We start from the raw sequence: 57,671 nt of genomic DNA on the forward strand, positions 1-57,671 counted from the left end.
TGACCGTCGCGGACGTGAACGAAGCGCCTGTTGCGGCTGACTACGTGGCATCGGCTGCGATTCCAGAAGACAGCCCGTCCTTCACCAACAATCTGATCACGCCCGGCCCCATGCCGATCATCTCTGTTGCTGATCTGGTGAGTGACGTTGATGGTGACACGTTTGGTGCCAGCTCCTTCAGCTTCGACAGCGCCACGCTCAACGGTATGCCTGTTGGCGGTCTGGGTGATGTTGGCATCACCTATGCAGCAAACGGCGATTTCACCATTGATGCCGCCGGCACGACCGCGTTCCAGGCTCTGGCCGATGGCGAGAGTGCAACGGTTGTGGTCTCGTTCACGGTCACCGATGCGGGTGGTTTGAGCGATACGGGCACGGCGACGTTCACGGTAACGGGTGCCAATGACGCGCCTATGGTCTCACCTGTCACGTTGACCAATGTGGCGGAAGACACGGTTGTTGTGATCACGGCGGCACAATTGCTTGCCGGTTCCAGTGACACCGATGCGACTGACATTCTGTCGGTTGCCGATGTAATGGCGACGAACAACGNGATGTCGTCGACGACAGCGGCACGACCAACAACACAACAGCCAACACCGCAACCTTTGACGTGAATCCGGTCAACGACGCGCCTGTTGCTGGGGACGACACGCTCAGCGCCATAGAAGACGATGCGACAAACGCCGTCACTGGCAATGTGCTGGCAAATGACAGCGATGTTGATGATGTATCGCCGTCCTTCTTTGTAACCACCTTCACAGCAAATGGTTCGACCGTTGCGGCAGGTGGAGACATCACGCTTTCAAACGGCGCAGTACTTTCCGTTGCTGCTAGCGGGTCTGTGACGCTGACGCAAAACGGGGCGTTCAACGCGCTGGAACAGAGCGCAACAAGCGAAGTTGCCTTTGCGTACACGGTGACAGACACTGATGGTGCAACGGATACGGCAGCCGCAATCATCACTCTGTCGGGCGTCAACGACACGCCGATCGCCAACGTCGATTTCGCAACGCTTGATCTTGCAACTATGACCTCCGGCACAGTCGCCTTGGATCTGCTCGGCAACGATACCGACCCCGATGTTGGCGACAGCGTTTCGCTTTCCACGATCAACGGTACGGACGTGACAACCGCAACAACAGGCACTCCGGCAGTTATCACGCTGGCCTCCGGCGCTATGGTTTCGTATGATGGCACGACCGTCACATATGATGCCGGTTCGGCGCATACGGGTCTGAGCAGCGGTGAATTGTTCCTCGACGAGATCGCTTACGGCATCAAAGACGAGAACGGCCTGACGGCAACCTCGACGGCCTATGTCGCTGTGACAGGCGCAAACGATGTGCCAACGCTTGACCTGGATACAGATTCGGGAGAAGCGGCAGCCGATGCAAACTATATCGGTGCGGAACGCCACGATCTCGATATTGGCGGCACCGAAGACGAGCAAGCTGAAGCGGCAGCGTCCGCAGCGGCTGGCGCGGCGGGTACGGCGTCTTCCGGCGTGCAAATCAATGACGGCCCAACGAATATTGCCGACCTTGATGGCGCAACGGACACGGTCTCCGAACTCAAAGCCAGTGTTAAGGACGTTGTAACAGGCGATAACGGCATGGGCGGCTTGAAAGGCCGTATCGATCTCACCGCCGCTGGCTGGTCTCTGGCCACGTCGCTTGGACTCGTGATTACGGACGGTGCTGCTGCCTCAGTGGTGGCTGCTGATGGCGGTGCGGAATCGCTGCTCCTGGCTGCCGGCACGCTTGGTGATATCACCCAGGCACAAGCCAACGCCCTGTTGGACGAAATGCGTTTCGTAAACACCGAAGCAACCTTCGCAATGGACACCGAAGCCCGTATTATCGATGTGGTTGTTAGAGACACTGGTGGCCTGACAGCGACAGCGACGGCAACCGTTCCTGTAATCGCCAATGTAACTGACACAACCGGTGTGGGCGCGTTCAGCGGCACACGTTTCGACGACACAATTACTGGCGTTTCAACAGCAGGCACGCTTTCGGGCCTTGCTGGCGACGATATGATTCAAGGCGGTTCTGCGGCTGAAACCATCCAGGGCGGCGATGGTGTCGATACGCTTAAAGGTGGCGGCGATGCCGACATGATTACCGGCGGCAAGGGCGATGACCTTATTGACGGTGAAGCCGGTGCCGACACGGTGATCTGGAGCGTTGGCGATGGTGATGACGATGTGACCGATACCGGCACGGACACCGGAACGGACACACTCGCCCTTTACGGCGATGGCTCCGTCCAGACTTTCACTCTGACGACTGGGAATGTCGAGGTTGAGACCGCGGAATCACCGGCAACCACGGAGTCAGTTGACTATTCGGGCATCGAAACCGTGGAAACGCTGGGTGCTGGTGACAACGATGTTTTCAATGTGGACAACATAGACGCTGGAGTAGCGATTTCTGTCTACGGCAATGTTGGAACCGATGAGCTTGATACATCCACTTTGTTTGATGATATCACGGTCGATCTTGCGGCAGGCACATTTGGCCTCAGCACCGCTGCAACCGACAACCAAGTGACCACTGTTGAAAACGTCACCACAGGCGACGGGACAGACGACATTACCGGTGATGGTGTAGCAAATGAGCTGACGTCCGGAGGCGGCTTCGACCAGATTGCGGGCGCTGGCGGCGCAGATACGATTGACGGGGGCGACACGAACGAGACTTACACAGCAGCAACAGGCGAAGGCGATGTGGCTGAATACACGGGCACACTCACCGCAGCCATGATTACTGAAAACGTTGCGGGCGGCTGGACTGTGGTGGCAGGTGCCACCGAAGGCACTGACACGCTTTCCGGTATTGAAATTGTCGACCACGCCGGTGGCCGCTTCCTGCTGGTCGGCTCGGGTGGCTTTGACACAATCCAGGATGCCGTTGATGAAGCGGTCGATGGCGACGTGGTTATCGTGGGTGATGGCACCTACAACGAAAACGTCAGCATTCCGGTCGGCATTGAGCTTCGAGCCGCTGATGATGGAACTGGCACGGGCTATGAGACAGTAACAATCGACTCGATCACCATCGTGGACGGTGCGCTTGATGCCTCCACAGATGCCGTCACCATTCGTGGTGTAGCTGTAACCTCGACGTCAGCTGCAAACGCTAGTGGCATCACCTTCGTTGATAACACCGACAGTTCCGTTTCCGAGGGCGATCTCTTTGTCATCGACACAAATGTAACGGGCTTTGATGCTGCCGGTCTTTCGGTTGGAACAACGGGTGTGGGCGCAGAACCACTCACCAGCATTGATGTTTTTGTTACCAACTCAACATTCACGGATAACGGCTCAAATGATGTTGGCGAATTGGGCGTGACACCACCTGTTGCTGGCTCGCAGGCCAACAACGGCAGTAACGGCATTAATCTGTTCAACTTTGGTGGAGCCGCCACGTTGAAAGATGTGACGGTTACGCATTTCGACGATAACCTCGATGCGACTGGCTTCAACGATCAGGGCTTGCCTCCTTACGGCATCCAGATCGCGGGCTTCACAGGCAGCAATGCTGATGTTGGCACTGTCGCTCAACCCATCGGTGAAATCCTGTTTGATGGGGTTACTGTCACTGGCGACTATGACAAAGGTCTGGTCGTTATTCAGGGCTATAACGCGTTTGACAAGCTCAGCTTCAGTGGCGGCGATGGCAATGGCCTTATTTTAGGTGATGACGCAACCACATCTGGTGGCGCAGCACTGCAAATTGCAGCCGATGTTGCGGGCACCTTTACTCCAGGTGCCACGACGTCTGCCATTGACCTGACAGGGGTTACCGTTGTTGATGGCACGTATTCTGGCTTCGGTCTTGGCGCACCTATCTTCGTCGATGCTGCACCAGGGGCACTGATCGGCGATACGGTCACAGGATCAGATAACGACACGAATGGCCTAGTGGAAGTGATCAACACTGGCGCAGGCGATGACATAATCAACGCAGGCGCAGGCGCTGACTTCATCATCGCTGGTGGCGGTATGGATAAGATCGATGGTGAAGGCGGCAACGACACGATCCTGACCTTCGTCAGCGATGGCGCCGATACGATTTCAGGCGGCAGCAATGGCGGCACGGTGGATACTCCCGGCGACACACTGATCGTCTCTAACGTGTTCCCTGTTGGCCCTACCGCCAACACGCTCTCTACCCAATTTGGTGTAATAGAAGATGACGGAAATGGCGTCGATGTTACAAACACGATCTTCGCGACAGAGAAAGACGATGTGGATGGTGTTGAAAACATCTCCTTTATTCTCGGCAATGGCGGCGACACGGTCACGCTGACGGGCGATCTGGCCAGCGAAAGCGTCAACACAGTGACGGTCGGTGCTGACCCGCAAGGCGGCCTTGGCACAAATGGTGGCGACACTGTCAACGCTTCCGCAATGACCGGCACGACCACGGTATCCTTCACGTCAGGCGATGGCGATGACACATTCATCGTCAACGATGGTGCTGCGGATAACGTGTTTGTTGCTGGCGACAACGGCCAGACAAACGGCGATACCCTCGATTTCTCTGCATATACTACGGGCGTAATGGTCAATCTCAGCGGCCCGCAAACTGCCACAGGCTTCATGACGGTTTCCGGTGTTGAAAACATCGTGGCGACCAATCAAGCCGACATGCTGACAGGCGATGCCACAGATAACATTCTCGAAGGCGGCGGTGGATTTGACGTCCTAGAAGGCGGAGACGGAAACGATGTTCTGGATGGTGGCGACACGAGCGAGACCTATACAGTAGCAGCAACTGGCGAAGGCGATGTGGCTGAATACACTGGCACACTCACCGCAGCGATGATCACCGAAAACGGTGCGGGTGGCTGGACTGTGGCGGCAGGCGCCTCTGAAGGCACCGACACGCTTTCCGGCATTGAAATCGTCGACCACGCCGGAGGTCGCTTCCTGCTCGTTGGCAACGGCGGGTTTGATACAATCCAGGCTGCGGTAGATGAGGCGGCCGATGGCGACGTCGTGATTGTCGCTGGTGATACCTACAACGAAAACGTCAGCATTCCAGTGTCCATCGAGTTGCGTGCAGCCGACGACGGAACTGGCAGCGGCTATGAAACTGTCACGATTGACTCGATTACCATCATTGATGGTGCGCTCGATGCCTCGACAGATGCGGTTACCATTCGCGGCGTAGCGGTTACTTCGGCTACTGGGTCGAACAACAACGGCATCAGCTTTGTCGATAAGACGGACGGTACAGGCTCAGATGCTCCGGCAGAAGGCACCCTGTCGATCATCGATACTAACGTGTCTGACTTCGCAGCTGCTGGCCTTGGTGTTTCCACCACGGGTGCAGCGGCAACTCGGCCATTGACGGAAGTAAATGTGGTAATCACTGCTTCCACGTTCGATAACAATGGCACTAACAATGCCAACGGCTCCAACGATATCAACCTGTACAATTTTGGTGGCGATGCAACGTTCACCGACGTCGATATCACCAATGTGGGAGATCGTCCGTCCAACACTACAGAAAGTAGTTTCGGTGGGACGAACTACCCGCCATACGCAATCCAGATTGCTGGTTGGACCGGTGGTAATGCTAACGATACGGGCAGCACGGTTGATAAACCAATCGGAGCAGTGACTTTCGACGGGGTCGATATCACGGGCGATTATTCAAACGGCGTGGTGATCATTCAAGGCTATACAGCCTTTGATCGCTTGTCATTTACGGACGCGCCCACCACCCAATCCGGCACGACGAGCGGTCTGAATATCATCGACAGCACGTCATATGGTGTTGGCCTGCAAATTGATGCCGATGTCGCTAACGTCTTTGCACCGGACACCATGCCGGTGTCCTCGTCGGTCAATCTTACTGGTGTGACAATTTTCGGCGTCGGCAGCGATCTGCTTGGTTTCGGTTCTGGCGCAGAAGTGCTGGTGAACGGCGTTCCAAGCGATACGGTAAAGAATACAATCGTCGGGACCGATAATGCGAATGGTCCACTTGACGAAATTATCAATGGCGGCGACGCGGGTGATGACATATCTTCCGGTGCTGGCAACGATCTGATTTCCGGCGGACTCGGTGATGATAAAATCGATGGCGGTGCAGATGTTGATACTGCGTTGTTCTCTGGCTCTATAGACGGCTACGACTTCACCTTCACAGCGGCGGCAGGTAGCAGCCCGGCTACCATTACCGTCGAGGATACTGAACCTACCATGTCATTGGATGATGGGATGGATACGCTCTCAAATGTGGAGCTCATCCGCTTTGGCAACAACAATGCCAACCCGTTTGATGACACATTTGCCGCCATCGTGGACAGTGACGGCGAATTTGGCACATTTACTCAAATCGATACCGCGATCGCTGCTGCGGCTCCGGGTGATACAATCTTCGTCATCGGTCGCACTGCCGCCTATGATGAAGCGCTTACCATTGATAAGGGCATCACGCTTGTTGGTGTTGATCTTGGCAATGGCGAAGGCGCTCCACGCATTGAAGCCGGCACTTCTAACGCATTTGAATTTGCGACAGTTGGTGGCGATGTTAGCATTGACGGTTTCATCATTGATGGTAACGGGGCAGGTGCCACGCTTACCAACAACCGGGCGTTCAATCTTGAACCGACGGATGATATTGGCACACTGTCGATTACCAACTCCACGATCCGAGACTTTGGCGATCACGCTGTTTTCGCAACTGATGGAGCATTGCCTTCAGGTCGTCCGGTTGACACCCTAGTTCTCAAAACCGTTATCATGTCCAACAATGGCTCCACAGGTGCTAATGGTGGTCACGTCAAACTCTTTGGTTTCGATGCAGATGCAACATTCAAAGATGTAACCATTAATGGCTCACCTTTAGGTTCATCCGATGGTACTCGGCCTAACAACGCTATCGAGATAAACGTTAGTCTTGCTGGCCCTGGTTCTGCCAATCCGGCTCCGGCCAACAGTGCAAATATCGGCACGGTAACGTTCGATAATGTGACCGTTACAGGTTCCTTCGACAAAAACCCCATCGCTCTGTTCAATATGACGGAGATTGATGGTCTGGTAATCAGTGGATCGGCCTCCAACCCCGGTCTTGATCTATCGGGTGCAGAGAGCAGCTGGGCGCTGTTCAATATCGACGGTGTTGAAGACGCAACCATTGATGCCTCAGCCTATGACATCACCTTCCCATCCGCAGGCACGGCACCGATCGCGGCGGAGATTCAGGGTGAAAAGGCCAACCAGGATGCCACCGATCAAACGATCACCGGCACCGCAGCGAATGATTCCATTCACGGCAAAATCGGCGCTGATACGCTGATTGGCATGGGCGGCGATGACCGACTCTACGCTAGCAACAAGAACTCTGATGTCGATCTGTCAAACGATACGTTGGAAGGGGGGAGTGGAGATGACTATTTAGACGGCGATGGCGATATCGTTGCGGCCAACAATGCTGTTGTCGAAGGTGACGTCGCTGTTTACGTGGGTGGTACGGGTACGAGCGACGAAATCACCGTTGCAAATGTCTCGGTGGTAAGTAACGGCACGGACCCAAGCAATGGGTCTCCATTCAGCGGTTTTGTGGTCGACGCCACGGGCTTGGCTTTAAATCAGGGCACGGATACTCTGAACGAAATCGAGATGATCGAAACACGCGATGCGTCCGATAACCTCGTTTCGCGTATTCTTCTCGTCGGCAATGGCGGCTTTGACACCATTCAGTCGGCAATCGACGAAGCTGCAGCTGGAGATACCATTTTGGTGGCCCCCGGAACCTATGCCGAAAGCCTGATGGTTGATGAGAGCGTTACCATCGTTGGTATTGCAGATGTTTCGGGCAACAAACCGTTGATCGAACCTACATCTGGAGAGGCGGTCAACGTAACGGCTGTCGATGTAACCATCGACAGGTTCCGGATTGAAGACGGCGCAGCGCTGGCTTCGAACCAGAACCTGATAGATGTCGATGCAACTGGTTTCACTCTGATCAATTCAAATGTCTCGGTCGGCCTAACAGCCGGAGGACAGGTGCGAACGGCGGTGCGGATCGACGCGGACGGTGGTTCTGTCATTGACAGCATGATTACCCAGGAGCTTGGCAGCGCAATTCCATCGGGTGCGGTTTCATCGCTGGGTTCCGGAGGCGTGCGCTTCAACGGTGTTGTTGAAAGTGCAACCATGACCGGAACAGTAGTTGAAAACGGTAAGGTTGGAATTTCCGGCGACGCAGCAATTGCCGACGACGCAACGATCACGTTTACCGGTAATACGATCACGACATCGTCGGCCTACCAAGCAGCGACACAGAGCAATGCTGACATGGTGTTTATCTCGTTGCCAGCAGCAAGTACCTCGGACGACATCGCCCTTGATGTTTCCGGCAACACGTTCAACACGGGTGGTCCAGGCCTCCTGATCCTCGATACGGCCGGTGCCAACGACTACGGTAACGACTTTACCGACGTCAACGATACGATCGTGGGTCGTGATGGCGCCGATACTATCGCTGGTGGTGCGGGTGACGACCGCCTTACCGGCGGCGAAGGCAATGATACAATTGACGGCGGTGCCGACGATGCCACCATCGGCGGCGGTAACGATGTTGCAGTCTTTGCTGGCAAGATCGCAGACAGCAGCTTCGATTTCTCGGTCCCGACTGAAGTCTCGGTAATGGATATGGATGGTGATCCTGCGGCCGCCGGAGACGAAGGCACGGACACACTAACCAATATTGAGGAACTCCAGTTCGCGGACGGCTCGGTCTTCTTCGTCGGTCTCGGCGCATCGTCCTTCACCACCATTCAGGAAGCTATCGATGCCGCTGATGCGGGTGATGTGATCTATGTGGGTGAAGGCGTGAATGGCGGTGTCTACAACGAAGACCTGACGATCTCCGAAGGCATATCGCTCATCGGTATCGGCAATGTCTCCGTCAACGGCACTGCGTCAGCTTCCGTCGCGATCTCAATTGAGGGCGGAACGGCAGCGGACGAGTTGTTGATCCAGAACATCTCGGTCGTAGCCACCGCGATGGCTGGCAATGGCATCGACGTCATCAACGCCGCAACCTACGACTCGATCACCCTTCAGGATGTGGACATTTCGGGCGGTCGTCGCGGCTTCAACATCGAAGGCGCAACGGTTGATGCAGTGAGCATTCTAGGGTCCGCGGGAGATCGTGCAACGATCTCAGGCTTCGGCGCAGTTCCCCTCTTCTCGGGAGTGGGTATCAACGTGTCTAACTTCGACGGTGCGCTTGTCATCCGCGATGTGGACGTCGAAAATCCGGCCAACAGCGGTGCCGATGCTAACCAAGGCATTAATATAGTCGGTACGGGAGCAGGCAGCACCTCCGAAAGCATTGTCATTGAAAACGTGACCGTGACTGGCAGTGTTCAAAAAGGTCTTCTGGCAATTCAGGACTATGAAGACGTTAACACACCCGCGCTGACGAATATTATATTGAACGGTAGTACGCTGAACACAGGCGCGGACTTCGCACCGCTATACATCAACGGAATTGGTGGGGACATTGACCTCTCCGACATCATAGTGAACGGCACTAGCCCGGGTGGAGACGCCGTTGGCTTTGCATCCACATCAAACCTGATTGCGACGGGCGATACTTTGAGGGGCACACAACAGGATGATCTCATCTTCGACGGCCCTCCAGGACTGGGCGACGACCTGATTGAAACCTTCGGCGGGGATGACACAGTCTATCTGCTCGGTGGAACGGATACGGTCAATCTGGGTGCTGATGACGACACGCTCATCACAGGCCCTAGCACCTTCGGCGATGTCACGCTGGATGGCGGCACAGGCAGTGACGCCATCAACCTTCTCAATCTGGACCCAGTTGGCGCACCAAGCATTGACGGAACCAGCTTCACGATCACTGATACTGAAGATGACAGTGCCACGAGTGTTGACGGTGCCAACTCCACCACTGACGTTGAAATCACAACCGACATTTCGCTTTCATTGGGAACGCTCAACGCAACCAATGTCACAATGGACAACGTCGAGGACATCAACATTCAAATGGGCAATGGCGGTGACACGGTCACTGTGAACGATCTCTCCGGAACATCTGTGACCGGCATAGATGTTGATGGTGGTACCGGTAACGATGAGGTCGATGCTGACGCCGTGTTGGTGGGCACTGATCCCGTTGATATCGAGTTTGACGGTGAAGCTGGTAACGACACCTTCCGTGGTGGCGCGGGTAACGATACGTTCAATGGCGGTGCAGGGGAAGACCTAGCAATCATCTTGACCGACGGCGGCACTGACACGCTCGACGGCGGTGCGCAGACAACCGCGGATGAGTTGAACTTGCTCGGATTTGCCGGAGTCGATCGGGTTGAAGCCACAACGGCGGCTGTATTGTCGTCCGATCGCGGCAACACGGGCACCTTCTCTGCCAACGCAACGGTCACGGATTTCGAAGTTGTCGAGATTGAGCTTGGCGCAGGCGACGATATTGCTGATCTAAGTCTATTCCAGAAAGGCGTCATCATTCGCGGCGATCAAGACGACGATACGATCACAGGTTCCATATTTGCCGATGACATTATCGGTGGAACTGGTGATGACCTCATTGAAGGTAACGTTGGCAATGACGATATCGACGGTGGCGACGGCAACGATACTATTAATTGGGATAAGGGTGACGGCATTGATCGGGTGGTTGGTAACTCCAACACCGGTGGCGGCAAGGATGTTCTCAATTTCAACGGCGACCTTACTGCTGATGTTGATGAGACTGTTACCTTCGGTAAGCCTGGTGCTCTGCAAATGCCGAATACCGGCACCAATGGCGGCAGCATCACTATGGGCGGCGAAGGTGTCGAATTCTCTACTGTTGAGGAGATCAACCTTGATGTGGCTGAGGGCGACGACACCGTTGCATTCGACACCATCATCGATGCCGCTGCGACAGAGATCACGATAGACCTCGGTGAAACCGATCAGGGAACAATCACCATGACGGGTGGAATTCCATCCATCACGACTGGCGATACGCTGACATTCAGCAACCTGAACCAAGGAATGTCTGATCCGGCCGTCGGTGCGGTGGTCAGCCTGAATGCCGGTACGTTCAGAGGTGATGCTCAAACGGCAACCCACATCATCCTTACAGATGCCAACGACAGTTCCGTTGAGAATGTGGTTGGCTCCGACTATGCGGATGACATCACGGGCGACAATGAAGTCAACCTGATCGACGGTGGCGCCGGTGATGATTTGATGTCCGGCTTGTCCGGAAGTGATGTTCTGCTCGGCGGACTGGGCGATGATACGATCTTCGGCGGCGTTGGCGACGATCACATTATCGGTGGCAAAGGGCTCGACACACTTTCGGGTGGTTCAGGCGAGGATCTGTTCTACTTCCTGGGCACTGAAGGTTTCGTAATGGACCAGACGGCCATCAATGGAACGGCCTACGTTGATGTACATACCGATATCATCAACGCATTCTCCGTCGCCGGCCCGGCAGGCACTACCGACAAGTTGGTGATTGACGATACAGGCGATTTCGCCGGTATCTCCTTGGATGCGGGTGCTCTTTCGTCTGGATCTGTTGTGTTTGCAGATATTGATGTGGCACTGAACAACTACAACTATGGTGGCTTCGAACCGGGGCAGGCGAGCTTCATCGTCGACTCGGTTACAGGTGTCGGCGAGAACCAAAGCATCTGGTACGATGCTGGTGGCGATGGTCTTGCAGACTTCAAGTTTGCTGAATTTGGCGTCGGTTCCAATCTGGCTGGCTTTAATGAGGATGACTTCATCATCATCTAGGTCGCGTTGGCTGACTGAACTGCGATTGACGAATAACCGGCCAGAGAGGGGACACCCGATCTGGCCGGTTTCTTTTTGCCGTAAGGCTTGGTTGCCTTATTCAAACTGGGAGGTTGGGCGGCGCAAGCCTGCCGAACTAAAAGCGTGCAGGATCCACTTTGCGTGAGGTGGTTTCTCCGGCATCGGCGGTATCGAGAAATAGTCGCTGCAATTGCGGATTTGTCTTCAGGTGCTCCGCAAACAAATCCATGCCGTGACGGGTCAGGTGAAATTGATCCCAGAACAGTGGCTCCGCCCTATTGTTATTTCTCCATTGGAAGCACCGATCCTCTGGGCAGAAAACTTGGTCTATCACGATAAATTTGGCGCCAGCACGCATTGCTATTTTGCTGGCTACATCGCTGATCGCGGAAATATCGAAAGCGATTGTTAGCCTGTCGGTGCGTGGAATATAATCCTCCAGTGATTGTTGGCGAGGCATATTGGCAATGCGATAGTCTAGCGGCTGCCGCCAAACCGGCGCTGTTCCCAGAAGGAAGGTGTTGTTCACACGGTCAGAAAGAGCAGCAATGGACGCTTCAATGTCTGTCCAAAGCATCTTCTGATAGCGGAAGGAAAGAATAATCGCCTCCAGTGGCACCTGTTTACGAAACGCATCGACAGTTCCAAGCAAATCGACAAAGCACTTCCTTCTCCCATAGGTAATCTCACCGGGAGGGCAACTAGACTGGTGCAGCATGACAAATGAGATCGTAGGGTAGGCGCGTTTCAAAGAATGCCACGTATCGCGGCCAAAACTGTCACCAATAACCAACACCGTGCGAGATCCGGACTGACCAGTCAGGCAATTCACCAATTCGTCTTGGGGTGGAGCAAAATCGTAGCTGCATGTGTAGCCCGTATGGATGGCTGGATCGAAAGCGCCTTGTCGTCCGTCAAAGTTCAAATTCTTTGTTTCAAAATAATGTTGCCGTTCACGCTCCAGCGTAAGCAGCACCGTGCCCTTTGGCCCATAAACAGCCTCCAAACGCATGCGGTTCAACGAGTCCACCAAGCCTGTCGAAGCGAGAGCTGCAAAGACAGCAACGCTGCCAGCAAACAGACCTGCCATGTGAACGCCTTTTGGCAGGATGGCCTTGCGGCGGATTGGGTTTTCGATCGTGAAATAGGAAAGAATGGCAAGAGCGAGCGACAGTCCCATTGCCGCGATGAGGGGCCATGGGCCGCCATATTTCGCCCAATGGGGGAAAGCCATAGGCAGAAAGACCAAAATCGGCCAATGCCAAAGATAAAGACCATAAGAAACGCGACCCAAAGCAACCATAGGCCGGCTGGAGAGCAGCGCAGCGAAAGGATCGCGTGCGTTCGACGAGGCCAGAATGACGAACACCGTGCCTAACACGGGCAGCAAGGGTGCAACGCTCGTTGCGGCGGTGCCTTTGTCGAAGGCAAACACGGCAATGGCGATCATCGTCAGACCCAAACCGCGCAAAGCAAACGCAACGTCTCGGCGTTCAACAGTGCGGGGCATGCAAGCCACTATTGCTCCCGCCATCAACTCCCATATCCGCACAGCGCTGTTGTAGAAGGCGTGATCGGGCAACCCGTTCCAAACCAGCCAGCAGGCTCCGGCGAGTGATGCTGCCGCGATAAGCGATAGTGCCCACAGCAAACCACGCGTTCTTACGCGAGCGAGCAAAACCAGAAGCAGGATCGGGAAGACGAGATAGAATTGTTCCTCAACCGCCAAAGACCACATGTGTAACAGCGGTTTGCTGCCTGCAGGCCCGTCAAAATAGCCGACATGGGCGAGAAAAAACCAATTGGCAAATCCAAGAATGCTGGCCAGCAGACTGCCGGCGAACTCGCTAAAGGCCGATGGCATCAAGAACAGGTTGGCGCAAACCCAAGAGAAAACGGCCACTGGAACGAAGGCTGGCAGCAACCGCCGGATACGGCGCTCGTAGAAATTGGAAAAGCTGAAATTGCCCGCCCGCATTTCCGATAGCAGAAGGCCTGTAATGAGATAGCCGGAGATTACGAAAAAGACGTCTACGCCAACATAACCACCCGAAAATGCGCCGTAGCCAGCATGGAACAGCACGACGGGAACAATTGCGACAGCGCGTAGTCCATCAATATCAGCGCGATAGTTCATCGAACTCGTTCCCCCCGGAACAACGTTATGCCGCGCTGGTTTTAACCAGGCCGTCGATCAGAAATCTTGATACTCGAACACAGCCACAGGCTGACCGTAGAGCATGGCAAACAGGAACACGACGATGAACACAAGCGCTGTCCATGAGATAATTCTTGAGGCGGTCATGGCATCAAACCCTTCTCGCGCAATTGCTTGGCAACCTCAGCCGCAATAAGTTCGTATCCGAGTTTGCTTGGATGCCGAATATCATTGTAAACCTCCTCATCCGTGTCGTTGAAGAGCTGGCTCACGTCTAAGCAATAGTCGACCGTCTCGCAAAATCTGCGAGCGTTTTCATAGAAGTCGCGGACACTCTCGTAGTAGGCGCTGTTTCTTGCGGTGTATCCAAAGACCTTCTTGGCATTTGGATAGGAATCTCCGCCGATAAGCGGCTGCAGAACACTTACGTAGCGAGTGCCTTGCGAGCGCGCTATGGCATCCATCATCGTCACGTTTGCGCGCCAGTTTTCAAATTTGCTGCGGTCATATCTATGACCGAGATATATATTTCTTTTCGCAAAAGGGCGGGTGTTGCCATCACGCGACAAGGCGAGTGCACCCAGGACATTTGGAAACCAACCAGATGCCCACCATTGAGAACGTTCTGCCTCTGCTCGAGCTTGCTGAATTTGATAAAGGGTGGAAAATGGCGAACGGTCCACTCGGTTTAATTCGTTGGAGCCGTGAAGGGACACTACGAGATCCGGTTTGATAGGAACCACGTCTCGAATAAACTTTAGTAGATCTTGGTTCGAGCCGAAGCCTCCGACCGCCCCGTTCCAGATGCCGCAGTTTCCAGTCTTTCTGCAGTGATTGTAGAGGAACAAGGACCAAGGCGGTTCCTTCCTTCGGACTGCAAGATATGGGTCTGAAGTGGAGCCACCCAACACGACGATCTTGAAATAGTCGCCCTGCTTTGGGCGGTGAACGCCAAAGCCCGGGGTAATCGATACACCATAGGCCTTTGTGTCGTAGTCCATTACCCTTGGATGGGCAAAGCCAAGATTGGGATCAATGCCTTCCAATACAAACCGAGTGCCGCGCCGTTTTAACTCGCCCGACTCATAAAACGGCGTGAACGCATAATCCGAGCGCTTGGCCTTCAGATAGACATAACTCGCCAATTCGCTGACAACGACGACACCAGCCACGCAAGCGGCTATCACGCCCGCCTTGCGGAAAAACGGAGTGACTTCGTCAACCTGACTTTCTGCAGTGTCGCCCGTTGCATAGGAGGGCCGACGATCAATGAACACGGTTTCAATCAACGTGTGGAACAGCCACGAAAACAACACAACAAGCCCTGTCGCCAAAATGAGCGTTGGCACGAGTGAAAGTCCCAGCTTGTGGACTGCATAGGCGATTGGCAGATGGAACAGATAAACAGGATAGGAAATCGCGCCCAGGAAGTTGCTGACCCGCGCGGCTAAACCATTCGCAAAAAACGGATTTGTGAGAAACGTGAGGTGGACCACGCTGAGTGAGAATATGCTCAAGCCATAAATGGCCAGCAACATAAACAGATCGCCCGCGCCACCCAAATTGGCTTTGAAGCCCCAAAGGAGCGCCAAAACCAAGCCAACGCTGCCGAACGTAAACAGGCTGGTGATCGCAACGGAACGAGTGATCCGCTGATGCCAGATGAACAGCAGGAAGCCAAACGCGATCGCGTCGAGGCGGTAGATCGTGGCGCGGCGCACGGAAATCGTCCAATCGTCATCGATCACCATTCCGATTGATTTGACGAAAAACAGCACGATCACAGCACTGACAAAGATGGTCGCCAGCCGACTGTTTCTAAACACAAAGACCAGAAGCGCTACGCCGACATAATACCATTCCTCAACCGCGAGGCTCCATGAAATGGCAAAGAAGTCGTTGGTTGGAACGCTCACAAGCGTATCGAGAAACAGCAGCTTCTTTATGAAATCGACGGAGAACAGGTTCGACGTCAGCAGAGCAATCAAGAACAGTGCAATCGCATAGGGCGTTATCGTTCGCACCCACCGCCGCAAAAAGAAAACCCACAAATTGTAGTTGGTCGCGTTGTTGTGGAGTTTGATGACTTGCGGAGCCAGCACAAAACCCGACAGCGCAAAGAATATCTCCACCGCGATGATCGACACGCTCTCCCACACAACGGCGTGGCCGAACAGCAGGATGATGTGCGGAACAGCAACGCCCAGCGCAGCCAGGCCGCGCAGCATGTCGAATGACACTATTCTAGGAATTGCAGGGGAGGGGATCACTGTCGCCTACTGTGCTGGCATTGGAAAGCGGGATGGAAAATCGATCTCGATGTACGTGGACGGGTTTGCGGGATTGTCGTTGGTTGAATGGGTGAAGTCATAATGACACCGCACCACCTTGAGAACCTTGCGTTTTTCAAATTCTCGGATCAGCAGAAGAGCGTTGCGATTGTATTTCACACGCCACGAGTTGATCGCTGCGTTTAACACAACAGCGTTCTCATCAGTAAGCGAATTTAGTCGTTGGGTTATCATCGCTTGAAATATGCTGCGCTCGTCCTCTTGCCGGGCCTTCGCAAAGGTTGGAATACGCTGCCAGCCGATAGGTTCGCAGTGGACCAATTTAACGGGATGCTGGCGCTGCGCCATCTGCTCGTAAAGGCTGCCGTCGATATCCTCGACTTGTTCAATGGACAGGTGACTGAAGAACAATGTTGGGCCGTCATCGGGGATCATCGAAAGGTCGGGAGCGGTGTAGTCGAAAAAGGATGTGCTGAGCGGAAGGTTTCCATGTTCGCTCAGCATCTTCATCACTGCCAATCCTGCATCTGAATATTCCAGCCCGAATAGTCTTTTGTCGCTAACAGCGTTTCCTAAAAAGGTGGCGATATTAAAGAGGTTCCAACCCGGACCAGCACCAAGTTCAACGATGTTGCTGAATGACGAAGCCATCTCTTTGAGGGCTATGATCGGATCAAAATTGTTCATAGGAATGTAGCGACTTTCGCTTACGCCCAGTCGCGTAAGTGGTCCCGCGTCACCATGCTGACCGGTGAATTCCTTCATCAGGTTTGCCGCCAGATTGCCGCCCACGCGATTGTAGCCGTTACGCAGATGCTGCGGTTGTCTCATATGTGAAACGATATGCTCTAGAGACTCTCCGCAATCAATCTTGTCTTTGATGCTAGAAATCTGCTCACCCCAGTGGTCCTCGTAGCTGGCTTTGACATAACTTTTGTCGTTCCCACCAGTTTCCTGAGACGAGATCGCTCTTATCTCGTTGGCTTTGAAAACAATGTCCTGAAGCCAATTGCGTTCTTGAGGTTTGAGAGGATCGGACATGGCTCAATGACGATTTTAGGCGTCCGCGCCGTGGAAATCTATTTCGACATATGTGGATGGATTGGCAGGGTTTACATTGGTCGAGTGGGTGAAGTCGTAGTAGCAACGCTGAATGGTCAGTTTGCCTTCGGCTTCGAACTTGTGAAGCAGAGGCAGTGTGTTTCGGTTGTAGCGCACGCGCCATGAATTAAGCGCGCCGTTGATCGCCACGGCATCCGGACCGCGAACGTCGTCCAGACGTTTTTCAATCAGGTCGTGGAAGAACTTGTCGTCACCGTTCACACGGGCTTCCACCATCTCCGGAAAGCGCTGCCAGCCTATCGGTTCGCAATGGATAAGCTTGGTGCGTGACTTGCGAGCAGCAAGCTGTTCATAGAGGTCGCCAGAAATGTCCTCAACCTGCTCAATTGACAAGTGAGAGAAAAACATCGTTGGCTTATCGTCAGGCACCATAGAGATATCGGGCGCGGTATAGTCAAAGAACGTGGCGTGCATGGGCAGTTTGCCGTGATCGCCCAACAACTTCATTACTTCAATGCCGGCGTCGGAATATTCGAGGCCGAAAAACTTGCGAGCCTGCGCCTTGTTGCCGAGATAGGTGCAAATGTTAAAGAGGTTCCAGCCGGGGCCAGCGCCGAGCTCAACGATGTTAGTGAAGCTGTTGGCAAGCCGCGTGATCGCCATAACGGGATCGAAGTTATTGATGACCGTGTAGCGGCCCTCTGAACAAGCCAGCCGCGACAGGGGAATATCGTCGTGGGTTCCGGTGAAGTCCTCCAGCATCTGTTTTGCTGGGTGGCCACCCACACGGTTATAGCCACGGTTCAAGTGCGGCGGGCTTCGCAGCACCGCGATCATGTGTTCCAGCGTTTCGCCCCGAGCGATCTTGGTTTTAAGGCCATCAATCTTCTTGCCCCAATGGTGCTCGTACTGGTCTTTGACATACCCGCCATCGCTGCCGCCTTGGTTGAGGGGCGAAAGTGAACTGATGTCTCTTGCAACAAAGGTGGCTTTGTCAGCAGGGCTTTTGGACATTTTAGAAGGCCTTGAAAAACGGAGTAAAAAACGACAATGGCAGAAACACCGGTTTCTGCCATTGATTGCATGGATGACTAGTCACAATTAAGGGGCAACACCATAAGATGCCTCAAACGGGTAGGCTTTTTCGTCAAAGCCCTCCAGCGACAATTTCGTGTTCGTGTCTGCGTATGGCGTGATGGGCCGAAGGAAAGTCGCCATCGTGATGATGCGGCGGTCCTTCGTGACATAGCCACCACGGTGGAAGCCGTTTGTGTCGAAGAACATGATCGACTTCTTTTTACCAATCGCTGACAGCATATCTTCTTGCTGCACGTGTTTGTCGATGAGATAGCTGCCCGGATAACCGGACGATTGCGGATAGCCGATCACTTTTGAATATTTGCGTTCCGGCTTCACCTTGGAATAGCGGATATACTCCGTCGGGCCGCAGCCTTCTTCCACATCGGTGTAGTAGATGAAACATTTGAGGATATTTTCATCCTCCTGGTCGCGGTGCCAAATCTGTGAGCCTTTGCGCTCGCCAATATTCTTGCCACCGATCGGCGGGTTCAGCCAAAGCGCAACATTGCGGATCTTGGACAGCATTTCGTTGTAGCTGTTGGCGATGTCCAGAACGCGCTTGTTCAGATACATCTGATAGGCGGCTTCTGTTGCATACATCTCGCCCTTCAACATGCGGTAATTCACGATTGAAGGCTTGAACGACTTTGCAAATTCGGGATCGGCGTTGAAGTCTTCGCACTGTGAAATCCGCTGTTCCAAGGCGCGCACTTCCGGGTCTTCGGTGAAAGACTTAACGTGAGCCTCAGCGGCGTCCCACAAGTCCTGATGTTTCTTGCCGAACAAGCTATCGAAGTCTGACATGCAGATGCCCTTGTCGATCAACTCACCAAGAATACGCTGCTGTTCTTCGTCCAGTTTCGGCTGATTTTTATCGAAGAAGGTTTTGCAAACGTCCAAGCGCTCTTTGTCCTGAGCGCTGAACTTGCCCTGACGCAGGTTAAGCAAGTGGATGCGGCGATTGTTGTTGGCGTTGGCTCGCGTGTCATCCGAGAGCGAGTTGATGGCCTCATAGTGCTGAGCAGCCTTGTCGAACTGTTGCATCGCGGCCGCCACGTCTGCGAGGCGGGTCAGGTGAGCCAGAGCTTTGTCAGGTTCTGCTGCGAGAGCTTCTTCCAAAATCTTGTAGGCTTCTTCATGGCGATGCATCCGCGCAAGAACAGTGCCCAGTGGCCCGAGATAAGTCTTTTCGCCGTTAGCGTTTTCGCGAGCTGTCTTGAGCAGTGCGTAGGCTTCATCAATCCGCTCTGCTTTCACGAAGAAGTTCGCGGCTCGCATCAGCACCCGGTAATTTGTGGGTTGCACCTCCACTGCGCGTGCCAGAAGAGCAACAGCATCTTCTTCGTGATCGTCGTCTTTGGACTGAGCCAGTTTAATCAGCGTATTAGCGAGGTTGGACTTTGCCTTCTCGGCGTTTTTCAAAAGCGGAATGGCGCGTTCATATAGCTCACGCGCATTTTCGAGTTCGTCGTCCTGCTTGGCAGCCTCGTTAGCCTTCGCAAGCAAAGCGCGCCCCTTTGCATCATTTGTGACGGGCGCGGTCGCTTGAACGGGCGCGGCGACGGGTTTGGGTTGCACATCTGCCAGCAGTTTCTTGTATTCGGCGTTATCGGATGTCAGCGCAATCGCTGCTTCCAACTCGATGACAGCCTCGCTGATGCGCTGCTTTTCTGCGAGCTGTTTGCCCAGTTCGCCGCGAATTTGGCCAAACCGCATCAATTGATCGTCCGCAGGCGTGCAAAGCTCAGATCCTTTCTCAAAAAGATATTTTGCCTTGCCCAAATCCTTCTTCGCCCGCAGCTCTGCTATGGCGCAGCGTATCAAGTGCTGACCGTAACGAGCATCATAACGACGCGGCTGTTTCACATCGCCAAGAGCGGCCTCAAACAACGCCAATGCGCGACCGCGGTCATTCAAAGCCCCTTTGGCGAGAATCTCCGCAATGGTCATGCGCGTTTCCGGATTCAACCCGGTTTCCAGGCAGAGTTGTTCGACGACACGCGACAAGCCCTTCTGATCATCGGCATTGCGCAAAGACGTAATCAGAGAATTGTAGTCTTTCGCGTTAAGACCGCCCGCATCAAAGAGCTTCAACCAGCTCTTGCTAGCGCCGCTCCAATTGCCCAGCGACGCCTCAATCTCAGCAACAAGCCGTATGCTGTCTGTGTTATGGGGAGCGAGAGACAAGCTGCCGCTTAACGTCTTTAGAGCTTTTTTACTGTCGCCGTCACGGAACTCTGCGCGGGCTTGCTTGGTAAGGCGCAAGGCCTCGGCTTCGTGGAAGTCTTCAACTACTTTCTTGTCCGACTCGGACAGCGTCTTGAGACCCTCCAAATCCTTTATGATAGCAGCGACCTCAGCCTTTTTTCCCATTCGGGTAAGGGCCGCTACCAGAGTTGTCGCGCACCCGAATTTCCCTTTCGAACGTGATCTTGCACGCTCCAAGACCTCCGCAGCTGTCCCGAGGTCTCCGCGTCGATAGAAAAACTTCCCGACGGTCTCCAACGTTTCAGGATCTTTCCCCAAACGTTGCAACACCGAGATGATTTGCGTGCTGTGCTCGTCGGGTTTGCCCTTTGCAGCAAAGTCAGCGACCGACTTCTCTAAGTCTGACGTCAGTTTGGCATTTTGAAACAGGGGTTCCGCAATCGAAGCCAGATCAGCGCGCCGATCAGAATTCCGCAGCGCGGTTATCAACATGCCGCAAGTGGCCGGCTGCATCTTGGTGCTACGAAACAGGGCCAGCAGATGGTCGGCTGCTACCGACCAATTGGACGAAGCCATTTCGATCTCTGCCGCTAGCTTCAATCCCTCTTCGCTCTTAGGATCGAAACCGAGATAGCTTCTGATCGCTTTGCCAGCTTTGTCGAGATCGTCATTTTCCAACGATAGACGCGCTTGATCGAGCAATCGAACGGTTCTCGCAGCCTTATAATCGTCAACAACACGTTGTTCTGGCTCTGACAGTCCCTTTTTACCCTCAAGCTCCTTCGCGATAGCTTCGGCTTCGGTCGTTCTGTTCAAACGCATCAGAGCTTTCACGAGCGTCGCAGCGCATCCGGCTTTGCCTTTAGACAGTTCTCTGGCTCTTCCCAGAGCTTCAACCGAGGTTCCCAAGTCACCTCTGCGATAGAAAAACTTTCCGACGCCTTCAATCGCCTTTGGCTCTTCGCTGAAACGGTAAACGGTCGCCATTATCTGGCGGGCAGTATCAATGTCTCCTGCCTTCTCCGCAGCGGTCGCAGCTTTGAGAGACTGGGCTGCGTTTGCAGAAACGTAAGTTCGCACAAAGTTCAAACGTTCGGATTCCAGATCCGGACGTTCTTTCCATGTCTCAATGAGACTGTTTAGAGGTGCTTCCATTTTGGCCCGCTTCAGCGCTTTTGCCAAAGTGAGGTCGTCTCCCACAGCGCCTGCGCTGTCGAACAATGCGCGGGAAATAAATGAGGCGGCTTTCTTAAATTCTTTATGGCGGAAGAAAAACCGACCAACGATATCCATCTGATGCGGTGTTAACGTCCGCTTCGAGGCGTCAAGCATCAAAGCAAACGCTTCTTCAGCCTGCCCGCCACGCTCTGCTGCAATCGCTCGATCAATCAGAGATGATCGTGATTCATGTTTTTGTGGGCGAAAAAGCTCAACGACAGATCGGGCACTGGGGACAGTCATTGGAGGCACTCCATCTAGGCTTGATGCGGTTATCAAGCATAAGACGAAGACATTGGAAACACAAACTTAAATGAAATACTCGGTTGGCAATTCATCAGTAAGGTTAGCCATTGAAGCGACCTTTTTAATGGTAGCAATATCACCAACAGCACCATCGCTTGTCGTGAGAGCTATCTTTATATGATGGAACGCTTTTTCAGGTTCGCCCAAACGATACAAAACCTTGCCCAACAGGTTGTGTAAGCCGGGGCTTTCAGGTCGAATCTTCAGCGCTTTGAGGTATTCCAGTTGCGCTTCGTCCAGGTTTTGCAGCCGCAGGAAATTAGTGCCGCGATGGAAGTGAAATTCATATGGCGCCTCTGTCACTGGCCAGACCTCTCCAACCCGTCGAAGAGCATCTTCGAACGCCCGGTTGTTCAACGCTCGTTGATAGCCTGTTAATTTCTCGCGATCCGGGATGAATTTGCCGCTTGGTATTTCGGGCACTTCGCCCTGTATACCCCGCTGCAGATAGACCAACTTATTGGACCATTCCCGCAGTTTTCGGTCATTTTGACTGGCAATAACGACAATGCTGCTGGTCTCAATCATACTCTGTAGATATTCGTCGGCTTTCTGGCGGAAAGCACCGTCTCCAGCGGAAACCCATTCGTCCAACAACAGGATATCGGGCTTCAGCATTGAGGCAGTGGCGAACATCAGGCGCATAACCATGCCTGAAGAATACGTCTTTACCGGAAGGTGAAGGTAGTCACCCAACTCCGAAAAAGCGGCAACTTCCGGGATCATCTCGTTGATCTCCGCATGGCTCATGCCACGCATCAAACCCTTGAACCGAATGTTCTCCAGCCCCGTGGCTTCCTTGTTGACGCCGAGATTGAGGCTGAACATCCCTGCCGTTGAGCCAACAATTTCCAAGGCCCCTTGAGTGGGCGGATAAATGCCGGCCAGCAGTCTCAACAGCGTTGATTTGCCTGATCCATTGTGACCAAAAATGCCCAATCGGTCGCCATCTTCCAGTTCGATTGAGAACTTGTCGATCGCCACGATCCCTGCATCGCGGCCGCGCAAAATGCGGCCACCAACGGGAATGTCCTCACCCTCTTTCGGCTTCGCAAAGCGACGGTCTGGGCCAACGAGCGGAAAAATGACGCTGGCATCTTTGGCGACGATGGAAGCCATGCTTCGGCAGTTCCTAAATCCAGTAGACCAGTTTCTTGCGGTATCGCACGAAAGCGATCGCAGCAAGGATGCAGCCAATTATTGTCATGCTCATCACCACAGCCCAACTGATCCAAGGAACCGTGCCATACATCATCGGATCGCGCAGAACAGCGATATAGTGTGTCAATGGATTCAACGCCGCTGCCCAGGCGCGTATGCCGGTTTCCGTGGGAACCCATAGAATAGGTGTCGCGAAATAGAGCACCTGCATCACCGTCACCAGCACATAAACAACGTCGCGAAATCGCGCCGCAATGATGCCCAGCAGGCATGAGACCCATAAATGATTTATCGCATAGAGCACCACAACGAAGGGCAAACTTCCAAGCGCAACCCACGAATATCGACCGGCCCAAAAACACAAGATGAGCGCCGGAATGGCCATGAAAAACATCATGATGAAGTTCTTCGCCAAGAACGAAAACAAATGTATCGAAATTGGCAGAGGCTCGGTCTTTATCCAGCTTTGTGACGAGATAAACACCGCAGCGCCACCCGTGACAGACTGAGAAATAAAGCGAAACAGCATGTATCCCATCGCCAAATAGGGCGCGAAAAACTGCAAAGATACATTGTTCAATGCGCCAAAAATGACCACCTTGACGCCTACAAACAGCAAGAATGTGAGTGCAATCCACCATTTGCCGATGAAGGTCCGTCGGTATCGTTGGTCGAGTTCCATAAACGCATTGGCAAGCGCCAACCGCCACATAGCGGCTGCCCGGAACACGTCATTGCGGGCATCGTGCTTACGTTCGCCACTTGAAATGGTTGTTTGGGATGCGCTCATCGGGCGAAAGGCTTCGTCTCGAATGTTGAAATCTTACCGCAGTTGTTAACATCTCGGTGCTGTCTCGAAGCAGATGCCTAAGGTGCAGGGAAAGATGAATGGATTAAGCGGTTTCTCGTTTTTCGAACTCTTAAAGCAAAGCCGAAAAAAGGAAACCGCTGCGTCTCAAAAACTTCTTGGAGATTAGGCTCGATAAATACACGAAAAATACATGATCCCGCTTTGCCCCAAGTGCGAAGTCTGCATGATAAGATTGATTCCTTCGTAAGCATTGACTGCGCCCCACAGGCGAACGGTATCTGTGCCAGGCTCAATGAACCCGCCCAGTTGGGTGGCGTTAGTGGGAAGGGAAAGCCCGTCATACCAAGCCATGTTCAAGGCCGTTCGGTTTTGGAGCCCAGCTTCGCATGGAAACGGTAGATCTGAGATTCTCAACTGCCCATCCAAGTTTCCCGGTGCACTCCATCCCAACCGTCCGCTGACAAAGACAAAGTTTCCAATGCGAATAAAGTTTCCATCTTGCGCCGCATAGCTGGGCTGAGCGCCACCATTGCTTCCACTTAGGGTTGGAACCCATGTGCCGCTCTCAAAATGATCAAACCTATCGCCACCGGAAACACTCAAGCCATTTGGAAAATCAACCTCGCCGGTTGCAGATTGCGCTCGCAATGCGGTCTGCCAGTTTGAGCCATTAGGACTCACCTTGACGCTCCAAGCGTCTTCTCCAGCCAAGCCGAATTCTGCACGACCTGAAAAATTCGACTGGAAGATCAAACTTGCAGTATCGGTATCGGTATTCCGGTTTATCTTCAGTCGGTGGTCATCACCATCATGCGAAAAAAGACTGGAAGGCGCAGCCACCGCAAGACGGTTGATCTCATCTGCATCAGTATTGACGCCTAACACACTGAAACCGTCAGCAGACCCGGAAAGCGCAACGAACTCTGTTCCGTTGTAAATTCGCGCGCTCCCTTCGTCCTCTATCCACGCGATCCACCCCGGTTTGGGCGAAAAGAACAGCTAATCGCCTTCGTGGTAGGTTGCGATGTCACCCGGATGATCTGTCCAAACACCGTCAGCATTGGTCGCCACCAAGTAGGCATCCCCTTCTTCAGGACTGGAAGTTGCCGTCGAGGCGGGGGTTAGTGTGCGCAGTGACAAATGAATGATCTGATCAAGCCTGCGCAAAGCTTCATTATGTGTCACGTGCTTCTGCGCTTGCGCTGCCAGAATATAGGGAAGGGCCAGTTTAGGTGTGTGTTCCAAGGCTTCAGCTCCAAATGTGATGCAAAGAGCAAAGCGTAACCGCAGGTGTACGGGCGGGGATTACTGCTGGTGGTTGATTCACGGGTTGTCGGTTCAACGAGCCAAGAGCGCAAAGGCTTTGGGCATTTTGCAGAACAGGCAAACCCATCATGTCGGTTTATGAACGTACGAAGGCGGTTGCAATCGCGATGTAAATCGGTTCAGCTTTTCGCAGAAATCGGCCGCCGCTTCGGGAGGAGATCGGCCATTTGCAGAACGCATTTTTGGAGACCGATATGCACAAAGCAATTACTCGCGCCGCTTCCGTTACACTTTTAGCAACCGCCGTTTGTTTCTCTAGTGCGGCAAGTGCGGAAACGCGCATCACTTATAAATCAGCTAAATCCACCTCGTCTTATTACCAGATGGGTGTGCAGATTGCGGAGGCGATGAAAGCTGCTACCAACGGCGAAATCATCGTGACGGTGGAAGAGAGCCAGGGCTCCGTTCAAAACGTGATGGAAACTCGTGCACGTGGCGGCGACTATGTGTTCACCACACCCCCTGTGCTGGTGAGCCTCGCGCAGGGCGGCAAAGCGATGTTCAAGGACAAGGGCGATCCTAAGTTCGACACGATCCGTGGCCTGTTCCCCATTCCGTCGCTGACCATGCATTTCGTCATGTCGGCGAACAGTGGCGTAACCGATTTTGCTGGAATGGAAGGCAAAACTATCCTCCTTGGCAAAGGTTCGTTCGGTGCACGCGAGGGCGAGAAGTATCTCGAACTATTCGGCCTGAAGGACAAAGTGAAATTGGCTGAGGTGGAGCTTTCCAATGCGGTGCCGGCCTTAAAGAATGGACAGATTGACGGATTCGTTACCGCCGGTTCCTGGCCTGCCCCTAACGTGATCGAGGCTGCGGCTTCTACTGGCGTCAAAGTAATTTCGCTGACCGACGATCAGATTGCGGCATCAAACCGTGCCAAACTCGTCATTCCAGCTGGCACATATGCCGGACAGGATGCAGATATCACCACGACTTCTCTGCCTGTTGCTGCTTTCACCACAACGGCAATGAGCGACGAGGCCGCCTACACGCTCACCAAGACCTTTTGGGAGAGCAAGGCCGGCATGGGCAAAGGCGCACCTTGGTGGAATGGTGTTGATAAAGGCTTGATGGCTAACCTCACCGTGAAGCTGCACCCTGGCGCTGTGCGTTATTATGAGGAAGCTGGCTTCGCCCTTACTGACAAGCAGAAGTAAGACCGCGCCCGCGCTGGGAACCACCAATCGTGGACAGCGTAGAAGACGCGCCATCTATCGCTCGTCCGGCCTCGGTCGGATGGGTGGTGCTGGGTGCTGTCACCATTTGCTTCCATTTAGTGCTGATCTTTTCCGGCCTGGTGCCAAACTTGGTCGCGCGGCCTCTGCACATGGCTCTCGCACTACCGTGGGTTCTCGTCTTTGCCACGGTTTCTTCGACAGCCCGTCTGTCCGGCTGGGCTTTAACGATAGCGGGTGTCGGTGCTTGCATGTGGATCGCAGCCAATCAATCAATGCTTGGCGACCAGTACGGGTTTCTGGAGAGCGACTTCCAGATCGCCATCGCTTTCACACTCTTGGCCACCGTTCTGGAAGCTGCCAGACGCGCCATCGGTTGGCCGCTGCCGCTCGTCGCCCTTCTGTCACTCCTTTACGGATTGTTTGGGCAATATATTCCCGGCGAGTTTGGGCATTCTGGTACGCCGCTGAAGAGCTTCCTCGGAACGCTTACAATTGCCGAAGGCGGCATTTGGGGAAGTCTGACCGGCATTTCCGTTTCCGTTGTCGCTATTTTCGTCATCTTCGGCGCTGTGCTCAATGCGGGGGAGGCCGGGCAAGGTTTCATGAACGTGGCCGCCGCCGCTGCCGGCAGGTTAAAAGGTGGCGCTGCGAAAGTGTCGATTATTTCGTCTGCTCTATTCGGTTCCATTTCAGGTTCGGCGTCTGCAAACGTCGCCTCCACAGGCGCGATAACCCTGCCGGCCATGACGAAGCTCGGCTATCCCAAACGGTTGGCGGCTGCCGTTGAAGCTGTCGCCTCGTCCGGAGGCCAGATCATGCCGCCGCTGATGGGCGCAGGCGCATTCGTAATGGTGGAGCTGACCGGCGTTCCATATGTGGACATTATTGCGGCAGCATTTCTGCCCGCCGTTCTGTTTTTTACAGTCGTCTGGGTGGGAATCAACGCCTATGCCCGACACCATGAGCTGCGCGGCATGAACGATTCTGACAAGCCAGCTTTGCGGGCTGTGGTTGTGACGTCAGCATTTTTTCTCGTGCCATTTACCATTTTGCTGTGGGCGATGTTTGCCGTCGGTTTCACGCCCCAATATGCGGCCTGTCTGGCATTGCTAGCAGGCGCTTGCATGTTGTTGATTGACGGCCAGTTTACATTTGACTGGGTGCGAACGAAGGCGCGGTTTGAAAGCGTATGCTTAAATGCAGGTAAGCAAGTGTCTATGATCGCGGCGATCATCCTGTGCGCTTCCATCATCATCGGCGTCCTGTCCATCACAGGCCTTGGGGTGAAGATCACTTCGCTCATATTGTCTGGATCCGGCGGCCTCTTGTGGCCCTCGCTGCTGCTGACGGCAATTGCATGTTTGGTCCTCGGCATGGAGGTGCCAACCACTGCTGCCTATGTAATCTGTGTCTCGGTAGCTGGGCCTGCGCTCATCCAATTGGGACTGGACCCACTGCAAGCACATCTTTTTGTGTTCTGGTTTGCGCTCCTGTCCACAATCACCCCACCTGTGTGCGGAGCGGTCTTCATTTCTGCCGGCATGGTCGAAGAGAATTGGCTCAAAGTGGCACTCACCGCGATGGCATTGGGCGTGGGGCTATATCTCATCCCGCTGGGCATGATTGCGAACCCAGATATCTTGGCTCTGAAGACAAACCCGACAGGCGCTACTCTAACCTTCATCCAGCTCGCGATTGGCTTGGCTGCCGTGTCGTTTGGGCTTATCGGCTACACCAAATTTTGGCACCGTGCGCTTGCCATTTGTGGTGGTGCATCCATCATCTTTGCACCAGCTTTCGTTTAGGTCGGGGAGAGCGAGCAGAGCAAAAGCTATGTTGGATACGGCTGGACAATTTTCTCCCTCCCATGACGTTGAAGGAGACATGATCTGCCCGCGCAAAGGAGAACAGTGTGACAGTTAAAACGATATTGGTTGTTGGAACATACGATACGAAAAACGATGAGTTGGAATACATGGCCGAGCGCATCCATGCTTCCGGTGGCAGGACGCTGACCATGGACGTCAGCGTTTTGGGAGACCCCGAAAAACCAACCGATATTTCCAAGCACGATGTCGCGGCTGCTGCTGAAAGCACCATTCAAGCCGTGATCAACAGCGGTGACGAAAACAGTGCGATGCAAATCATGACGAAGGGCGCCAGCACGTTGGCTCGTCAGATGTTCTACGCCGGAAAATTTGATGGCGTCGTGATTCTGGGCGGGACGATGGGGACTGATCTGGCGCTCGACGTGTGCCGAACGCTTCCTCTCGGTGTTCCAAAATATGTCGTTTCGACCGTATCTTTCTCGCCGCTCATTCCTCCAGAAAGACTTTCAGCTGATATTCAAATGATCCTTTGGGCTGGAGGTTTGTATGGCCTGAATTCGCTGTGCAAATCTTCGCTCAGCCAAGCTGCAGGCGCTGTGCTAGGCGCAGCCCGGGCCGTCGAGCCGCCAGACGCGAAGAAACCCATGATTGGTATGACTGCCCTTGGAACATCTTGTCTGCGCTATCAGAAATTTCTCAAACCCGAGCTTGAAAAGCGTGGCTTTGAAGTCGCTGTCTTTCACGCAACCGGTATGGGTGGCATGGCCTTTGAAAGCGTGGCCGCCGAAGGCGGCTTCGCCTGCGTGATGGACTTTGCGCTTCCTGAATTGGGCAATCTTCTTGCAGGCTCTGTAGTCAATGGTGGGGCCGACCGCATGTTAAACGCCGGCAAGGCTGGCATCCCGCAGCTTGTAGCGCCCGGTTGTCTCGACCTGATTGATTTTGCCGGATGGCAGGAAATCCCCGAACACTATCGTGACCGTCCTTTCCACGCCCACAACCGTCTCATCAAATCATCCGGACTCAATGGTGAAGAGCGGCGCGAAACCGCCCGCGAAATGGCAAAGCGACTTGCCGGCAGCAAAGCACCTGTTCATGTTCTGATGCCCAATGAAGGTGTTGAGGAATGGGACAGGGCAGGTGGCGATGCTTATGACCCTGAGGCGTTTGCAGAATTTCTCGATGAAATGCGCAAAGCGTTCAATGACCCGGTCACCTATCAGGAACTTGATTGCCACATAAACGACGAGGCGTTTGCGCAAGCTGCTTTGACGGTTTTGGATGGATGGATTGAAGATGGTGTGGTGAAGGTCAATCTCTAATTATCTCGAAAGTGGCGAGAACCGTTGCCGATATTAAACCATGTCATCGGTTGATATTGGTTCCGGAATTGCGGCTCCCTTCAAACCAATATCTTGAGTTGCTCTATCGCAAATAGAGTGACCGTTACGATGACTGAGAGCCAGGCGCTGATAAACAGAGCAGCACCACCCCTCATGAATGGATCATAAGCGGATTTGCGAGCCCAGCTAGCGACACGCAAGCGAACTTTGTTGCTCAGCAAAGCGGGGCCAAGCGCGAACAAGGCAAATCCAAGATGCAAAATCGTGGGCAGCAAGGTCGAGCCGAAAACCAACAACAACCATGTGAAATCCTGCGGCGAGGTGCTTAGGCTGGCGATAATTGAATCCGAACAAGCACTTTGAACGCCGGTTACACCTTTCACAGAAGAGTGTGCGAGGCCTGACAAAGCAGGATCAATATTTTCAAGGCAGGTTAGTGCACCGGATTGCAGAGGGAATGCGCTCAAACCCGCAGCCCAGTTTAAGCCGACCGCCACAGCAGAAGCTGTGAGCACCAAAGCCACAAGCAGAAACACTGCCAAAGTCAGATCAAGACCGCTGAAAAAGAGCGTTCTCACACCAAATTTCTGAGCACCCAGACGCAGAGCAAGTCTGGTGAGGCCGATTGACATAAAATCAAACAGTGCATTGATCAGCGGCAGCAGACCGATGAGGAAATAGTATGAGAACCAAAACTGCTGGCCAGCAGCGATGACCATCAGCGCGGCAGCCCCAAGCGTGACTATCGCATAGATTACCACGCCTTTCTTCTGGCTTCCTCTCGCGTATCCGGGTTTGATGAAGCGCGAAATCAGTTTCAGGCAGACGAAGAAAATGATGATGTTCAGCGAGTGATTGAGCACAGTGTGGGTGATGTTCACTACAGGGTCGGTATACCCCATCTGGTCACGGCCAGTGATGAATTCCGATATTTCGACCAATGGCAGAAACAGAAAGCTGAGCGAAGCGCCAGCGATGGCCGCCGCAGCAATTGCGCCCGCAACGGTGTCGAACAAGCGCAGTCCAACGCCCAGGATGAAGGCAAACGAAATCATGTTCATGGCGCCAGCGCCCACCAGGATATTCCAGTAGACAGACCAAAGGTATGTCGTGCCGGCCAAGTTGATGACTAAGGCTAGTGCGCACAGCGCGATACGGTTCTTATCGTTGGTCTGACTGCGAGCGACAAAAGATAAAGCGATGGGGACTAGAAAAGACAGGGCCACCAAAGCGCGACGCGAAGCATCGGGTTCTGGTGGCCATAGCTGGAGAAATCCTAGCTGCTGTCCCGCTCCGGTTATCGTCCATTGTAGAAGTAAAAGTGCAGCAGGGTATACAATCGCGAAGCCCCATGCCTTTTCATAAAGCCCGATGCTCCAGTTTCTGTTGATCGAGTTTTGAGGCAGATTGCGGAACTGATCGGGCGTGAGAAACAAGCGGTCTGTCCAGGCCAGAGTTCGTTCAACTACGTCCAGATAACGATCGCGCCAAGTCCCGCGCTCCAGCCATTGCGCCCTTGAATTGGCTCCACTGCCTTCAAAGCCGAAGAAGTAAAACAGGACGAATAGTATGGCGGTGCACCATGCGAAAAACCGTGGAAACGAAAACCTTCCATCGGGCCAGATGTTTGCTGCGATGGATGAGAGACCGTCTAGTATTTCAGCACTCAAGACGATCAGGGCGATCAGCAAGCCAATGCCAAGAAGTTGCTTTTGGAAAGGCGTGGAACCTCCTCGATCAAAGCCCTGGGCCGTTACAAGAGTGTGATCAGGGACTGAGCCAGCAAAAGGGGATAGCGTATCATTGCTTCCAATCCGGTCTTGCCGTCCTTCATCAATGGTTTCCCGCCAACGCAAAGAAGCCGGCACATCGGCCAGATCAATTTCCAACGCATCGCAGATTTTTTTGGCCGTGGCGGATGTTATCCGAGGTCGGGTGCCGCGCTCGATGTTGGAGATATAACCTTTTCGGTCAAGGTTTCCCAAAGCCTCCGCTGCAAGCGCTTCCTGCGTCAGGCCGAGCGTTGTCCTGCGTTGCTTTACCAGAACTCCAAACGCAGAGAGATCATCCATTTTGTAATGCACTGCCCACTTGCCGCGCCCCAAACGCTTTTACCCCTCAACTGACAAAAAAATCTAATGCGGAATATCTAAGAAATAAAGGGATGGGAAATCGACTTGTTTCGATGCTGAGTTGTGGGTTTGAATCGCCTTCAGCCGTGCAACGAGTACTGTTTTCGTCGGAAAACCCAGTAAAACGGCGCGATGTAACCGAATTACACCGAGGATGTAACCGAATGTAATTTATTGGCCCCACATTGGCAGGGTAGCTTGCTTGCACTGTTCGGCTGGGGGCGTGCGGAACGTATCTTTGATCGCGAATACCGGTTGTTGAGACAGCGGTTCACTTGTGCGCGTTTGCGCGAAAAGAACTCAGTTTTTCAATCTGGAGCGCCAACTGATTTGACAGGATTCGCACAATGCCAGACACGCCCCTTTATTTCGGAACTTTTCAAACTCGACAGGACTCCTTCTTCGAAGCGATCGCGCCCGGATTTAAGGATGCGACGAATTGGATTCCGCTATCGCCGGTGCGCGAAGTGGCCCTGATGATCAATGCGTCAGGCAATATCATTCGCGTCGAAAGAGACATCGAAGGCGAAAATGTTACATCAACAAGTTCCGTGTTGTTGGGTTACCCGGCAGCAAAGCTTTTAGGAACGGAAGACATATCTGGTACTGGCTATGAATATTCGGATATAGACCGGCTGGCAGTTGGTTCTGCAGATTTGGGCGTCTTGATCGAAGCGAGCGATGGAGATGTTCACTACGTGGTGTTTGATGAGAACAACGCTGTCCTTCGCGATTACAACTTAACGGATTTGTACCCCGCTGAGACCATTACGCAACCACAGTTTTTGGCGGAAAGCCCCACCGGAGACATTCTCGTGGAAGTGGGACGAGATGCCGGAAGTCTAGCGCTTGGGTTCGATATAACGATCGCTGTGCTGCGCGCCAACGGAACGGTCGAACCAGTCTCTACCCTTACCAACGAAGCCTACAGCCTCAGAGAAGCCGTGGCACTTGATGGAGGTGGTTATGCTCTGATTTATATAGACTCTGATACACTGAGCAATGATACGATACTGCAATATGTGAATGGCGACGGAACGCTGGGCTACAGCACCCGTCTCGATGCAGACCTTAGCAACACCAGCAAGGTGCAAATTGCCTACGACGATGTAAACAATCAGGTCGTTGCGATCTACAGGTCAGGCGGCGAGGTCTACGGACAGGTTTTAGACAACAGTGGAAATGTTGTTGTTGCGGAAACTAATCTTAGCGCAAGTTTGGGGGCAAATACACCGGCAGAACTGACGGCTTTGGATGACGGCACGTTTATCCTTTATGATAGGTACCTAGATACTGCAATTCATATAGACAGCACGCTTGCGGCGCTTGGCACGGCCATAAGTTTGGACCTCAACAGTTTTTACACGACGTTCGCAGTTGACTTCGGACAAATTTACGGCGCAGTCGAGCACATCACCCGGCAGGCTTTCCTTACCATAGACGCCCCCAATGGACTGCAAGTCAGACCTGACGAGTTCATGTTTACCGGCACCGACGACACGTTCACCGCAACCGGCTTTGGCTATCAGCGCGGTTACATGGGAGCCGGCAATGATGTCCTGACGGAGGGTGCTGGTTCCAACCTCGATGTCTATCTGATGGAAGGCGACGACACGTTTGTCAGCAACGGCGTGTTCGGAAGTGGAGGCTCTGTCGCGAATGGTGGCGATGGTTTTGACACGTATGATGACAGTGCAGCTCAAACATTACGCTATGTGTATCTGAGCACTGGTAAGCTGCAAATCGCTAACGGCACCACTGCCAACTTCGATGAAATTTCAAACTTCGAAAGCTACATCGCCAGCGACAACGGGGCGCGGATTTATGATTCCTCCATCAATGAATTGTTGATCGGCGGCAGCGCTGCGGACCGTTTCTACAGCCGCTACGGCGATGATGAATTGCGTGGGGGGGATGGCGATGACGCCTATTACCTCAACACATACAAGTCTTTCCAAAATGCGCGAAGCGTCACCATCGTGGAGAACAATAACGAGGGAACAGACGTTATCCGTTTCGGCAACAATGTCCTTCACGGCATCAATTTCAATCTTGATACAGGCACCGGCACGCAGGGGCTCAACACTTTCACGTTTTCATCCATCGAGAATATTCGGGGCACCGGCGAAAACGACACGATTGTCGGTTCGAACGGTGTGAACATCATCGTCGGCGAGGAAGGTCAGGACGTGCTGATGGGCCTTGGCGGGGATGATGAAATCTTCGGCGAGGAAGCCGGTGATATTCTGGTCGGTGGTGGCGGTTCCGATATCGTCAGTGGCGGTATAGGCAACGACCAGTTTTATCATGTCGATGTCAACAGTGCGACGACTGACACATATGGCGGCGGGGCAGGCGAGGATTCTCTCTATCTGCGTGACTATCTCGTTGGCGGGGGCCTCGGTGACTGGACGATCTCCAATGCCACCATTGATCTGGATGGTGGAACGTCCTTCGTCGGCCTTCATCAAATCAACATGACAAGCATCGAAAACGTCTACGCCGGTCTTGGCGACGACATGATAGAGGGCGATTCGGAAGCCAACAAATTGTCCGGCAATGATGGCGACGACGCCCTGTTCGGATATGCCGGCGACGACACGCTGGATGGTGACGATGACAACGATATTCTCGTTGGTGGAGCTGGAAACGACCTGATCCGCGGCGGTGCGGGCAATGATACATTCTATCAATGGTATCAAGGCGATTACACCGACACGATTGAAGGCGGTGCGGGCACAGACACGATCCGCATGGAATATCACTCAACAAATTCGTCATTCAACCATGTGCCGAATACGCCTCTACAGGTCGATGGATCCATTGGGCAAATCACCATCAACGGTAACATCGTTGTTAATTATTCAGGCATCGAACAATTCTACCTGGGCAATTCCTTTGACGTATTTGACGGCGGCTTCGACGCTGAAATCGTTCACGGCCTGGACGGCGACGACACGTTGAACGGCGGCTTCAATACTGATCAGCTTTTTGGTGGCGATGGTGTCGATACAATCAACGGCGGCAGCGGTGCCGACAAGATTGAGGGTGGCGCAGGTGAGGATATCCTCAGTGGCGGCACGGGCAATGATGCCTTCTTCTATAGTTCATCATCAGACTTCAATGTGAACGAAACCATTGACGGCGGGGATGACATCGACCGTTTGGTGGTCGACATGGCTGACGGAAACGAAATCGAGTTCAACAATATCAGCATTCAGTCGATTGAAGAGCTTGAGTTCGACATCGAAAACAGCCTCGGCCAGGGGCGCAATAACACCGTCTATTTTGACAGCGATCAATTCGCGGCAGGCGGAATTTCGACAAGCCTGCACGTTCTTGGCAGCGACGGGCAAGCCAGCGGACAGGATGAACTTTATATCTCTGTCCTAGGGGCACAGTCGTGGGACTTTTCCGGCTTCACCTTCACGCAGTGGGGGCGCCCGGAGCAGCTTTTGCAATTCACCGGCGACAATGGTGACAACGATATCGAAGCGACATCCACCGACGACCGATTGCTCGGCCGTGACGGCGACGACATTTTGTGGGGCAATGGCGGTAATGATTACATCGACGGTGGCGACGATGACGACATCATTTCGGGCGGGACAGGTGCCGATACCCTGATCGGAGGCCTTGGCATCGATACAGCTGACTACACCTACACCAACGGCAACCTCACTGTGAACATGGACACAGGTCAGGCCTTTGGCACATCAGCAGGCTGGGGTGGAGAAACCCTGACCGGTTTCGAAAACCTGATCCTGGGCGGTGGCGACGATATCATCACCGGTGATAACCATGCCAACCGCATCGACGGCGGTGGCGGCGCTGACACGATTTTTGGCGGCGCTGGTAACGACACCCTGATTGGCGGGTTTGGTGATGATACGCTTGATGGCGGCAGCGACACCGACACGGCCGACTACAGCTATTCAAACAGCAATATCACAATCGATCTGGCGGCAGGCGAAGCTTACCCAACCAGCGCTGGTAACTCCGTTGGAGATACCCTGATCTCCATCGAGAACGTAACCGGTGGTGGCGGCAACGATATCATCATAGGCAATGCAGGCAATAATGTGCTGAAGGGCGCTGGCGGCAGTGATCAATACTACGTCCAAGACGCAGGCGACACAATCATCGAAGAACTGGGCGAGGGATACGACCGCATTTATGTCGATGGCGTCTCCTCATGGACGCTTTCGGAAAACGTGGAGCGCCTGACGTTCCTGGATGGCAACAATCACACAGCCACGGGTAACGCGCTCGACAATCGGCTCGAGGGAAATGCCGGCGATGACACATTCGTATTGGACTCCGGCGGCAATGACATTTTCTCCGGCGGTCAAGGGCAAGATACGTTCGATGCCCGCAACGGGTCTCTTGGCATTGACATAGACCTCCTGAGTGGCACCCATGGCGGCGACGCGGCGGGGGACCTGTTCGCGTCGATGGAAGTCTTCTGGGGTTCGGACTCTGCCGCAGTATCGGACACCATGGTTGCAGGCGCTGGCCGGGCAAAGTTCTACGGTTTCAGCGGCAATGACTCGCTGACGGGCGGTAACACCGTGGACTATCTGGATGGTGGGGTCGGCAATGACGTCCTTTCAGGCATGGGCGCGCGTGACGGGCTGCGAGGCTTTATTGGGAACGACACTTTGACGGGTGGAGCCGATCGGGATTACTTCCAATACGTCTTCGCCGAGTTCGATCACGATACGATCACGGATTATGAGGATGGATTGGACTATCTGCGTGTGTACTCGGCAGTGGCGGATGACGTGTCGGATTTCACCATCGCAGGAAATGGTACTTCCACGGTAACGCTAACCCTCAACGACGGCACCGCAGAGAACACCATCACCATCAACGGCAATGGCGGTTCAAACGTTACCATTGATGATGGCGATTTCCAGTTCTACTGATCGCGTCTATCCAGATTTCCCCGCGACCTTGGCGGACCACCGTCAAGATCGCTCCCAACCGCAGCAAACCGCGTCACTCTGAACGCCAAGCTGAAGGTAATTATTCGCCTGCAAGAAAATTAAGCTGTTATCGTCGTCAGAGGAAGCATGGTTAAGCTGAGGGGCTCAAGTCGGGTGAGACCCTCAAACCAGAAGCTCACCGTCAATCACCAGTCGATTAAGACCAAACACCACAAACCAAGAAGCGCTCATTCTTCTGGCTCCTGCTTGGGAGTATTATTCTCAAATAGACCATCTGATTGCTGGTCTGCATCCAGCTCGTTTTGATTGGCTCCCAAAGCCGCTGTCTCGGGGGTGGAAGCCCGCGCGAGAGGGCTGGCCTGAAACACGACCTTGTCTTTCTCCTTGACCGCGGGCGCGGTAGTAAGGCGCCAAATGGCGAACAGGGTCAGGACGATATGCGCCAAACCAGTGACAGCGAATAGACTGGCAGCGCCTGTTAAAGTCATCGCAAAGCCAGCAAGCGTCGGGCCGACAATTGAGCCGATGCCAAAAACCAGAAGCAGCCCGCCGCTGACCTGAATATACGTTCCCGGTTCGGCGTGATCGTTCGCATGGGCCACGATCACGGGATACATCGAGAAGACGGTCGCGCCGAACAGGGCCGAAAATGCCAGCACCATCATCGGCTGGGCCGCTCCGCTGAAGAAAAGCAGCGCATCGGCGATAAGCGCAAAGACTGTAATACCGATCAGCACCTTACGACGGTCCAAGCGATCTGATGCGATCCCGACGGGAATTTGCAATGCCGCGCCCGCCAGAATCGGGATGCTTGCGAACAGGGCAACCTCATTGAGGCTCAATCCGCTACGCGCTGCGTATACGGCGGCAAGTGTTCCGAAGGCTGCGTTTGAGATTCCCACCATCAGAACCGCAAATACGGCGATGGGTGAATTCTTCCACAAACCTTTCATGTTCAGCGATACCTGCGTCAGCGGGCGCGGTGTGGTGGTCGCGCTAATCGCTGTTGGCAGAAGCGCGAGGCAATAGACCATCGCAGCCAAAACGAAGAAAAAGTAGCCGTTCGTGTCGCCCAGCGTTAACACCATTTGCCCCGCTGTCGTGGCGGCCAGATTGACCATCGTATAGACTCCAAAAACGCGCCCACGCGAGGCCGCATCGGAGCGTTCGTTCAGCCAGCTTTCCACGATCATCGCTGCGCCCGCAAAGCAGAAGCCGGAAAGCGCGCGCAAGGGAATCCAGAACCAAGGTGTTAGAAAAATCAGCGAAAGCAAAACGGCAATTGCTGCAATCGCACACATGGCTCCGAAAGCGCGAATATGACCGACACGGGCCACCAGCGCAGGAGTGCGAAGACATCCTGCCACATAACCCAACGCCCATCCGGTTCCAAGCAGACCCAATGAAGCGGCTGAAAAGCCTTCCGCCTCGCCACGAACCGGCAGGATCAAGCCGTTCACGCCGCCTGCAAACAACAGAAACGCAGACCCCATCAACAGAGCGGTTAGTGGAAGAAGGCTTTTGACCATGGCACCGCTCAAGACCGCGTTGTTTGCTTGCAGATACAGATACAAGAAATCTCGCGGAGATGAACACCTAATACAAAGGCTAGTCAGTGTTCTCGCCGGGTTCTGCCAGCTTACGACTCATACCAGAAAAGCCTCATGTAGCTATGAAGCCTTTCTAGAGATGGATGTTCATCAGGTGAAACTGCTACTGTTGCGCAATTTATCGAGGCGCAAGGCGGCGTCCTCCATCCATAATTTGACAAGCGCAAGCTCAGCATCGGTGAACGATGCCGCCATGACCGAGACAAACTGTATTTGAACCCCACGCGCTTGAACGGCAACTGATCTCCCTTTGGACGTAAACGACAGCAACCATGCCCGTTGATCTGCTTCAGATTGGCGTCGCTGGATTAGCCCTTCGGTTTTAAAACGCGAGATGAGCGCACCAATCCCGCTCTTTGCCGAGGATTTCTGAAAGCTCCGATCCGCAACAAGTGGAAGCCAGTAATTGGGGGCTCCCTCATTACTTACCGACGCCTATTGAAACTCTGGCAAAAGCACAAATTGAGCTGCCGCTTGACCGGTTGCGATACACATTGGAACTATCTCTACTTCCAGTTCCGCGCACTGGATGGAACGCTTTACGCGCCAGGATATTCTAAAGGTGCCGCGCTGTTGCGAAAGGGGCTCGTGACAAATGAACGGTCCTTCGAAGTGCTTGGAGTTTAAAAGCCAGTGTCAGCTTTGCCGGAAGCTATTGTCCACTGGAAAGACAGTAAGGAAAAACTGATCGGCTAAGCCCTATCGTTAGAGCCCAAGTGATGACCTTCTAAAACCAACTATGACACCTTAGGTACAGGCACCTTCAATGAGCAAGCCACAATGGTCGTATTGCTGACCTCTGTGTTTTTCCAAAAAGCGTATGGCCGATATTTGTAGATATCTGATGCTGAAGAATGGGGCTAGCGATATTTTTTTGTATAGCAACTGAAGAGAAAATCGGCGGTTGCTCTGACATTGGCAAGATCAACTATCCACTATCCACTATCCACTGGAAGCCTGAATTAGGGCGCTCTCAACAGATACGCAAATGTGCCTGGTTTTTCTCGGGCTAACGGAAGATGGTGAGCGTTAGGCTGGTAGTGATGACTTCCGCTAGGCTAAAGTCTTGGTTCAGTGTGTTTTCGCCTGGAAATGCGATGCACCGGATGTGTGCTTCGGCGGCGGCAAGTAAGCTGGGTTCTGAATCCTCGATGGCAATGGCGTTTTCAGCTGGGATATCCAAGCTTGTGAGTGCCTCCAGATAGATGTCGGGTGCGGGCTTGCTGTTTTCGACCATGGAGCTATCTCCCACAAAATCGAAATCGTCTTCGGTGAGCGTGTTTCCCAGAGCCGTGAAGATTGCTTCGATATTGTTGCGCGAGGTTGATGTGACGAAGCCCAATTTCAAACCTTCACCGCGTGCAGATCTGATAACTTCAAGCACACCCGAGCGGGGCTCCAGCGAAGCGGTGATGATATCCGCGTCAAAGATGCGTGTTTTGGCGGCGTGAATGGCCTCCACATCCACCGTTGCGCCTTGTTCCAAGGCAAAGGCACTGATGCGGTCTGTGCCTCCGGAGGAAGCTAAGCGTCTTCGGTAGGTTTCTCTGTCCCAATTCCAATCGAGATTGTGTTCAGCGAAGGCCTTGTTGAAAGCGGCGCGTTGCAGTTCTGAGGTTTCGACGATTGTTCCGATTGAGCCGAACAGAATTGCTTCGAGTGCCATGGCGCTCTCCAGTTTGTATTATTTTGATGAAAACCCAAAAGGTCGGAGATGGTTCCAACTGCATCTGCGGTTTGAGTAATTGTTTTGCGGTCAAGCCGGCGTAAACTCGAAACTCATTTCCGTGCCGCCGGTATCGTTTGAGAATGCAAGATCAGCGCCCAGCTGACGAGCGGCAGCGTCCATTATGCGTATGCCGAGGCCTTTCCGGCTATTGCTTTCGTGAGATGCATCGTAACCAATACCGTTGTCGGTCAGCGTCACAGTCAGTTTATCTGCCCGCTGAGCAATCACCATTGCCACCATACCCTCTGCATCATCGGGAAATGCGTACTTTACCGAGTTCGCAACGAATTCGTTGAAGATGATGGCAAGAGATGTTGCCTGCTTGGCATCCACAACTACCGGGGGAAGCGTGGTGGTTACGGTCACATTTGATGGCGTGGATGCGTTGAGATCGGTTGCCAGATTTGTGGCGTATGAGGCGAGGTTAATGCGACCCTCTTCGGCCGAATGGTCAAGTTCTGCATGAACAGATGCAATGGCACGAACACGGTTTTGGGCTGCGTCAAGAGCCTCTTGAATCTCGTCGTTTTGCGTCGCATTGGCCTGAAAGCGGAGCATGGACATTACCAATTGCAGCGAATTTTTGACGCGGTGATCTACCTCACGTGTGAGCATTTCACGGTCTGCCAGAAGTCTTTGCAGCGCTTCGTTTTCTTTCTGCTGGCGCACAATCCGCTCTTGTTCTTCACGGAGAGCCGCTTCTTGCTCCGCCAGCATTTTGCGGGCCCGTATTTGCATTCCCACCTGATCGCCCAAAACCTTGAGCGCCCGCTTCTGCATTTCGCTCAGCACTCTGGGTTTGTTATCGATCACGCAAAGACTGCCCACTGGCATATCGTCATCAGCCATGATCTTTGCACCGGCATAAAACCGCATGTCTAGGCCGTAAGTTTCTTTTGGCATGTCGGCGGTTCTTGGATCTTCATCGGTGTCGGGAACGATGAACAGATCGTCTTGCAAAATGGTGTGAGAGCAAACCGACATTTCCAGCCCTGTCTGCGCAGCGTCCAATCCGATTTTGGCTTTGAACCATTGGCGGTCTTCGTCAACGAGGGAAATAAGCGCAATCGGCACGTCGCAAATCTGTGCCACGAGTTGCAAGAGGTCGTTAAATGTCTCTTCCTCGCCGCTGTCCAAAATCGCAAGCGAGCGCAGCGTTTCCAAGCGTTGTTCGTTCTCGGGGTGCAAGTCTGCCAGCATGGGCATTGGGCCTTATCTGAAGGAAGGCTCCTTCTTACGGGCGTCGTGAGCAGGCGGCAATAATATTTGACATACTGAACCCATACCATTGTCGCAGCATCGTTCGTGAGTTCGCTTAGACGGTTTCGGAAGAGTAGGGTGCGATCTTTTGCGTGAGCAGGTGTTCCCGCTCCCTTTTTAGCAGGGCTAAATTCTTTGTGTTGGAACGGAAGGCGAAATCAAACAGATCACCAACCAGCGGAATAGCGCCGACAAACATATCAATGGCAACGTTGCCAGTCATTCTCGCCAGCACCCGCTTGCGGGCTCCCATTTTCCACGCGTCTGCGATGAAAACGACCGACATACCTGTCGTTGCCAAATCGCCGATACCGGGGATCAGGCCGATCATGCCGTCCAGACCAAAGCGTATCGACGTTCCCGGCAGCGTAAACTTGGCGTCCAGCCAACGTTCCACAGACACCAAATGTTCATCGCGCAGAAAGCCGCGTGGACGATTAGGGAGATCGTCCACGCGAACTGTTTGCGCTGTCAGCGTTGAGGTTGTGCTGCTCATTTCAAATTATCTCCGTGCGATGATCCACACTGCGTGAACAATGCCCGGAATGTAGCCCAGAATGGTCAGAAGAATGTTGACCCAAAACTGACCTTTGAAACCAACCTGCAAAAACACGCCGAGTGGTGGCAAAAGGATGGAAAGAATGATGCGAAGAATGTCCATGGGATATTCCTTTCTTGAGGCAGGTGCCTCATTGGAGCCTTGAAATTTGGTGTCAGGCGTAAGTCTTAGTCTTTCGCGGGCTCCACATTGACGGTTGGCACGGACACTTCTTTTTCCACCATGTTCACTTCGGGTACCGTAACAGTGACTGTTTTTGTGCCCATCTCGACGGAGCCGGTGTTTACGTCCACCTTGGGCAGCTGACCGCCCTCAACGTCCACATTGACGTCAGGCAGCTCGGCAGTTTGCGTCACCTCAATGTCAAAAAAATAGCTAGCGGCGACAGTGCCAGCGGCAAGAACGGCAGCGATTGCGATTGCTGTAAAAGTCTTCATCTGTGTTCTCCTTCGGTTGTGCCCAGATAACGCCCTGAGGAGCATTTGGTTCCGCAACGCCCGAATTTTCTCTTCCAGTAGCTCGCATTCTTTTGAAAGAAATGAATGTGGGAACTCAAACGGCCTGAACGTGTTGTCTCGGTGAAAGCCACGCCACTCGCCGCGTCGGCTTAAGGAAAAGGAGCTTTTTATGACCGAGAAGATTTCCACACGAGCCGCCCGCCAAGGGCGCAGCAACATGAACATTTTCTATGTGCTCGTCGGTGGACTAGTGCTCAGCGCTTTGGCCTTTGCCGTCTTGGAAGTGGCCTGGGGCTAAGCCGCCGCTTTTTTTCGAAACCTGAACAAGGAGAACACGATGACAGAAGCAGCACTAAAACTTACACCTAAGCCTTCCGAAGATTCCGTATCGCTCGGAATTGGTCGCGAAAATCGCAGCGAAATCGCTGAAGGATTGAGCGAAATTCTGAGTGACACCTACCGTTTGCTAATCAAGACACACATCTATCATTGGAATGTCGTTGGCCCACTTTTCCACTCGCTTCACGAGATGTTGGAAGAGCAATATAACGATATCTTTGCAGCAACTGACGTGATCGCAGAACGTATCCGCGCGCTGGGCTTTCTGGCGCCCATGGATATGGCGGCACCCAACAAGGGCTTCGCTAACAATGAAGCCAAGGCATCTGACGCAAAGGCAATGGTTGAAGATCTGATTGCCGATCACGAAGCCTTGGTGCGCAAAATGCGCGAAGTGGCAGAAGGTGCGGCAGACAAAGACGACGGCGTCAGTGAGGATATGCTGGTGGGGCGCATGACGTTCCACGAGAAGACTTTATGGATGCTCCGCGCTACGATTGCTGAATAAGGCTGAGCGGTTCGAACATATTTAAGGCGGCTCTTAGGGCCGCCTTTTTTGTGCGCAAAATTATCGATAGTTCAGATGAATGGGCGTGGTGTGTCAGGCAGACCGTCCCAGCCTGCCACATGCTGTAACTTCTCTTCGTCTTTGACGATGCACGAACGCTCCGACCATTTGATAAGACCACGAGCCTGCAGTTTTTTGAGAGTCTTGTTTGTGTGAACCAAGGACAGGCCGAGCGTGTCCGCGACATGGCTTTGCGTGAAGGGGACCAGAATCTGCCCATCCTCCAATTGCCCAACGCGCCGCGCACGCTGGCTCAAAAAGGAGATGAGATAGGCTGCTCGCTCTATGGCGGTTCTGCGTCCAACGCTGAGCAAATGCTCGTCCAGCATTTGCTCTTCGCGTGCTGCAAGCCACGTGACGTCATAAGCAAGACTAGGCGTTTCTTTGAAAAGTTTGGTGAGGCTTTCACGTTCGAAGACGCAGAACATCATATCTGAAAGCGCTTCGACGGAGTGAGACATTTCCTTCATCAAACTGCCCTGCAATCCGACAAGATCGCCGGGCAGAATGAAATTGAGAATTTGGCGGCGACCATCAGGCAAGGTCTTGTAGCGAAAACCCCAGCCCGAAAGCACTGTATAAAGATGTGGGCTGTTGGTGCCTTCAACGATGATTGTTGAACCAGCCTGAGCTTGAAACTCACCCGTCTTGAAGCGTGTCATGAACTCCGTCTCGGAGGCACTTAAATCACGCAGGATATCGTGCTTCTTCAAGGGGCATTGGTCGCAAGGATGTTGATGCTTTATTGAAAGCGGGCGTGGCTTGGCCAAGTTTGTCTCCGCCGGTTCAGCGCATGGTGGCGGATTGCACCGCGCCAACGATGTGGGCCGAAATGGCATCGGGTCCGTATTCACCATCGTCTTCGAGCGACAGGTCTTCAGCCAAACGGGTGCGAGCGCGTGAAACGCGACTTTTCATTGTGCCAACAGCAACGCCTGCGATCTCGGCAGCTTCCTCATAGGAAAACCCATTAGCCCCCACGAGAACAAGTGCCTCGCGTTGATCTTCTGGCAATTGTTCCAAGGCGGCGCGAAAGTCATGCATATCCATATGGCCTTGCTGCTCGGGATGGACTGCCATTTGCGAAGCCAAAACACCTTCGCTGTCTTGGACTTCACGACCCTTTTTGCGCATCTGCGAATAGAATTCGTTGCGCATGATCGTGAACACCCACGCTTTTAGATTTGTTCCCTCCTGAAACAATTCATGCTTGTTCCAAGCCTTCATGAGCGTTTCCTGCACTAAATCATCCGCGCGATCAGATGCGCGGGTAAGTGAAAGAGCAAAGGCTCGAAGGTTCGGGATAACTGCCAGAAGGTCATTTTTGAAAGAGTTTGAGACGGTCATTTTTTGTTCGACCCCTTATCATCCGGCTTTGTTTTTGGCGAAGAAGCCTCCAACTGATTCAGCAAATCGAGAAAACGATCAGGGACAGGCTCATTGACGACATCCGCATACGCCTCCTTGAGTTTTTCACCGATTTTGGCCTGAATATCCGCCTTCAAGGCAGGTTTTGAATTGGCGTCGTTCGCGTCATTGGTCATTTTCTATTTCCATTTTTCGCAGCGGCGCACGATCATCGCGCTTTGTTCGTCAGGTGAACAATGCCGGCCTGACAAAAAGGTTGCATTTATTTTCAGTTTTTTTGGAACCCGATCGTGTCGGTCTGCGTTGAGTGACGTTATCATCCGCGTTTTCCGCGATGGAAAACTCAACCAACTGGTCTGCACGTGTTAAGAAGACCAGCTTCTGGAGACTCGTAATGTCCACTGCAGAACTAATTGCCCCGCATCTTCCCTACCTTCGCCGATACGCGCGTGCTCTTGCCGGTACGCAGGAAAGTGGAGACAAATATGTGGTGTCGCTATTGGAAACACTGGTTTCTGATCCCGACATGAACATTATCGAAACGCAACCAAAGATTGATTTGTTCCGCGCTTTCACGAAAATTTGGCAGTCGATCAGTCTCAACCAAAAGACAGAACCGAACGAAGACGCCGCCGAGCGCAATGTTGGCAGTCTCTCAGCCTTGCCGCGCCAAGCCTTTTTGCTGACTGCCGTAGAAGGCTTCGACAAAATGCAAGCAGCATCCATTTTGTCGATTGAAACTGATGAGGTGGCCCAACTTCTGGAACAAGCAGGTAAGGAAATCGCAGAGCAGGTTGCGACGTCAATCCTCATAATCGAAGACGAACCGCTGATCGCCATGGACATCGAGCAGATGGTCGAGAGCCTTGGTCATGAAGTCACGGGTATTGCCCGCACTCACACAGAAGCGCTAGCGGCTATTGAAGAACGCAAGCCTGGCATGGTTTTGGCGGATATCAATCTTGCCGATGGAAGTTCCGGCATTGATGCGGTCAACGATATTCTGAAGTCGATCAATGTTCCGGTAATCTTCATCACCGCGTTCCCTGAAAAATTGTTGACGGGGGATCGTCCGGAACCCGCCTTTTTGATCTCAAAGCCCTTTATGCCCGACACCGTGAAGGCGCTGGTGAGCCAAGCGCTGTTTTTTGAGCAAAATGCTGGCGAGGACAAAGCGGCGTAAGCATTCTTCAACCATATCATCCGGTTTGCTTGGCAGAATCTGAACGAAACACTCTCCCGCTTGTTGGTTTGCCAAAGAGGAGTTTCGTTCAAGGTTGCGAAAACAAACTGACACTGCTGAGAGGCATATTCCGACAATGCCCAATTCCACTGAGCAAGGCCGAGCAAAACATCTCTTGCGTGCGCTGGCGGGCACGGAAATCACCGTTTTCTACCAAGATACCGATCTAAGATATCGCTGGATGGAGAACCCGCCCGCTGGCTGGACGGTTGAGGACATCGTCGGCAAGGACGAATTTGGAATTTTGCCCCAAGCCGCAGCCGCGCGTGCGGAAGAAGCAAAGCGGTTTGCGCTGGAAACTCAAAGCCATCAGAAGGTCGAATTGCTGGTAGACATGCCTGACGGCGATCGCTGGTTCGATTTGTGGATCGATCCGGATTTCGACGATGCCGGAGAGTTGCAAGGCATCTTGTGTTTCGCGATTGAAACAACTGATAAAAAGCGCACTGAAGAACGCCTGCGGGATTTGCTACTGGAAGTCAGCCACCGCTCCCGCAACCTGCTTTCCATCGTTCAAAGCATCGCCCGCCAAACCCTCTCCACACCTGATAACGCTGAAAGCGTGCGCCGCTTTGACGAACGATTGCGGTCACTGTCAGCATCCTTGGCCGCTGTGGTGGAAGGCCAGTGGGATGGAGCGACGCTCTGCGATTTGGTCGAGTTGCAAACGCAGGTCTATAGCGCCGATCACCTTGGCTGTGCGGTCCAAGGCGTCAATCCGGTTTTGAATCCAAACGCTGCTCTGCACATCGGACTTGCCTTGCAGGAACTAGCAGTCGGCACCGTTCGCCGCAGCGGCGCTGGTCTTGATGCGGCTAAGGTTTCCCTGACAAGCGTGGTTGAACCCAGCGAAGGTTCAACTGACGGCATTATTTTTGAATGGCGCGAGGAGATCACCGAATTGGCCCAAAATGATAACAGCGGCCAGCAAGCGGTGGATTCTCTGCTGCTCAATCGTGTCGTTCCATCAGCCATATCTGGAAAAGCTGAGATATATCAGACCCAAAACGAACTGATTTACCGATTGACCGTCCCTGCGCTGAATTTCATTTGATGGAAAGGCTGGTTCGATCTCTGGGGTCCGTAAAGGGTCTGGGCACTGTTCCTGGCCTCATTGCGCTGGGTCTTTGGTCGTTGGCCATCGTGACGCTCTGGATCGACGGGAATTTTCCTGAATTCGCGAAAACAAAACCGTTTGAAGCATTTCATGCCGATTATGACACGGCGCAGACCTTTCTTTCGACAGTAGCGGCTGCGGCTATCACCACTCTTGGTTTGGTCTATTCCATCGTGCTGGTCGTCTTTACGACGGCGGCTGGCAATATCGGCCCACGCCTGTTGCAACGCTTCACGGGCGATAACGTCAACCAGTTCACGGCAGGTCTTTTTGGCGGCACTTTTCTTTTTGCGCTCACCGTTCTCCACCAAACGGATGCCACTTTCATTCCGGCATTTTCCATCGCGGTCACTTTTTTGCTTGCGGGCCTTTCCACACTGCAACTCATTTACTTCGTCCACACCGCCTCTCGCAGCGTGACCATTGACGAAGAAGTGGCTGAAATTGCCGACCAACTCGAAAGCGAAATCGAACGGCTGTTGGCACAAGAAGACGCCGAACGCTTTGATGGTGAATTGCCGGAAGTCTCCGATGAGGATCAGGCTATTCCGGTTGACGGGACCGGCTACATCGCTGCGATCAACTCCGAGAAGCTGGTTGAATTGTGCCGCAAGCATGACGTGTTTCTCTCTCTGCTGCACGAGCAAGGAGCTTTTGTCATCAAGGGCCAGCGGCTTGCTGTTTTGAACAGAGAACTATCGGAAAGCGACCGTGAGGAAATTGAGACGACGCTTTTTGAAGTGGTTGAATTGTCCTCCAGCCGTTCGCCGAACACGGACGTAGAGTTTGCAGTCAATTTGTTGATTGAAATCGCATTGCGGGCACTCTCACCCGGCATAAACGACACCTACACGGCGGTGGCCTGTATTGATCGTCTTTCATCCGCGCTTGCCAAGGCGGTGAAGCGTGGGTTGCGTGACCAGATCCGCACGGACGAAGATGATACACCGCGATTGCGCGTTCCGGGTTTGACAATCAATGATCTGATTAACGCTAGCTTTCACCCGCTCAGAAGGGCAAGCAAGGGCAATGTGTTGATGAGCAAGCACATCTTGCAAGCCTTGGGCCGGCTGTCTCAAATTGCCGAGGGCGGCGCTCGTGAAGTTTTGAACGAACACGCTGACCTGGTCATTCAAGGCGCTAAGAACGCCGACTTGCAAAAAGCCGATCTCGACTTTCTTGAGGGACGGCGCAAAGCGTTAATGGACAGTTGAGCGGCTAACGAACAAGCAAAAGGAGCCTGCTATGAACGACCACAAAGACAATGGTGAAAAGCACCAAGACGAAAACGAAACGAGACCGGGCCTGTGGGGTCCGGCCTCATGGTGGCGCATCGGCCTTGTGGTGTTGGCGATTTTGATTGTCGTGTTGTTGCTGCGCGGGCTCTTAGCCTGATGCCCGCTTTTTCGCGGGACTGCGCTGACGCACGATCCACTCATAGACCTCTTTCTCGGCCTCGCTACGGCGTTTCCCATAGCGCTCAGCGACGCTGTCGATCAGTTGATCCATATCAGATTGCACGGCTTGGATATCGAGCCGTGTCAGCCGGCGCCATCTCTCGGCTGCTTCTTCAATAAGTTCAGGCCAAGCGACCTCGAATTCTTCAAACTGCATCTTGGGCTCCCGACTAGGTGCTGTGTTTTTGGTGTTCATCAACCAAACGCGGAGATCACATTTTGGTTGCGCAAAAGTGCTGTTTTGAAAGCAAAAACCCCGAATTCCGCATCAGGGAATTCGAGGTCTCTTTTCACACTGAGTTGCGCAAAAGCTTAGGCGATGCCTAAGAAAGACAAGACCGCCAGAGCGACGACCACGACGCCGATGATATAGAAAACGTTGTGCATGAGTTTCTCCTGTTGGGTGGCTTTCATTAACGAAACGCCTCATCCTTCAAGGAGTTCCTAACTTTGTGCTGCGGACCGGTCAGCCACATATGCACCACGTTCGCCCATTGGCTTTTCAGGTCCATCGGTTGTGTCGCGGCGTGTTTGGTGTTCAAGTTCAGCATTTAATGTCGCGCCCAACGCTACAATCAGGGTCGAATAGTAAAGCCAGAGCATCATGACAACCGCGACGGAGAGCGACCCAAACGTAGCGTCGAAATTGCCGAACGACTGGACGTAGAACGAAAACAGCCCGGATAGTAGAAGCCAAAGAACACAAGCAATCGCCGCACCGGGGGTGAGCCAGCGCCATTTAGCGTCCTCCCGGTCCGGCCCAACTTTGTACAACGCACCCAACAAGCCTGTAACAAGAACGCCCAACAGTGGCCAACGCAGCCATACGGCCAACGTCTCGAAAAGGGTGGGGAACGGCATGGCGTCCACCAGAACTGGAATGGCGGCAATAGCGAAAAGGGCGATAATGACAAATATGATGGCAACAAGCGTCATGCTGATCGACAAACCAGCGCTGGCGATAAAACCGCGTTCATCGGCTTCGCGATAGGCTTCATTGACGGTCGCAACAAGGGCATTGGTGCCACGTGAGCCGCTCCAAAGCGCAATGGCGAAAGATACCAGCAAGCCTATGCCAAGGCCTGTCTCCGGTCGCGCAAGCAAAGTCTGCAACCGCTCCATAATAACGTCATAGACGCTCGCCGGGAGAAATTGGCGCAACGGCTCCAGCTGGCTGACCAGTGAAGCAGGAGAGGCTACTATCCCGTACACCAAAACCATGCACGCCAGAATTGGGAAAATCGAAAGGAACGTGAAGAATGCCGCCCCCGCACACCGCAAAGAAGTGTCGGTTCTGCTGATTTTTTCATAGGTTCGCAACAAAATGGACTTCCAACCCGCCCAAGGTATCTGGTGCGGTTTGGCAGCATATTGCCCTATAGAACTCTCGGTCATCTGTTTCATCCGCGCGCAGACTTGGTGTTTTCACCCAGCACAGCAGTGGAACGCTCGATGGCGGCAACACTGGCTTTCGATGGCTTCGCTTTGTTGGCGGGTTTGCGCTTTGCGGAAGTCTTTTTGACTGGAGCCGCTTTCTTTGATGCCTGGCGCGGCGCTTGTTCGGCGTCCGCAATGTCATGCAATTCTTCGCTCGCTTCTAAGCGCGACCTATTCGGGCGAGAGGCGAAAATTGACGAAACAGCTGCGCCAACCGCAACCGCCATCAGACCAGACGCGACAGGGTTGTCGGCCACCCAATCCACGACGCCTTCCGCCTTGCCACGCACCAGAGTTGGGCTGCGTTTGGCCGTGTTGCGAGCTTTGGCGCTGGTCTCAGCCAACACGTCTTTCGCGTTTTCCACTTTGGCGGAGAGCTTTGCCTTCTTTGCAGAGGCCTCGGCCTTTATCTGCTCCATGTCGGGCGTTGAAATGGTCTCTGCAAGGTTTGGTTTCCCGGTCAACAGACTTGCCAGTCCCGCTCCAAACAATAAGGCACCAAAGGGATTTTCTTTCGCTTTGCTGATTGCCGCTTCGGCGATTTGCGCGGGATCGCTGCTTTTGGAGCCAATCGCCTGTTGGAAAAGCTCGCTGGGATTTAACTGGTGACTGAGAGAATTCAGCCGTGCATCAATGCGCTTTCGGGTCTGTTCAATTTGATCTTCAATCATTTCGGGGCTGTGTGTCATTTTTCAACTCCATCGTTGTTCGTGAAAAACCAACGATGTGAGGAGGAATTTGTTCCCGGATGAAGATGCAAAAATGCCCGCCAAGCGGTTCACATGGCGGGCAAAAAGAAGATCAGGCTTTACGAACTTCTGAATGACTCTTCAGGACTTCATCGCCGTCATCTTGTTTGATGGAATAAGCGGGCTCGTCTTCGCTCGCTTCGCGGGTGACTTCAGTGCCTTTAATTGTGCGGGTGATCTTGGAGGTGTGAACGGTCTCAATCTTACCAACGCCTGTGCCGTCACCCCAATCCCATTCCACTTTGGTGCCTTCGGTATAACCTGCCATTACGAGGCCATATCGAGTTTGGCGTTGTCGCCCAAATCGGGGCCTTCGTCTGTGAAATAGGCTTTTGCAAAGGAATAGGCCATTGCGATGCTGCCTTTATCGTTGTCCCAAAATTCGGCCTGATCGGGTTTCACGGTGATCACGACGACATCTGCGGTCTTCGGATCGCCACCGAAAAAGACATCGCAATAGGGACCCCACATTTCGGTTATCAATCCGCGATCCGCAGACACTTCTCCGCGGCCTGAAATTGAGACGTATTGCATCGCGTCTTCGTTCACGAAATTCAACGCCAAGTCGCGGTCATGATGAAGCTCTTCGACTTTTGCCGAAGTCCGATCTGTGATGAAGCGGATCGTGCGCGCCTTTTTGTCAATATACGGTGCCATCGGGCGTGAGCGAAGTACGCCGTCATCAACTGTCGTCACCATGCAGGCTGTCGGTTTCGAAATCATGTCCCAGAGTTTGTCGATATCTTTGCTCATGCAAATTTCCTTCTCACTGTTGGTGTGTTTCAGTGAGGCAACCAATGGCGCGTGAAATGGTTCCAATGCGTGCAACAAAACCGATTTAGAGGTCGCAGATGGCGAATGAAGAGCGCGGCAGCGATGAAGACAAATCAAGCCAGGAACTGGCTGAAGATCGCACCGATTGGGCAGAAGACCGCACGGTCTTAGCAAACGAGCGCACGTTTGCTGGATGGATGCGCACCGGTATGGCAAGCCTTGGCATCGCAATTGCCATGCAAGCGATTTTTGGCGAAGTAGAGCCCCGCTGGTTTGCGAAGGCAGGCGCGACGGTTTTCATCCTTGTTGGCTTGCTGATTTTCTATGCTGGTTGGAAAAATGCAAAAGCGATGGTTGCACGCCTCGACGCCCACACCGCCGAACCTGTCTCGCGGTCGCACTTAAGTGTGGTGGCTGGAATGATGGCCCTAGGCAGCATTATCGCTGGGATTGTGCTCTGGATGATTTGATGACCTGAGCCTGTGTCGGCGGGAACCAAATCCCCCGTTGTTCTCTTTCCATAGCAGACAGGAAAGGACGAAAAAGATTCATGAGCAGTTCAAAATCTAGGGAAACGATCTGGAACGAATGGCGCGACTTGGTGAATATGGCGCCACAGGAACTTCAGGATTGGTTGGAAACGGATGAATCCAAATCAGTCGGCGCAGATGCCGGTGACGGCGAATCCAAAGGTCATAAATCGGGTCGTCGTATCCTAAAGATCAAACGCACAAACAAAGACGAGCTGTCTGACGATCAATATGATCACATGGCTGAAGTCGTTGGTTACATCAAACGACATCTATCACAAGGTGGGCCAGAGGAAGATGTAAAGACATCAAACTGGCGCTATTCGCTTATGAACTGGGGCCATGACCCATTGAAAGACGACTAGCGGTATTGGCCAGTTTCAGAAATTCTGTTTGGGCTGTTTCTTAGAGGAGCAGCCCTTTTTCATTTCTGCTGTCGTTCAAAAACATGATCCATATGAACAGAATGACTAAGCCATTCCGCGACCAGATTGGGCAGCTTTAAGCTCTGGCGAGTTTATCCTGCCGCCTCTTCGCCGTTTTTACGCAACCACCACAGCGAATAGAATCCCACCGCCGCTCCAGCGATCGTGTTGGCAATTGCGATGGCGCTGAAAACGCTTTGCGAACCGCTCAGCAGTGACGCGGCATAGGAGAGGGGAATGTAAAATAGGGCAGTGCGGGTCAGATACATGCCAAGGCCGGTGAATGGTTTGCCAAGGGAATTGTATCCCCCAGCCGCGACAATCACCCAGCCATAGCCCCACACACTCAGTGGAACGATGTGAAGATAAGATGCAGCAGCCCGCATGACTTCTGGGTCGCTGGAAAACAGTCCAATAACGCTCTCAGCGAAGAACTGGAACACCACTGCCAAAAGCAAAGCCCAGCCAAAGCAAACAGCAAAACTTATTTTCAGCGCGCTGCGGACACGCTCCACTTTTGCGGCACCCCAGTTCTGTCCAGCGACAGGTCCAATCGCTGACGACAAGGCAAGCATCGGTATGACGGCAAGGCTCTCAATGCGCGTTGCCACGCCGAAGCCAGCGACCACTGCTTCGCCGTAGATTGCGACAATGCCGGTGACGACAGTGATGCCCAACGGGTTGGTCGCGTTTCCAAAGGCTGCGGGCAGTCCAATAGACAAAACCTGCCTCCAGGACTTTACCAGTTCTTCTATCGTTGGTTTGGCAAAGGCCACCATTTCTTCTCGATAGACGATGAGCCACAGGCCTAAGAACAATGTGAACACGCGCGCGATCAGCGTGCCCCACGCCGCGCCCTCGATATTTAGCGCAGGAATCGGACCCCATCCGAAAATGAACGCCGGTGTTATCGCGATGTTAATGATGGCGGAAGCCACCATTATCGCACTTGGCCAAAAGGAATTTCCTACCGCACGCACAATCGCATTGGCGACCATCGGGATGATGAGAAACGGCATCGAAAGATACCAGATCTGCATATAACGCACGATCATATCAAGCACGTCACCTTCGGCGCCAAGTAGCGAAAACAACGGCTTGATCGTCAGATATCCGGTAACAGTGATGAGCACGACCACCACGAGCGCAAGCCCAAGACTGTCAGTTGAAAGTCGCTTTGCCTCGCTAGTATCGGATGAGCCAATTGCCCGCGCAACAACGGAAGATGCGCCTGCGCTCAACCCGATAGCGAGGCTCGTAATCGTTAGCGATGCGGGGGCAATAAAGGATAAGGCTGCCAAAGGAGCCGTACCCAATTTGCCCACATAATATGTGTCGACAACAGAAACGGAGATCGCCGCCAGGATGCCAAACACCATTGGCCCGGCAATAATCAGAAGACTGCGCCAAACAGGGCCGGTGGTTAGGTCGCGAGAGTCGCTCAATGCGCTGTTCCGTGTTCAGGGATCGCGCCAAGAGCGCCAGACCGATGGCAACGCACAAATAGGAAGCATCGTTCCACGGCTTTCTGCGGATATTGAAAAACTGTCTTTTGGAACGAAATGCAAAATCTTGCGTTGTGTCGGTGAAGTTCAACAACGCAGGAGACAATCATGCCCAGCACAGAATCAAACAACGAACAAAAAGCCGTTCTTGCTAGTCTCAACGGCGCTGCGTCGCCGGAGAAGGCAGAAAAGTCGGTGAAGGCAAAAAATGCCATAGGGAAAGCGAAGACGAAAGCGAAATCAGCGGCCAAGATGGCGAAGAAAAATGCTGAGCGAACGACGAAGCGCGTCGCAAGCAAAGTTAGCGGTGGGGCGGAGGACATCGCAGAGAGTGCCGTCAGCGCTACCAGCGACCAGGCGCAGCAAATTGCTTCAACAGGCATTGACCGTACAGAGCATTTCTTCAGCTCCATAAGTCGTGCAACTGAAGCTGCCGCGCACTCTTTGGACAACGATGGCATGCCCCGTGCAGCCGCCTATGTGAATGCCGCCGCTAATGGCATGAAAAACGCGGCATCTGAAGTTGACGGCATAGATCCCGGCCGGATTGGCCAACGGGCGGAGAGTATCGTTCGCCAAAATCCTATTCTGACGATGGGCGTTCTGGCGCTTGCTGGCTTCGCAATCGCAGGCATCGTAAAAAACAAAAGCAACGCCTAAGGCTCGCGGGAGCAGAGAATGACAAAGAATTTGAACACAATGGTCGAGACGGTTCGGGAACTCTTTCAGGATTCAACGCTTCTTGTGCGTCAGGAAATTCAGCTGGCAAAAGCTGAGGCTGCCGAAAAAGCTGAGCAGGTGAAATTGGGCGTAGCTGAAATTGCGGCAGGAGGGATTATCGCGTTGGTTGCGCTGATTGTCCTTACGCAAGCCTTGGTCGTCGCCCTAGCCAATTTTATGCCTGGTTCCTTGGCGGCCCTTTTGGTTGGCGTGTCACTGGCGCTTGTCGCTTGGCTATGCATTTCACGCGGGCAGAGAAATTTGAGCAGTGAAAACCTCGCACCGCGCCGTACCACGCGCTCGGTAAGAGAGACTGCCAATCGCGTGACCGAAGCGGTCTAGCCCAATCAATCCAATTGCTCTTTACCAAGTAGGCATCGCCAATTCAGGCGGTGCCTTTCTCAGTTTTCCCAGTCGGTGCCGATAGGCCTGCGGTCGCGTTGTTTTTCTTCCACTATAAGCTCGTCCGCTTCCTCAAAGTCTTGTGCCGTCGCTTCACTGTTCTCACGCTTTGGCTTTTGTGTATCGGTTAGCGCGAGTCGGTAATACATTGGAAAATGATCTGACCCGATATGAGCCATGCGCTTGATGGCAATGAGTTTGAAATGTGGACTGTGAAAGGCATGATCGAGCGGCCAACGCAGGAAAAAATAATCAGCATGGAAAGTGTTGAACATTCCGCGGCCTTCACGCGGATCAAGCAGTTTAGATATGCGTTTAAAACGGCGCGTTGAGTGCGACCACGCAACGTCGTTCAAGTCACCGGTAACGATCAGTGGCTCGCCATAATCCCTCACTTCTTTTCCAATCAGAGCCAGCTCTGCGTCTCGCCCCACCGTATCGCGCGTTGCGATTGGTGGTTCAGGGTGGACGGTAATCAGCCTGAAACGCGGACCGCTGGGATGTTCAACCATCAAGTCGAAAGAAGGCACCTCTTCGTTTAGTCGAAAGAGCACTTCGTGCTTGATGATCCGATAGCGCGAGACGAGATGCATCCCATAGCCGTTATCCATCGGATGTGAGACGCTGAAAGGATAGCGTTCGCTGTCAACGTAAAGCCCTTCGATCCAGTCGGCATCAGTTTCTATAAAGACACAAATATCGGCATTGGCCTCTGCCATCCGTTCCCGCACTTTTTCATATTGCCGATTTCCCATTTTAACGTTCGAAACAAAAAATGAAGCGGTCGGTACGCACTCGGGATCGCCATCAAACGCATGGGACCGCGATTTCCAAAGAGGTGTGAATCGCAAAATTGCATAGGCCTGCACTGCCATGGTGAATGCGAAGGCCAACAGAACCAACGTGCGCAAAACACTTGCCTCCACAAGCAGAAGAGTCGTGATTAATCCTGCCGCCGCAATAAATGCATTCTGAAGCCGTGGAAAATCGAAAATCCGTAGCAATCCGTGAGGCAGCGGAAAGAATCCAGCCAGCGTGGTGAGAGCGCAAGCGAAGGCAATCAAAGCCAAAATCCAGATCATCGCTCTCTCCTTAGGTTGCTGAGTGCAACACTCTGCTAAGCGTGCAGTTCCAAGGCAAGCCAATGAATTATGCAACGAAGAGCGATTGTTTGCGTTGAGATGAGTATGTGGCTGAGAACGCAATGTGTTCTGCAAGCGCTTTTGAGAGAGCTACAGAGTTCTGACCCAAAACGAGAGAGATCCGTGCGATGACGTTGCAAGCCGCCAGACTTGAAAGATCAGAGCGCCCCAATCAGTCCTCTAGTGAGGTAGACAAAGCCGCTGGTGGTGGGTCAATCCGGCAAGATGTCTTGGAGAATATCAGTCGGTCCCTATTTTGGATGCTGGCGTTCTCCCTGCTCGCAATTCTTTATCTGGCGCGCGATTTTCTCGTGCCGATCACCGGCTCCTTCATCCTTGCTCTCACGTTCAGCCCCCTCGTGCGAGCCCTGTCGCGTTTGGGGATTCCTGCCGCTCTGTCAGCGGTTCTCATTGTTGCTTCCCTGTTAATGGCCACCCTGAGTTTGATCTATCTTCTCGCTTTCCCAGTGTCCGATTGGTTCAACCGCGTCCCTGAAATCGGTGCTGCGTTGAAGGAAAAGGCGTCAATTCTGCTGGCACCGTTACAGGTTGTGATGGAAGCGCAAAGAGAGATGGACGAGGTAACAACCGCAGTTGCAAGCGACGTTCAAGCAGTGACAATCCAGGGGCCAGGTCTGTTTGAGACAGCTGCCAGTAACATGTTTTCCATGGCGACGACGCTGGCGATCACCTTGGTTTTGCTGACGTTCCTGCTGGGTTCAGGCGATTTGTTTTACTCCAAACTCGTTCACAGATTTGAGTCTCTTGAGGATAAAAAGCAGGCATTGGGGACAGCCCGCAATGTTGAGCGCGTGATCTCGCGTTACTTGCTGACGATCACCACAATCAATGTCTGCTTGGGTGTTGCGATCGGCCTTGCGATGCACGCATGGGGAATGCCCACCCCGTATGTTTGGGGCGCGATGGCAACATTGTTGAACTTCATGCCCTATATTGGCGCTGTGATAGGCCTTGGGGTCGTGGTTGCGGTATCTGCGGTCACGTTTGAAACGCTGCCGGTCGTCGTCGGTGTCGCCGCCACATATTTTGCCTTCACGACAATTGAAGGACAGTTCGTCACGCCGCTAACTGTTGGCCGTAAGCTGGAACTCAACGCCGTAAGTGTTTTCATTGCTGTGGGGTTTTGGGCGTGGCTTTGGGGCTTCGTCGGTGCGCTTATTGCCGTGCCGATCTTGGTGATTGTGAAGACCGTTTGCGAAAACATCGACTCAACAGCGCATATCGCCAATTTTCTATCCAACGAGCAACGCAAAACCCATGCCGCGTAGTTTGGGAACGGCAGGGTCGCCGTGTAGGTTTCTGCCGAAACTCTAGCCAAGTCAGGATTAGCTGTGAAATCGCAAAACCCATTCACACTCGAGATCGAATTTTCA

44 protein-coding genes (1 of these 44 running past the window's edge) are annotated in these 57,671 nt (G+C 53.3%); 18 read left to right on the forward strand and 26 right to left on the reverse strand.

Annotated elements, in window-relative coordinates:
- Positions 1 to 206 precede the first annotated feature (206 nt).
- The gene (locus ACFQ14_RS08575; RefSeq protein WP_449301302.1) at positions 207 to 617 is read left to right on the forward strand and encodes a cadherin-like domain-containing protein; all 411 of its coding nucleotides are present in this window, start codon (positions 207 to 209) and stop codon (positions 615 to 617) included.
- Positions 614 to 11,809 carry an Ig-like domain-containing protein gene (locus ACFQ14_RS08580; protein WP_377212323.1) on the forward strand — a complete coding sequence of 3,732 codons (11,196 nt, stop codon included), beginning with the start codon at positions 614 to 616 and terminating at the stop codon, positions 11,807 to 11,809. Before ACFQ14_RS08575 ends, ACFQ14_RS08580 begins: the two co-directional genes overlap by 4 nt.
- 136 nt (positions 11,810 to 11,945) lie before the next feature.
- Here the strand turns inward: ACFQ14_RS08580 and ACFQ14_RS08585 are convergent, their stop codons facing one another.
- From ACFQ14_RS08585 to ACFQ14_RS08625, 9 genes are all read right to left on the reverse strand, one after another.
- Positions 11,946 to 13,967, reverse strand: a complete 2,022-nt coding sequence (locus ACFQ14_RS08585) for an acyltransferase family protein (RefSeq protein ID WP_377212324.1) — start codon at positions 13,965 to 13,967, stop codon at positions 11,946 to 11,948.
- A gap of 164 nt (positions 13,968 to 14,131) precedes the next feature.
- The gene (locus ACFQ14_RS08590) at positions 14,132 to 16,216 is read right to left on the reverse strand and encodes an acyltransferase family protein (RefSeq protein ID WP_377212325.1); all 2,085 of its coding nucleotides are present in this window, start codon (positions 16,214 to 16,216) and stop codon (positions 14,132 to 14,134) included.
- A 48-nt stretch (positions 16,217 to 16,264) separates the two neighbouring features.
- Positions 16,265 to 17,320, reverse strand: a complete 1,056-nt coding sequence (locus ACFQ14_RS08595; RefSeq protein WP_377212326.1) for a hypothetical protein — start codon at positions 17,318 to 17,320, stop codon at positions 16,265 to 16,267.
- Positions 17,321 to 17,335: 15 nt separating this feature from the next.
- Positions 17,336 to 18,355 carry a hypothetical protein gene (locus ACFQ14_RS08600; protein ID WP_377212327.1) on the reverse strand — a complete coding sequence of 340 codons (1,020 nt, stop codon included), beginning with the start codon at positions 18,353 to 18,355 and terminating at the stop codon, positions 17,336 to 17,338.
- A gap of 87 nt (positions 18,356 to 18,442) precedes the next feature.
- Positions 18,443 to 22,090 carry a tetratricopeptide repeat protein gene (locus ACFQ14_RS08605; protein ID WP_377212328.1) on the reverse strand — a complete coding sequence of 1,216 codons (3,648 nt, stop codon included), beginning with the start codon at positions 22,088 to 22,090 and terminating at the stop codon, positions 18,443 to 18,445.
- 66 nt (positions 22,091 to 22,156) lie between these two features.
- Complete coding sequence (locus tag ACFQ14_RS08610) at positions 22,157 to 23,272, reverse strand: ATP-binding cassette domain-containing protein (protein WP_377212329.1); 1,116 nt, start codon at positions 23,270 to 23,272, stop codon at positions 22,157 to 22,159.
- A gap of 13 nt (positions 23,273 to 23,285) precedes the next feature.
- The gene (locus tag ACFQ14_RS08615) at positions 23,286 to 24,104 is read right to left on the reverse strand and encodes an ABC transporter permease (RefSeq protein WP_377212330.1); all 819 of its coding nucleotides are present in this window, start codon (positions 24,102 to 24,104) and stop codon (positions 23,286 to 23,288) included.
- 183 nt (positions 24,105 to 24,287) lie between these two features.
- Complete coding sequence (locus ACFQ14_RS08620; RefSeq protein WP_377212331.1) at positions 24,288 to 24,965, reverse strand: hypothetical protein; 678 nt, start codon at positions 24,963 to 24,965, stop codon at positions 24,288 to 24,290.
- Positions 24,966 to 25,124: 159 nt separating this feature from the next.
- Complete coding sequence (locus tag ACFQ14_RS08625) at positions 25,125 to 25,370, reverse strand: DUF2793 domain-containing protein (protein WP_377212332.1); 246 nt, start codon at positions 25,368 to 25,370, stop codon at positions 25,125 to 25,127.
- Between the two features lie 275 nt (positions 25,371 to 25,645).
- On the opposite strand from ACFQ14_RS08625, the gene ACFQ14_RS08630 reads away from it, so the two are divergent.
- From ACFQ14_RS08630 to ACFQ14_RS08640, 3 genes are all read left to right on the forward strand, one after another.
- Entirely contained in the window at positions 25,646 to 26,611 is a 966-nt protein-coding gene (locus ACFQ14_RS08630) for a TAXI family TRAP transporter solute-binding subunit (protein ID WP_377212333.1), read from the forward strand.
- A 29-nt stretch (positions 26,612 to 26,640) separates the two neighbouring features.
- Complete coding sequence (locus tag ACFQ14_RS08635; RefSeq protein ID WP_377212334.1) at positions 26,641 to 28,437, forward strand: TRAP transporter permease; 1,797 nt, start codon at positions 26,641 to 26,643, stop codon at positions 28,435 to 28,437.
- 107 nt (positions 28,438 to 28,544) lie between these two features.
- The gene (locus ACFQ14_RS08640; protein WP_377212335.1) at positions 28,545 to 29,783 is read left to right on the forward strand and encodes a Tm-1-like ATP-binding domain-containing protein; all 1,239 of its coding nucleotides are present in this window, start codon (positions 28,545 to 28,547) and stop codon (positions 29,781 to 29,783) included.
- An 80-nt stretch (positions 29,784 to 29,863) separates the two neighbouring features.
- Here the strand turns inward: ACFQ14_RS08640 and ACFQ14_RS08645 are convergent, their stop codons facing one another.
- Entirely contained in the window at positions 29,864 to 31,876 is a 2,013-nt protein-coding gene (locus ACFQ14_RS08645; protein WP_377212336.1) for a helix-turn-helix domain-containing protein, read from the reverse strand.
- A gap of 407 nt (positions 31,877 to 32,283) precedes the next feature.
- Between ACFQ14_RS08645 and ACFQ14_RS08650 the strand changes: the two genes are divergently transcribed.
- Complete coding sequence (locus tag ACFQ14_RS08650; protein WP_377212337.1) at positions 32,284 to 36,864, forward strand: beta strand repeat-containing protein; 4,581 nt, start codon at positions 32,284 to 32,286, stop codon at positions 36,862 to 36,864.
- 248 nt (positions 36,865 to 37,112) lie between these two features.
- Here ACFQ14_RS08650 and ACFQ14_RS08655 read toward each other — a convergent pair whose 3' ends face one another.
- The 6 genes from ACFQ14_RS08655 to ACFQ14_RS08680 all read right to left on the reverse strand — a co-directional run bounded on the left by ACFQ14_RS08655 (position 37,113) and on the right by ACFQ14_RS08680 (position 42,480).
- On the reverse strand, positions 37,113 to 38,414 hold the full coding sequence (locus ACFQ14_RS08655; RefSeq protein WP_377212338.1) for an MFS transporter: 1,302 nt from the start codon (positions 38,412 to 38,414) through the stop codon (positions 37,113 to 37,115).
- Between the two features lie 1,090 nt (positions 38,415 to 39,504).
- On the reverse strand, positions 39,505 to 40,161 hold the full coding sequence (locus ACFQ14_RS08660) for an HAD family hydrolase (protein WP_377212339.1): 657 nt from the start codon (positions 40,159 to 40,161) through the stop codon (positions 39,505 to 39,507).
- A 90-nt stretch (positions 40,162 to 40,251) separates the two neighbouring features.
- Positions 40,252 to 41,430 carry a sensor histidine kinase gene (locus tag ACFQ14_RS08665; RefSeq protein WP_377212340.1) on the reverse strand — a complete coding sequence of 393 codons (1,179 nt, stop codon included), beginning with the start codon at positions 41,428 to 41,430 and terminating at the stop codon, positions 40,252 to 40,254.
- A gap of 109 nt (positions 41,431 to 41,539) precedes the next feature.
- Complete coding sequence (locus ACFQ14_RS08670; protein ID WP_377212341.1) at positions 41,540 to 41,980, reverse strand: DUF4112 domain-containing protein; 441 nt, start codon at positions 41,978 to 41,980, stop codon at positions 41,540 to 41,542.
- A gap of 6 nt (positions 41,981 to 41,986) precedes the next feature.
- The gene (locus ACFQ14_RS08675; RefSeq protein ID WP_377212342.1) at positions 41,987 to 42,145 is read right to left on the reverse strand and encodes a YqaE/Pmp3 family membrane protein; all 159 of its coding nucleotides are present in this window, start codon (positions 42,143 to 42,145) and stop codon (positions 41,987 to 41,989) included.
- 65 nt (positions 42,146 to 42,210) lie between these two features.
- The gene (locus ACFQ14_RS08680; protein WP_377212343.1) at positions 42,211 to 42,480 is read right to left on the reverse strand and encodes a hypothetical protein; all 270 of its coding nucleotides are present in this window, start codon (positions 42,478 to 42,480) and stop codon (positions 42,211 to 42,213) included.
- 190 nt (positions 42,481 to 42,670) lie between these two features.
- On the opposite strand from ACFQ14_RS08680, the gene ACFQ14_RS08685 reads away from it, so the two are divergent.
- Both ACFQ14_RS08685 and ACFQ14_RS08690 read left to right on the forward strand, forming a co-directional pair.
- The gene (locus ACFQ14_RS08685) at positions 42,671 to 42,799 is read left to right on the forward strand and encodes a hypothetical protein (protein WP_377212344.1); all 129 of its coding nucleotides are present in this window, start codon (positions 42,671 to 42,673) and stop codon (positions 42,797 to 42,799) included.
- A gap of 39 nt (positions 42,800 to 42,838) precedes the next feature.
- Positions 42,839 to 43,348 (forward strand): Dps family protein, encoded by a 510-nt coding sequence (locus ACFQ14_RS08690; RefSeq protein ID WP_377212345.1) that lies wholly within the window; start codon positions 42,839 to 42,841, stop codon positions 43,346 to 43,348.
- A 71-nt stretch (positions 43,349 to 43,419) separates the two neighbouring features.
- Here the strand turns inward: ACFQ14_RS08690 and ACFQ14_RS08695 are convergent, their stop codons facing one another.
- The 3 genes from ACFQ14_RS08695 to ACFQ14_RS08705 are packed head-to-tail and all read right to left on the reverse strand — an operon-like array spanning position 43,420 to position 44,952.
- Positions 43,420 to 44,178 (reverse strand): Crp/Fnr family transcriptional regulator, encoded by a 759-nt coding sequence (locus ACFQ14_RS08695; protein WP_377212346.1) that lies wholly within the window; start codon positions 44,176 to 44,178, stop codon positions 43,420 to 43,422.
- Between the two features lie 16 nt (positions 44,179 to 44,194).
- Positions 44,195 to 44,755, reverse strand: a complete 561-nt coding sequence (locus ACFQ14_RS08700) for a sigma-70 family RNA polymerase sigma factor (RefSeq protein ID WP_377212347.1) — start codon at positions 44,753 to 44,755, stop codon at positions 44,195 to 44,197.
- Entirely contained in the window at positions 44,752 to 44,952 is a 201-nt protein-coding gene (locus tag ACFQ14_RS08705; protein ID WP_377212348.1) for a NepR family anti-sigma factor, read from the reverse strand. Before ACFQ14_RS08705 ends, ACFQ14_RS08700 begins: the two co-directional genes overlap by 4 nt.
- A 218-nt stretch (positions 44,953 to 45,170) precedes the next feature.
- Between ACFQ14_RS08705 and ACFQ14_RS08710 the strand changes: the two genes are divergently transcribed.
- The 4 genes from ACFQ14_RS08710 (at position 45,171) to ACFQ14_RS08725 (ending at position 48,531) form a co-directional block, all read left to right on the forward strand.
- The gene (locus ACFQ14_RS08710; RefSeq protein ID WP_377212349.1) at positions 45,171 to 45,959 is read left to right on the forward strand and encodes a response regulator; all 789 of its coding nucleotides are present in this window, start codon (positions 45,171 to 45,173) and stop codon (positions 45,957 to 45,959) included.
- A 136-nt stretch (positions 45,960 to 46,095) separates the two neighbouring features.
- Positions 46,096 to 47,073, forward strand: a complete 978-nt coding sequence (locus tag ACFQ14_RS08715; protein WP_377212350.1) for an HWE histidine kinase domain-containing protein — start codon at positions 46,096 to 46,098, stop codon at positions 47,071 to 47,073.
- On the forward strand, positions 47,073 to 48,350 hold the full coding sequence (locus tag ACFQ14_RS08720) for a DUF2254 domain-containing protein (protein WP_377212351.1): 1,278 nt from the start codon (positions 47,073 to 47,075) through the stop codon (positions 48,348 to 48,350). The genes ACFQ14_RS08715 and ACFQ14_RS08720 overlap by 1 nt, the downstream gene beginning before the upstream one ends.
- A gap of 31 nt (positions 48,351 to 48,381) precedes the next feature.
- Positions 48,382 to 48,531 carry a hypothetical protein gene (locus ACFQ14_RS08725; protein ID WP_377212352.1) on the forward strand — a complete coding sequence of 50 codons (150 nt, stop codon included), beginning with the start codon at positions 48,382 to 48,384 and terminating at the stop codon, positions 48,529 to 48,531.
- Here the strand turns inward: ACFQ14_RS08725 and ACFQ14_RS08730 are convergent.
- The 5 genes from ACFQ14_RS08730 to ACFQ14_RS08750 all read right to left on the reverse strand — a co-directional run bounded on the left by ACFQ14_RS08730 (position 48,523) and on the right by ACFQ14_RS08750 (position 51,532).
- Positions 48,523 to 48,750: a CsbD family protein gene (locus tag ACFQ14_RS08730; RefSeq protein ID WP_377212353.1), complete on the reverse strand. Its 228-nt coding sequence runs from the start codon at positions 48,748 to 48,750 to the stop codon at positions 48,523 to 48,525. The two genes, ACFQ14_RS08725 and ACFQ14_RS08730, sit on opposite strands and share 9 nt — an antisense overlap.
- 287 nt (positions 48,751 to 49,037) lie before the next feature.
- Positions 49,038 to 49,988 (reverse strand): YihY/virulence factor BrkB family protein, encoded by a 951-nt coding sequence (locus ACFQ14_RS08735; protein ID WP_377212354.1) that lies wholly within the window; start codon positions 49,986 to 49,988, stop codon positions 49,038 to 49,040.
- Positions 49,989 to 49,993: 5 nt separating this feature from the next.
- Complete coding sequence (locus ACFQ14_RS08740; RefSeq protein WP_377212355.1) at positions 49,994 to 50,719, reverse strand: DUF3618 domain-containing protein; 726 nt, start codon at positions 50,717 to 50,719, stop codon at positions 49,994 to 49,996.
- Positions 50,720 to 50,831: 112 nt separating this feature from the next.
- Positions 50,832 to 51,047, reverse strand: coding sequence for a hypervirulence associated TUDOR domain-containing protein (locus tag ACFQ14_RS08745; RefSeq protein WP_377212356.1), 216 nt, complete (start codon positions 51,045 to 51,047; stop codon positions 50,832 to 50,834).
- A complete protein-coding gene (locus tag ACFQ14_RS08750; protein WP_377212357.1) occupies positions 51,047 to 51,532 on the reverse strand; it encodes a pyridoxamine 5'-phosphate oxidase family protein in 486 nt (161 codons plus the stop codon). The genes ACFQ14_RS08745 and ACFQ14_RS08750 overlap by 1 nt, the downstream gene beginning before the upstream one ends.
- Positions 51,533 to 51,630: 98 nt before the next feature.
- Here ACFQ14_RS08750 and ACFQ14_RS08755 point away from each other — a divergent pair, with 98 nt between their 5' ends.
- Complete coding sequence (locus ACFQ14_RS08755; RefSeq protein WP_377212358.1) at positions 51,631 to 52,023, forward strand: YidH family protein; 393 nt, start codon at positions 51,631 to 51,633, stop codon at positions 52,021 to 52,023.
- A gap of 80 nt (positions 52,024 to 52,103) precedes the next feature.
- A complete protein-coding gene (locus tag ACFQ14_RS08760; RefSeq protein WP_377212359.1) occupies positions 52,104 to 52,448 on the forward strand; it encodes a DUF3140 domain-containing protein in 345 nt (114 codons plus the stop codon).
- 152 nt (positions 52,449 to 52,600) lie between these two features.
- On the opposite strand, the gene ACFQ14_RS08765 is transcribed toward ACFQ14_RS08760, so the two are convergent.
- On the reverse strand, positions 52,601 to 53,953 hold the full coding sequence (locus tag ACFQ14_RS08765; RefSeq protein ID WP_377212360.1) for an MATE family efflux transporter: 1,353 nt from the start codon (positions 53,951 to 53,953) through the stop codon (positions 52,601 to 52,603).
- Positions 53,954 to 54,121: 168 nt separating this feature from the next.
- Between ACFQ14_RS08765 and ACFQ14_RS08770 the strand changes: the two genes are divergently transcribed.
- On the forward strand, positions 54,122 to 54,673 hold the full coding sequence (locus ACFQ14_RS08770; RefSeq protein WP_377212361.1) for a hypothetical protein: 552 nt from the start codon (positions 54,122 to 54,124) through the stop codon (positions 54,671 to 54,673).
- Between the two features lie 18 nt (positions 54,674 to 54,691).
- The gene (locus tag ACFQ14_RS08775; protein ID WP_377212362.1) at positions 54,692 to 55,075 is read left to right on the forward strand and encodes a phage holin family protein; all 384 of its coding nucleotides are present in this window, start codon (positions 54,692 to 54,694) and stop codon (positions 55,073 to 55,075) included.
- A 59-nt stretch (positions 55,076 to 55,134) separates the two neighbouring features.
- On the opposite strand, the gene ACFQ14_RS08780 is transcribed toward ACFQ14_RS08775, so the two are convergent.
- The gene (locus tag ACFQ14_RS08780) at positions 55,135 to 56,217 is read right to left on the reverse strand and encodes an endonuclease/exonuclease/phosphatase family protein (RefSeq protein WP_377212363.1); all 1,083 of its coding nucleotides are present in this window, start codon (positions 56,215 to 56,217) and stop codon (positions 55,135 to 55,137) included.
- Positions 56,218 to 56,405: 188 nt separating this feature from the next.
- On the opposite strand from ACFQ14_RS08780, the gene ACFQ14_RS08785 reads away from it, so the two are divergent.
- Both ACFQ14_RS08785 and ACFQ14_RS08790 read left to right on the forward strand, forming a co-directional pair.
- Positions 56,406 to 57,566, forward strand: coding sequence for an AI-2E family transporter (locus ACFQ14_RS08785; protein ID WP_377212364.1), 1,161 nt, complete (start codon positions 56,406 to 56,408; stop codon positions 57,564 to 57,566).
- A gap of 63 nt (positions 57,567 to 57,629) precedes the next feature.
- A protein-coding gene (locus ACFQ14_RS08790) for an NAD-dependent succinate-semialdehyde dehydrogenase (RefSeq protein WP_377212365.1) crosses the window boundary here: on the forward strand, positions 57,630 to 57,671 show its 5' portion. The gene runs 1,323 nt beyond the window's last position; the window shows 42 of its 1,365 coding nt (coding positions 1–42); it begins with the start codon at positions 57,630 to 57,632; its stop codon lies off the right edge, out of view.

Source organism: Pseudahrensia aquimaris (assembly GCF_042676045.1).
In the GTDB taxonomy this organism is placed as follows: domain Bacteria; phylum Pseudomonadota; class Alphaproteobacteria; order Rhizobiales; family Rhizobiaceae; genus Pseudahrensia; species Pseudahrensia aquimaris.

Coding starts and splice junctions, on each gene's coding strand:
- ACFQ14_RS08785 (WP_377212364.1), top strand. CDS start 56,406: ATGACGTTGCAAGCCGCCAGACTTGAAAGATCAGAGCGCCCCAATCAG.
- ACFQ14_RS08755 (WP_377212358.1), top strand. CDS start 51,631: ATGGCGAATGAAGAGCGCGGCAGCGATGAAGACAAATCAAGCCAGGAA.
- ACFQ14_RS08595 (WP_377212326.1), bottom strand. CDS start 17,320: ATGTCCGATCCTCTCAAACCTCAAGAACGCAATTGGCTTCAGGACATT.
- ACFQ14_RS08760 (WP_377212359.1), top strand. CDS start 52,104: ATGAGCAGTTCAAAATCTAGGGAAACGATCTGGAACGAATGGCGCGAC.
- ACFQ14_RS08725 (WP_377212352.1), top strand. CDS start 48,382: ATGAACGACCACAAAGACAATGGTGAAAAGCACCAAGACGAAAACGAA.
- ACFQ14_RS08680 (WP_377212343.1), bottom strand. CDS start 42,480: ATGAAGACTTTTACAGCAATCGCAATCGCTGCCGTTCTTGCCGCTGGC.
- ACFQ14_RS08660 (WP_377212339.1), bottom strand. CDS start 40,161: ATGGCACTCGAAGCAATTCTGTTCGGCTCAATCGGAACAATCGTCGAA.
- ACFQ14_RS08780 (WP_377212363.1), bottom strand. CDS start 56,217: ATGATCTGGATTTTGGCTTTGATTGCCTTCGCTTGCGCTCTCACCACG.
- ACFQ14_RS08685 (WP_377212344.1), top strand. CDS start 42,671: ATGACCGAGAAGATTTCCACACGAGCCGCCCGCCAAGGGCGCAGCAAC.
- ACFQ14_RS08615 (WP_377212330.1), bottom strand. CDS start 24,104: ATGAGCGCATCCCAAACAACCATTTCAAGTGGCGAACGTAAGCACGAT.
- ACFQ14_RS08610 (WP_377212329.1), bottom strand. CDS start 23,272: ATGGCTTCCATCGTCGCCAAAGATGCCAGCGTCATTTTTCCGCTCGTT.
- ACFQ14_RS08730 (WP_377212353.1), bottom strand. CDS start 48,750: ATGCAGTTTGAAGAATTCGAGGTCGCTTGGCCTGAACTTATTGAAGAA.
- ACFQ14_RS08745 (WP_377212356.1), bottom strand. CDS start 51,047: ATGGCAGGTTATACCGAAGGCACCAAAGTGGAATGGGATTGGGGTGAC.
- ACFQ14_RS08775 (WP_377212362.1), top strand. CDS start 54,692: ATGACAAAGAATTTGAACACAATGGTCGAGACGGTTCGGGAACTCTTT.
- ACFQ14_RS08630 (WP_377212333.1), top strand. CDS start 25,646: ATGCACAAAGCAATTACTCGCGCCGCTTCCGTTACACTTTTAGCAACC.
- ACFQ14_RS08670 (WP_377212341.1), bottom strand. CDS start 41,980: ATGAGCAGCACAACCTCAACGCTGACAGCGCAAACAGTTCGCGTGGAC.
- ACFQ14_RS08770 (WP_377212361.1), top strand. CDS start 54,122: ATGCCCAGCACAGAATCAAACAACGAACAAAAAGCCGTTCTTGCTAGT.
- ACFQ14_RS08720 (WP_377212351.1), top strand. CDS start 47,073: ATGGAAAGGCTGGTTCGATCTCTGGGGTCCGTAAAGGGTCTGGGCACT.
- ACFQ14_RS08705 (WP_377212348.1), bottom strand. CDS start 44,952: ATGACCAATGACGCGAACGACGCCAATTCAAAACCTGCCTTGAAGGCG.
- ACFQ14_RS08690 (WP_377212345.1), top strand. CDS start 42,839: ATGACAGAAGCAGCACTAAAACTTACACCTAAGCCTTCCGAAGATTCC.
- ACFQ14_RS08590 (WP_377212325.1), bottom strand. CDS start 16,216: ATGCTGCGCGGCCTGGCTGCGCTGGGCGTTGCTGTTCCGCACATCATC.
- ACFQ14_RS08675 (WP_377212342.1), bottom strand. CDS start 42,145: ATGGACATTCTTCGCATCATTCTTTCCATCCTTTTGCCACCACTCGGC.
- ACFQ14_RS08600 (WP_377212327.1), bottom strand. CDS start 18,355: ATGTCCAAAAGCCCTGCTGACAAAGCCACCTTTGTTGCAAGAGACATC.
- ACFQ14_RS08585 (WP_377212324.1), bottom strand. CDS start 13,967: ATGAACTATCGCGCTGATATTGATGGACTACGCGCTGTCGCAATTGTT.
- ACFQ14_RS08710 (WP_377212349.1), top strand. CDS start 45,171: ATGTCCACTGCAGAACTAATTGCCCCGCATCTTCCCTACCTTCGCCGA.
- ACFQ14_RS08605 (WP_377212328.1), bottom strand. CDS start 22,090: ATGACTGTCCCCAGTGCCCGATCTGTCGTTGAGCTTTTTCGCCCACAA.
- ACFQ14_RS08700 (WP_377212347.1), bottom strand. CDS start 44,755: ATGACCGTCTCAAACTCTTTCAAAAATGACCTTCTGGCAGTTATCCCG.
- ACFQ14_RS08740 (WP_377212355.1), bottom strand. CDS start 50,719: ATGACACACAGCCCCGAAATGATTGAAGATCAAATTGAACAGACCCGA.
- ACFQ14_RS08735 (WP_377212354.1), bottom strand. CDS start 49,988: ATGACCGAGAGTTCTATAGGGCAATATGCTGCCAAACCGCACCAGATA.
- ACFQ14_RS08655 (WP_377212338.1), bottom strand. CDS start 38,414: ATGGTCAAAAGCCTTCTTCCACTAACCGCTCTGTTGATGGGGTCTGCG.
- ACFQ14_RS08645 (WP_377212336.1), bottom strand. CDS start 31,876: ATGGATGATCTCTCTGCGTTTGGAGTTCTGGTAAAGCAACGCAGGACA.
- ACFQ14_RS08715 (WP_377212350.1), top strand. CDS start 46,096: ATGCCCAATTCCACTGAGCAAGGCCGAGCAAAACATCTCTTGCGTGCG.
- ACFQ14_RS08665 (WP_377212340.1), bottom strand. CDS start 41,430: ATGCCCATGCTGGCAGACTTGCACCCCGAGAACGAACAACGCTTGGAA.
- ACFQ14_RS08650 (WP_377212337.1), top strand. CDS start 32,284: ATGCCAGACACGCCCCTTTATTTCGGAACTTTTCAAACTCGACAGGAC.
- ACFQ14_RS08750 (WP_377212357.1), bottom strand. CDS start 51,532: ATGAGCAAAGATATCGACAAACTCTGGGACATGATTTCGAAACCGACA.